The 54,622-nt window shown below is 32.0% G+C and carries 60 protein-coding genes and 5 tRNA genes; 27 read left to right on the forward strand and 38 right to left on the reverse strand.

Annotated features, from left to right (window positions below):
• Positions 1-388: 388 nt before the first annotated feature.
• The 5 genes from C7448_RS14070 (at position 389) to C7448_RS14085 (ending at position 4,309) form a co-directional block, all read left to right on the forward strand.
• Positions 389-952, forward strand: coding sequence for a hypothetical protein (locus tag C7448_RS14070; protein WP_245939485.1), 564 nt, complete (start codon positions 389-391; stop codon positions 950-952).
• 74 nt (positions 953-1,026) lie between these two features.
• Positions 1,027-1,176 carry a hypothetical protein gene (locus C7448_RS16050; RefSeq protein ID WP_245939486.1) on the forward strand — a complete coding sequence of 50 codons (150 nt, stop codon included), beginning with the start codon at positions 1,027-1,029 and terminating at the stop codon, positions 1,174-1,176.
• Positions 1,177-1,426: 250 nt separating this feature from the next.
• Positions 1,427-2,575, forward strand: a complete 1,149-nt coding sequence (locus C7448_RS14075; protein WP_115902057.1) for a hypothetical protein — start codon at positions 1,427-1,429, stop codon at positions 2,573-2,575.
• A gap of 237 nt (positions 2,576-2,812) precedes the next feature.
• Entirely contained in the window at positions 2,813-3,286 is a 474-nt protein-coding gene (rlmH, locus tag C7448_RS14080) for a 23S rRNA (pseudouridine(1915)-N(3))-methyltransferase RlmH (protein ID WP_115902058.1), read from the forward strand.
• Between the two features lie 165 nt (positions 3,287-3,451).
• A complete protein-coding gene (locus C7448_RS14085; RefSeq protein WP_115902059.1) occupies positions 3,452-4,309 on the forward strand; it encodes a coiled-coil domain-containing protein in 858 nt (285 codons plus the stop codon).
• A 61-nt stretch (positions 4,310-4,370) separates the two neighbouring features.
• Here C7448_RS14085 and C7448_RS14090 read toward each other — a convergent pair whose 3' ends face one another.
• Positions 4,371-5,207 carry a universal stress protein gene (locus C7448_RS14090; protein ID WP_115902060.1) on the reverse strand — a complete coding sequence of 279 codons (837 nt, stop codon included), beginning with the start codon at positions 5,205-5,207 and terminating at the stop codon, positions 4,371-4,373.
• A gap of 129 nt (positions 5,208-5,336) precedes the next feature.
• On the opposite strand from C7448_RS14090, the gene C7448_RS14095 reads away from it, so the two are divergent.
• Entirely contained in the window at positions 5,337-6,623 is a 1,287-nt protein-coding gene (locus tag C7448_RS14095; protein WP_115902061.1) for a hypothetical protein, read from the forward strand.
• 79 nt (positions 6,624-6,702) lie between these two features.
• Here the strand turns inward: C7448_RS14095 and C7448_RS14100 are convergent, their stop codons facing one another.
• The 12 genes from C7448_RS14100 to C7448_RS14155 form a co-directional block, all read right to left on the reverse strand.
• The gene (locus tag C7448_RS14100; protein WP_115902062.1) at positions 6,703-7,401 is read right to left on the reverse strand and encodes a sulfite exporter TauE/SafE family protein; all 699 of its coding nucleotides are present in this window, start codon (positions 7,399-7,401) and stop codon (positions 6,703-6,705) included.
• Positions 7,401-7,847 carry a FixH family protein gene (locus C7448_RS14105; RefSeq protein WP_115902063.1) on the reverse strand — a complete coding sequence of 149 codons (447 nt, stop codon included), beginning with the start codon at positions 7,845-7,847 and terminating at the stop codon, positions 7,401-7,403. Before C7448_RS14105 ends, C7448_RS14100 begins: the two co-directional genes overlap by 1 nt.
• Before the next feature lie 69 nt (positions 7,848-7,916).
• The gene (gene ccoG / locus C7448_RS14110) at positions 7,917-9,338 is read right to left on the reverse strand and encodes a cytochrome c oxidase accessory protein CcoG (protein ID WP_115902064.1); all 1,422 of its coding nucleotides are present in this window, start codon (positions 9,336-9,338) and stop codon (positions 7,917-7,919) included.
• Positions 9,339-9,374: 36 nt separating this feature from the next.
• A complete protein-coding gene (locus C7448_RS14115; RefSeq protein ID WP_115902065.1) occupies positions 9,375-10,298 on the reverse strand; it encodes a cbb3-type cytochrome c oxidase N-terminal domain-containing protein in 924 nt (307 codons plus the stop codon).
• Between the two features lie 14 nt (positions 10,299-10,312).
• A complete protein-coding gene (locus C7448_RS14120) occupies positions 10,313-10,480 on the reverse strand; it encodes a CcoQ/FixQ family Cbb3-type cytochrome c oxidase assembly chaperone (protein WP_115902066.1) in 168 nt (55 codons plus the stop codon).
• Between the two features lie 5 nt (positions 10,481-10,485).
• The gene (gene ccoN / locus C7448_RS14125; protein WP_115902067.1) at positions 10,486-12,687 is read right to left on the reverse strand and encodes a cytochrome-c oxidase, cbb3-type subunit I; all 2,202 of its coding nucleotides are present in this window, start codon (positions 12,685-12,687) and stop codon (positions 10,486-10,488) included.
• Positions 12,688-12,713: 26 nt separating this feature from the next.
• On the reverse strand, positions 12,714-12,884 hold the full coding sequence (gene ccoS, locus C7448_RS14130; RefSeq protein WP_115902068.1) for a cbb3-type cytochrome oxidase assembly protein CcoS: 171 nt from the start codon (positions 12,882-12,884) through the stop codon (positions 12,714-12,716).
• Positions 12,885-13,006: 122 nt separating this feature from the next.
• Positions 13,007-14,371: an oxygen-independent coproporphyrinogen III oxidase gene (hemN, locus tag C7448_RS14135; protein WP_115902069.1), complete on the reverse strand. Its 1,365-nt coding sequence runs from the start codon at positions 14,369-14,371 to the stop codon at positions 13,007-13,009.
• Positions 14,372-14,421: 50 nt separating this feature from the next.
• Positions 14,422-15,120: a purine-nucleoside phosphorylase gene (gene deoD, locus C7448_RS14140; protein WP_115902070.1), complete on the reverse strand. Its 699-nt coding sequence runs from the start codon at positions 15,118-15,120 to the stop codon at positions 14,422-14,424.
• 1 nt (position 15,121) lies between these two features.
• On the reverse strand, positions 15,122-15,787 hold the full coding sequence (deoC, locus tag C7448_RS14145) for a deoxyribose-phosphate aldolase (RefSeq protein ID WP_115902071.1): 666 nt from the start codon (positions 15,785-15,787) through the stop codon (positions 15,122-15,124).
• Positions 15,777-16,112 (reverse strand): AraC family ligand binding domain-containing protein, encoded by a 336-nt coding sequence (locus C7448_RS14150; protein WP_115902072.1) that lies wholly within the window; start codon positions 16,110-16,112, stop codon positions 15,777-15,779. The genes deoC and C7448_RS14150 overlap by 11 nt, the downstream gene beginning before the upstream one ends.
• Before the next feature lie 6 nt (positions 16,113-16,118).
• Positions 16,119-18,491, reverse strand: a complete 2,373-nt coding sequence (locus C7448_RS14155) for a heavy metal translocating P-type ATPase (protein WP_115902073.1) — start codon at positions 18,489-18,491, stop codon at positions 16,119-16,121.
• 102 nt (positions 18,492-18,593) lie between these two features.
• Here C7448_RS14155 and C7448_RS14160 point away from each other — a divergent pair, with 102 nt between their 5' ends.
• Complete coding sequence (locus tag C7448_RS14160; RefSeq protein WP_115902074.1) at positions 18,594-19,280, forward strand: Crp/Fnr family transcriptional regulator; 687 nt, start codon at positions 18,594-18,596, stop codon at positions 19,278-19,280.
• A 53-nt stretch (positions 19,281-19,333) separates the two neighbouring features.
• Here the strand turns inward: C7448_RS14160 and C7448_RS14165 are convergent, their stop codons facing one another.
• The 25 genes from C7448_RS14165 to C7448_RS14285 form a co-directional block, all read right to left on the reverse strand.
• Positions 19,334-19,645 (reverse strand): DUF3467 domain-containing protein, encoded by a 312-nt coding sequence (locus C7448_RS14165; protein ID WP_115902075.1) that lies wholly within the window; start codon positions 19,643-19,645, stop codon positions 19,334-19,336.
• 89 nt (positions 19,646-19,734) lie between these two features.
• Entirely contained in the window at positions 19,735-24,012 is a 4,278-nt protein-coding gene (gene rpoC / locus C7448_RS14170) for a DNA-directed RNA polymerase subunit beta' (protein ID WP_115902076.1), read from the reverse strand.
• A 98-nt stretch (positions 24,013-24,110) separates the two neighbouring features.
• A complete protein-coding gene (rpoB, locus tag C7448_RS14175) occupies positions 24,111-27,920 on the reverse strand; it encodes a DNA-directed RNA polymerase subunit beta (protein ID WP_115902077.1) in 3,810 nt (1,269 codons plus the stop codon).
• Between the two features lie 239 nt (positions 27,921-28,159).
• On the reverse strand, positions 28,160-28,534 hold the full coding sequence (gene rplL, locus C7448_RS14180) for a 50S ribosomal protein L7/L12 (protein ID WP_115902078.1): 375 nt from the start codon (positions 28,532-28,534) through the stop codon (positions 28,160-28,162).
• A gap of 50 nt (positions 28,535-28,584) precedes the next feature.
• Positions 28,585-29,100 (reverse strand): 50S ribosomal protein L10, encoded by a 516-nt coding sequence (gene rplJ / locus C7448_RS14185; RefSeq protein WP_115902079.1) that lies wholly within the window; start codon positions 29,098-29,100, stop codon positions 28,585-28,587.
• 21 nt (positions 29,101-29,121) lie between these two features.
• Positions 29,122-29,811, reverse strand: coding sequence for a 50S ribosomal protein L1 (gene rplA, locus C7448_RS14190; protein ID WP_115902080.1), 690 nt, complete (start codon positions 29,809-29,811; stop codon positions 29,122-29,124).
• Positions 29,812-29,831: 20 nt separating this feature from the next.
• On the reverse strand, positions 29,832-30,269 hold the full coding sequence (gene rplK, locus C7448_RS14195) for a 50S ribosomal protein L11 (RefSeq protein ID WP_047790105.1): 438 nt from the start codon (positions 30,267-30,269) through the stop codon (positions 29,832-29,834).
• A 64-nt stretch (positions 30,270-30,333) separates the two neighbouring features.
• Entirely contained in the window at positions 30,334-30,882 is a 549-nt protein-coding gene (nusG, locus tag C7448_RS14200) for a transcription termination/antitermination protein NusG (RefSeq protein ID WP_099214163.1), read from the reverse strand.
• Between the two features lie 2 nt (positions 30,883-30,884).
• A complete protein-coding gene (gene secE / locus C7448_RS14205) occupies positions 30,885-31,076 on the reverse strand; it encodes a preprotein translocase subunit SecE (RefSeq protein ID WP_047790104.1) in 192 nt (63 codons plus the stop codon).
• Between the two features lie 53 nt (positions 31,077-31,129).
• Positions 31,130-31,202 (reverse strand) — tRNA-Trp (locus tag C7448_RS14210).
• Positions 31,203-31,261: 59 nt separating this feature from the next.
• Positions 31,262-32,449 (reverse strand): elongation factor Tu, encoded by a 1,188-nt coding sequence (gene tuf / locus C7448_RS14215; RefSeq protein WP_115902081.1) that lies wholly within the window; start codon positions 32,447-32,449, stop codon positions 31,262-31,264.
• A gap of 75 nt (positions 32,450-32,524) precedes the next feature.
• A tRNA-Thr gene (locus C7448_RS14220) sits at positions 32,525-32,597 on the reverse strand.
• Between the two features lie 11 nt (positions 32,598-32,608).
• Positions 32,609-32,681 (reverse strand) — tRNA-Gly (locus C7448_RS14225).
• A 21-nt stretch (positions 32,682-32,702) separates the two neighbouring features.
• Positions 32,703-32,785 (reverse strand) — tRNA-Tyr (locus C7448_RS14230).
• A 41-nt stretch (positions 32,786-32,826) separates the two neighbouring features.
• A tRNA-Thr gene (locus C7448_RS14235) sits at positions 32,827-32,900 on the reverse strand.
• Between the two features lie 97 nt (positions 32,901-32,997).
• Positions 32,998-33,318, reverse strand: a complete 321-nt coding sequence (gene hpf / locus C7448_RS14240) for a ribosome hibernation-promoting factor, HPF/YfiA family (protein ID WP_115902082.1) — start codon at positions 33,316-33,318, stop codon at positions 32,998-33,000.
• A gap of 14 nt (positions 33,319-33,332) precedes the next feature.
• Positions 33,333-34,220, reverse strand: a complete 888-nt coding sequence (locus tag C7448_RS14245) for a tyrosine-type recombinase/integrase (protein WP_115902083.1) — start codon at positions 34,218-34,220, stop codon at positions 33,333-33,335.
• A gap of 85 nt (positions 34,221-34,305) precedes the next feature.
• A complete protein-coding gene (rpsU, locus tag C7448_RS14250; protein ID WP_115902084.1) occupies positions 34,306-34,503 on the reverse strand; it encodes a 30S ribosomal protein S21 in 198 nt (65 codons plus the stop codon).
• Positions 34,504-34,717: 214 nt separating this feature from the next.
• A complete protein-coding gene (locus C7448_RS14255; protein WP_115902085.1) occupies positions 34,718-35,884 on the reverse strand; it encodes an acyl-CoA dehydrogenase family protein in 1,167 nt (388 codons plus the stop codon).
• Between the two features lie 31 nt (positions 35,885-35,915).
• Positions 35,916-36,833, reverse strand: a complete 918-nt coding sequence (locus C7448_RS14260) for a helix-hairpin-helix domain-containing protein (protein ID WP_115902086.1) — start codon at positions 36,831-36,833, stop codon at positions 35,916-35,918.
• 12 nt (positions 36,834-36,845) lie between these two features.
• Complete coding sequence (locus tag C7448_RS14265) at positions 36,846-38,555, reverse strand: alanine/glycine:cation symporter family protein (protein ID WP_115902087.1); 1,710 nt, start codon at positions 38,553-38,555, stop codon at positions 36,846-36,848.
• Positions 38,556-38,640: 85 nt separating this feature from the next.
• Positions 38,641-39,534, reverse strand: a complete 894-nt coding sequence (locus C7448_RS14270) for an SDR family oxidoreductase (protein ID WP_115902088.1) — start codon at positions 39,532-39,534, stop codon at positions 38,641-38,643.
• The gene (locus C7448_RS14275) at positions 39,534-40,538 is read right to left on the reverse strand and encodes a potassium channel family protein (RefSeq protein WP_115902089.1); all 1,005 of its coding nucleotides are present in this window, start codon (positions 40,536-40,538) and stop codon (positions 39,534-39,536) included. Before C7448_RS14275 ends, C7448_RS14270 begins: the two co-directional genes overlap by 1 nt.
• The gene (locus C7448_RS14280) at positions 40,535-40,762 is read right to left on the reverse strand and encodes a PspC family transcriptional regulator (RefSeq protein ID WP_099214064.1); all 228 of its coding nucleotides are present in this window, start codon (positions 40,760-40,762) and stop codon (positions 40,535-40,537) included. Before C7448_RS14280 ends, C7448_RS14275 begins: the two co-directional genes overlap by 4 nt.
• The gene (locus tag C7448_RS14285; RefSeq protein WP_115902090.1) at positions 40,762-41,586 is read right to left on the reverse strand and encodes a class I SAM-dependent methyltransferase; all 825 of its coding nucleotides are present in this window, start codon (positions 41,584-41,586) and stop codon (positions 40,762-40,764) included. Before C7448_RS14285 ends, C7448_RS14280 begins: the two co-directional genes overlap by 1 nt.
• Before the next feature lie 99 nt (positions 41,587-41,685).
• Between C7448_RS14285 and uvrA the strand changes: the two genes are divergently transcribed.
• The 20 genes from uvrA to C7448_RS14370 all read left to right on the forward strand — a co-directional run bounded on the left by uvrA (position 41,686) and on the right by C7448_RS14370 (position 54,538).
• Positions 41,686-44,511 carry an excinuclease ABC subunit UvrA gene (gene uvrA, locus C7448_RS14290; protein WP_115902091.1) on the forward strand — a complete coding sequence of 942 codons (2,826 nt, stop codon included), beginning with the start codon at positions 41,686-41,688 and terminating at the stop codon, positions 44,509-44,511.
• A gap of 138 nt (positions 44,512-44,649) precedes the next feature.
• Positions 44,650-45,333, forward strand: coding sequence for a response regulator transcription factor (locus C7448_RS14295; protein WP_115902092.1), 684 nt, complete (start codon positions 44,650-44,652; stop codon positions 45,331-45,333).
• A gap of 117 nt (positions 45,334-45,450) precedes the next feature.
• Positions 45,451-47,049 carry a vitamin K epoxide reductase family protein gene (locus C7448_RS14300; protein WP_147300546.1) on the forward strand — a complete coding sequence of 533 codons (1,599 nt, stop codon included), beginning with the start codon at positions 45,451-45,453 and terminating at the stop codon, positions 47,047-47,049.
• Between the two features lie 115 nt (positions 47,050-47,164).
• Positions 47,165-47,329, forward strand: coding sequence for a hypothetical protein (locus C7448_RS15885; protein ID WP_170137047.1), 165 nt, complete (start codon positions 47,165-47,167; stop codon positions 47,327-47,329).
• 15 nt (positions 47,330-47,344) lie between these two features.
• Positions 47,345-47,551: a hypothetical protein gene (locus C7448_RS14305; protein WP_115902094.1), complete on the forward strand. Its 207-nt coding sequence runs from the start codon at positions 47,345-47,347 to the stop codon at positions 47,549-47,551.
• A 106-nt stretch (positions 47,552-47,657) separates the two neighbouring features.
• A complete protein-coding gene (locus C7448_RS15890) occupies positions 47,658-47,813 on the forward strand; it encodes a hypothetical protein (protein WP_170137048.1) in 156 nt (51 codons plus the stop codon).
• Between the two features lie 11 nt (positions 47,814-47,824).
• Complete coding sequence (locus C7448_RS14310; protein WP_115902095.1) at positions 47,825-48,064, forward strand: hypothetical protein; 240 nt, start codon at positions 47,825-47,827, stop codon at positions 48,062-48,064.
• A gap of 16 nt (positions 48,065-48,080) precedes the next feature.
• Positions 48,081-48,236: a hypothetical protein gene (locus tag C7448_RS15895; protein WP_170137049.1), complete on the forward strand. Its 156-nt coding sequence runs from the start codon at positions 48,081-48,083 to the stop codon at positions 48,234-48,236.
• 83 nt (positions 48,237-48,319) lie between these two features.
• Positions 48,320-48,538, forward strand: a complete 219-nt coding sequence (locus C7448_RS15740) for a hypothetical protein (RefSeq protein WP_147300547.1) — start codon at positions 48,320-48,322, stop codon at positions 48,536-48,538.
• Between the two features lie 43 nt (positions 48,539-48,581).
• Positions 48,582-48,776: a hypothetical protein gene (locus C7448_RS14320; protein WP_115902097.1), complete on the forward strand. Its 195-nt coding sequence runs from the start codon at positions 48,582-48,584 to the stop codon at positions 48,774-48,776.
• Positions 48,777-48,794: 18 nt separating this feature from the next.
• Entirely contained in the window at positions 48,795-48,983 is a 189-nt protein-coding gene (locus C7448_RS14325) for a hypothetical protein (RefSeq protein ID WP_115902098.1), read from the forward strand.
• A gap of 58 nt (positions 48,984-49,041) precedes the next feature.
• Positions 49,042-51,228, forward strand: coding sequence for a peptidase domain-containing ABC transporter (locus tag C7448_RS14330; RefSeq protein ID WP_115902099.1), 2,187 nt, complete (start codon positions 49,042-49,044; stop codon positions 51,226-51,228).
• An 83-nt stretch (positions 51,229-51,311) separates the two neighbouring features.
• Entirely contained in the window at positions 51,312-51,542 is a 231-nt protein-coding gene (locus C7448_RS14335; RefSeq protein WP_115902100.1) for a hypothetical protein, read from the forward strand.
• Positions 51,543-52,296: 754 nt separating this feature from the next.
• Positions 52,297-53,043 carry a TlpA family protein disulfide reductase gene (locus C7448_RS15900; RefSeq protein WP_170137050.1) on the forward strand — a complete coding sequence of 249 codons (747 nt, stop codon included), beginning with the start codon at positions 52,297-52,299 and terminating at the stop codon, positions 53,041-53,043.
• A gap of 76 nt (positions 53,044-53,119) precedes the next feature.
• On the forward strand, positions 53,120-53,338 hold the full coding sequence (locus C7448_RS14345) for a hypothetical protein (RefSeq protein ID WP_115902102.1): 219 nt from the start codon (positions 53,120-53,122) through the stop codon (positions 53,336-53,338).
• A 14-nt stretch (positions 53,339-53,352) separates the two neighbouring features.
• The gene (locus C7448_RS14350) at positions 53,353-53,559 is read left to right on the forward strand and encodes a hypothetical protein (RefSeq protein ID WP_115902103.1); all 207 of its coding nucleotides are present in this window, start codon (positions 53,353-53,355) and stop codon (positions 53,557-53,559) included.
• A gap of 18 nt (positions 53,560-53,577) precedes the next feature.
• Positions 53,578-53,796 (forward strand): hypothetical protein, encoded by a 219-nt coding sequence (locus C7448_RS14355; protein WP_115902104.1) that lies wholly within the window; start codon positions 53,578-53,580, stop codon positions 53,794-53,796.
• A 106-nt stretch (positions 53,797-53,902) separates the two neighbouring features.
• Positions 53,903-54,085, forward strand: a complete 183-nt coding sequence (locus C7448_RS14360; protein ID WP_115902105.1) for a hypothetical protein — start codon at positions 53,903-53,905, stop codon at positions 54,083-54,085.
• Between the two features lie 9 nt (positions 54,086-54,094).
• Positions 54,095-54,301 (forward strand): hypothetical protein, encoded by a 207-nt coding sequence (locus tag C7448_RS14365; protein ID WP_115902106.1) that lies wholly within the window; start codon positions 54,095-54,097, stop codon positions 54,299-54,301.
• Positions 54,302-54,319: 18 nt separating this feature from the next.
• Complete coding sequence (locus C7448_RS14370; RefSeq protein ID WP_115902107.1) at positions 54,320-54,538, forward strand: hypothetical protein; 219 nt, start codon at positions 54,320-54,322, stop codon at positions 54,536-54,538.
• The last annotated feature ends 84 nt before the right edge of the window (positions 54,539-54,622 follow it).

The following is a 54,622-nucleotide window of genomic DNA, read 5'->3' on the forward strand; positions in this document are numbered from 1 at the left end:
CGAGATTTAAAACTTTCGTAATCAAATTTATTGTCTTCCATATACATAAATCTATTATTTTTTATGATTTATGACACACTTTATTGAATAGTCTCTATCAGCGGCCTAAACAGCTACATCTGAAATCGTTAATGACACGTAACACTACTTTTATTACTTAAATAATTGAACTTATGGGATTCCGTAAGAATGTGTACATGCTTTGTATTAAGTTCGCAGAAATTTATATTATTAATTAACAAATAATAATAATTTTGTTTTAAGTAAAAGTATTGGATTTGATATATTTGATAGCGTAAAAAATTACTAAACCTTATGATATTCCATGTTTTTACCGGGATAAAAGAACTAAAGTTTGAGATATAACGAGTTGGCTGCAAGCTAAAAAATGAACGTACAAATAGACAAAGAGGAACTTAAAAAGCTAATTGAACAAGGCAAAAAAGAAAGACAGGAATTAGGACAAATTATTAATCCTATTGTTAACAATTTTGACTTAAACAAGCAAGAAACCCTTGAAGTTTGCCAAATTGGAAAGTTTGTTTATAAAATTGATTCTAAAATTAGAATTGTGGATAAACCCCAACCACCAAACCCCGATTTCATTATCGAACTAAAAGATAAATTAATCGGACTTGAACACACTCAAATTCTGACAGAAGACGCCCAAAGATACTTTAGAGTTAAAACACTTTTGGACTATGCGGAACAAAGATTTGAGCAAAAATATCCGAATATCAATGTCCACGCGACTATTTCAGTACAAAATGACGAATGGAAATATTCACAAAGGGACAAGCCAAAATTAGCAGAACAAATTGCTGATTTTGTGCAATGGACACGATTGGAAAAAGACTTTGAACTGCCTGAAAAAATAACGAATATAAAAACGACAAGACATTCCCAAGTTTCATTCTCATATAAAAAAAAAATTGGCAGACGGAATACCTGACAAGAGAATATCTGAAATCAGAAATAGAAAAAAAAGAATCTAAAATTTTGAGATATAAAACAAGTGAAAAACAATTGACTGAATTATGGTTAGTTCTTTTAATTGGCTCTCTTTCTTCTGTATCTTATGAATTAAACGAATCTGAAAATTATGAAATGGAATCAGAGTTTGACCGAGTTTATTTAATGGCTGACTTTGATGCTAAAATATTAAGAGTAAAATAAAAAAAGCCAGCACACAACAAAAAACATAGGACTGCTTAAGTTTGTTCGAAAAACTTGGGCTTATCCGCTATGTCGCCAAATATAAAATTTGGCATTTACGGTTGAGAAGATAAATACAAAATATTTATATTTGACTTAGTTATAAACGTGGAGTTAGAACATACCCTCTGCCATACGTTTCTCATACTAAACGTTGTAGCAAATTGCAGTTCATTCAATAATCATTAAAATTTAAACAAAACTTTTTATTATGGCAATATCCATTTCTAGATTCATTATCCTACTTTCAATAATTTGTGTAAGCTTTAGTTGCAGTAGTTCAAGTGATTCAAATAATCCTAATGACAATTCAAGTGACCCAAACATCAATGATCCAATTGATACAACAACTGAATCAGCAATTGAATTTCAAAAGAATTACCAAACGAATGATTCAATATTCACATTAAACAGTGCTATTCAATTAAATGACAGTAGTTATACAATAGCAGGTGCTGTTAGATATAATGGTTCTTTTAATAAAAATACAATTATGAAATTTGATAAGTATGGAAATAGGGTTTGGACTAAAATAATGCAAGAATCTTATACACCTCAAGGTATAGAAAAACTTTTTCTAAATGGAACAGGCTTCATGGGTTATAGAGGTCATCACTACGATGTAGATAATTCATCTCACATTTTATATTACAATTCGAGTGGTGATGTTGTAAATGAAATATTTACAAATAATGATATCTTAGGTAATGATATTATTAAAGACGGAAATAATTATGTAATAACAGGAATAGAAAGTAATAATATGCACTTAAGGAAACTTGATGAAAACGGGCAATTATTATGGGACTACTCATACGGTTCTTCAGAAGCATTTTCCGTTTCTAAACTTACTGATGGCAATTACATTTTAATTGGTGGAGCCAACTCTGATGGAACCAGTGCAGATTATCTAATTAAAACAAATAATTCGGGGGAAAAAATCTGGTCTAAAAACTCTAGGGGTTTTAACACTCTTGCAATTTCAAATAATCAATTTTTGGCAGTCGTATATACTGGATATTTTTCAGGTAATTTAGTAAGATTCGATGAGAATGGAAATACAATATGGACTAGAGAATTGACAAATTTTATAACTGATATCAATAAACCAAGTCCATTAACCTTAGTTAATTACGATATGGAATATTTTATCTGCACTTATGTTAATCTTAGTAATGATTTAAATATATTAGTCCTTGACGAGAATGGTAATGAGATAAATTCACATATAATTGACAATTATAACGGTGCAGATTACACATTTGTTTCAAAAACAATCGATAATGGGCTATTAATTGGTTACACTGGAGTTTTCGATTTTGGAATTGTTAAAATATCTAATGAATTTCTATTTAAGTAATGATTAAATTTACAATAACATTGAACAACTTGCTACAACAAAGAACTGAGGTAAAAAACAAGTAAACTTTATACTTTTTTAAACCAACGTACTTTTATAATTTGCGTCATAAGGTAAACCACTTTATACAATTGCAAAAGCTTGTTTTAAATAACTTATTACACACCGCTATTAAAGCAATATTTTTACCCTGAAACACATTTTTAAGAGTTTATAAAACATTCGTAATTTTGCCGTATGAAAATAAAACTACTCGCTATAGGTAAAACTGATAATAAACAGTTGCAGCTATTAATTGACGAATACCAAAACCGATTAAAACATTACGTAAAGTTTGAGTTGGAGATTATCCTAGATATTAAAAACGTTAAAAACCTAAGCGAGGCACAACAAAAAGAAAAAGAAGGCGAGTTAATTCTGTCTAAACTACAACCTACTGATCAACTAGTTTTATTAGACGATAAAGGAAAGCAACATACTTCCGTAGAGTTTTCACAATACTTACAAAAGAAAATGAACTCTGGTATTAAACAACTAGTATTAGTTATTGGAGGTCCTTATGGTTTTTCTGAGGCTGTATATCAAAAAGCACAAGGAAAGTTATCGCTCTCTAAAATGACGTTTTCTCACCAAATGATTCGTTTGTTTATTGTGGAGCAAGTTTATCGTGGGTTTACTATTCTTAGAAACGAGCCTTATCATCACGAGTAAAAACTCTAAAACTTTTATTTACATCAAATTTTATGTTACTCAAAGCATTATGCTTTTAATTTCCAGAAAAGCATAGTAAAAAACCTGTTAAAAAGTTATTTTCTTTTTGCATTTAGCCATACTTTTGCGCCCCGAAAAATAAAACTTATATAACATAAAATAAATATGAAAACACTAAGATTCTTAGCTACTTTAACTTTTTTTATATCCTTTACTTGTTTGCAACAAGTAACTGCTCAAAATGACATTAAAACGTTAAAGATTCAGGTAAAAAACAAAAAAAATCAAATTAGCGCTAATGAAGAAATCTTAATTAGTGGAGTTGACGCTTTAAAACGTGTAAAAGGAAACTTAGAGCGTTTTAAGAAAAGTAAAAAAGCTACAAAGCAAGAAGTAGAAAGAAAAGAGAAAATTGCTACAAACATGCAGCAAAGATTAAGTAAGCTAAACAATCAAATTGATTTGCATAAAAAAGATTTAGCTTCTTTAGAAAGAAAGTTAGCTAGAAAACTAAGGAAAGAAGAATCTTCAAAAAAAGAAGAGTCTTCGAAAAAAGCTGACAATACCGAGATGGTATATGAAGATAATATTAGTGCTGAACAAAAAGAAGTTCTTTTACAAAAACAAAAACTTGAAGAGGCTCGTAAAAAATTAGATGATGAAAGAAAAGCTAGAGAGCTTGCTTACTTAAAAGAACAAGAGGCTTTACGTTTAGAAGAAGAAAAATTGAAGCAATTAAGTAATCAAATTAAAGTTAAAGAGAAAAACATTAGCAAAGAGAAGAATACTTTAATAAGTGACCTTGAAGATGATATTAGCATTAACGAAGAGATCTTAATTAGCGGAAAAGAAGGTTTAGCTAAAATGAAGTCTAAATTAGACGAGGCTAAAAAAGATGCTTCTACTTCGAAAGAAAGTATTGAAAGAAAAGAGGCTATTATTAGTAAGATTGAAAATCGCCTGTTAAAAATTCAAAATGAAATTGATGCTAAAAAACAAGAGTTAGCAACTATAAAAGGGTAAAAAAACTTCTGTCTTAATACAATAAAAACTCCAAGCTTTTGGCTTGGAGTTTTTTTAAGGTTTAAATCTTAAAAGACATTACTGGTAATTTACTGTGATTAGCAATATCTTCAGAAATGCTACCTTCAAAAAAGTGAGCTATTCCTTTTCTACCATGTGTTGCTACAACTAAAACATCTGAGTTAATTTTGTTTGCGTAGTAAAACACTCCTTTTTCCACAGAATAATCAGAAACTATTTTTACTTTTTGAGCACTTTCTTCATAACTTTCATTCGTTTGACTGAAAAAACGCTTCATTTTCTCTTCTAACTCTTTGGTGCTTTTAAACTTAGAAGTTGGTGTGCTTACATATACCATTTCTATATCTGCATTAAACTTCTTAAGAAACTTTTTTGCTTCCATATATGGCTTTACATCATCATCAGAAAAATCACAAGCAAACAATATTTTTTCTATTTGTTTTACAATTGGTTCCTCTTTAATTACTAATACAGGCACATGCGCGTAACGAATTACTTTTTCTGTATTAGAACCAATAAACATTTCTTTTAAACCACTAGCTCCTTTAGACCCCATAACTATCAAGTCTGCCCCTTCATTTCTTGCCAACTGATCTATTTCACTAAAAATTTTAAAGTGCTTTATAATTGGGGTTACTTTTATATCTGATAAATAATCTTTCTGTAAAAATTCTGCTAATTTCTTCTCAGTCATTTTTAAGTAAAACAGCATTTCTTGCTGTAAATAACTTTCTGATTGGCTTAAAACAGCGTTAGACAACTCAAGCATATGTACTACCAATACCTCAGCGTCTGATCTTTTTGCTAAAAAAGCTGCTGTTTGTAATGCATTTTCAGAATATTCAGAAAAATCAACTGGGACTATAATTTTTTTCATGATTTATTACTTTTAGGTTTAATGTCTCCTATAAAGTTACCTAAATTTTATTAGTAAAACTATGATTTTTGTCACTTTATAAACCACTATATATTCTATACATTTGCTTTCTTAAATTTTACATTTGTTATGGATAAAAACTCTTCTAAATTTGTGGGCGTTATTGTACGTGCCTTTATTTCTTTAATGGTCGTTTCTATTTTAGGTATTTTATTAAAGTTCTTTATTACCATACCCAATCGTCTTTTTTTTAATAGACCTATAGCATATACCAGTACACATTATTCATATAAACCAGGACAAAATGGATGGACTTTTGATTTTTTTATATTAAATAATGATGATTTATATATAGCCCTACCCTTACTTTTAGTGATTTTTATTGCTTTTATTTTTTACTTTGGAGTACTTTCTGCTATTGCCACATTTTTAAATTTTAAAGCACAAAACACGCAATTAGCCAAAAGAGATTTTATTTTAACACTACTTGTTGTTAGCTTTTACTTTATCCCTAAGTACATAAATATTGAATCTTTTTTAAACATCAATGAAAAAGGTGCTTATGTACTTAAAGAGCGTATATACAATCCTAATAATGAAATTTGGGAAGTAGGTGTACAAAAAATAAAAGGTAATCATATTAAAGACCATAAAACAGTAAGCAATGATTCTTCTTTTTTAGTTGTGAAAAAAATTAACACTACCGAGGTAGATACTGTTTTATTTGAAAAATTAGTTCTTCCAGCTAATAATATTCATACTTTTAATGCAAAAAACACTCTATGGTTATTTGAAGCTTCTAATAATTATTTAAAGGCTTTTGACATGGTTAACAGCTCCATGGTTATAAAAAATAAAGAGAATTTAAATCGTATGATGCCAGAAAAATATCAAGAAAGAGGTATTGCCGAATTAAGTTACTCTCCTGCTCAAAAAAATAGTATTTATATAAAAACTAATTATGGTGAAGTATTATACTTGCATACAGATGATAACTTAATCACTGATAAATACAAATACATTAACAACACATACTATTTAAAACGCATAAACGAACATAGATATAAGTTATTTGCAAAAAAGAAACAGCTAGCTACTGCTTTACAAGAAGCAGTATTTTTAAATGCTCAAGTTATTTCTTACACAAGTAATGTTATTATTATTAGACACAAAGTCAACATAAAAAAAGAAACACCATATACCATTTCGGCATATGATACTATAACAGGAAATAAACTATGGGACTTTAATGAAGAAAACAATTCTTTTTTAAATGATGTTTATGGTAAAATAATTGTAGACGCAACTTTTTTACCAAACAAAACAATTCTTAATTTTTATGATGCTTTTACATTAAAAGGAAACGTAATAATAGATAATCAAGGAAAACCTATAACACAAAATATTGACAATTAACTAATAAACAAAAAAACTAGCAAATAGACATTAAAAGAACATCTTGTGTATTGCATATTTAGGCTGTTTTAAATTATGATTAATGACAACCTTCAACTGAATTATGAATATCTGTTACAGGAAGTGGAGAAACATAAGGTATTCCTAACCCTAATCCTCTAAGAATAAACAATACTCCAATAAAAACTACAACATAGGGTATTGCTTGTTGAACTCTTTTTCTCACCAATCCATTTGCAAAATTCCCCACATAAACTACTGCTGTCATTAACGGTATAGTTCCTAACCCGAATAAAAACATATACAGGCTTCCTGACAACATATTTGTTGTAGTTAGTGCTCCAAAAACTGCCATATACACTAATCCGCAAGGTAAAAAACCATTTAAAAAGCCAATCGTAAAAAAGGTATCATTTCCTTTTTTCTTTAATTCTTTTCCTAAAGAAGATTTTACTTTCATTACCAACTTATTTATTGGGTTTGAAAAGTTATATTTTTGAAAGGTTTTAGGTACAAGAATTGCTAAAATCATTAATACGCCAACAATGATAGAAAGCTGTTGCTGAAATCCGAAGAAATAAAACCCTTTTCCTAGTAAACCAAATAAAAAACCTATTAAACTGTAGGTAAATAAACGCCCTAAATGATAACTAGTAATTTGAAAAAATTGCGTTACTTTATTAGTTCTATCTACAGGTAACATAAAGGCTATAGGTCCACACATACCAATACAGTGGAAACTTCCTAATAATCCAAATATGATTGCCGAAAGAAACATTAATACACCAACTCTTTCTGAAATAAATAATCTTTATTTTTGTAGCTCCAAGAAACTGTTATGTTCCAACGACCACCCAACAAACGATTCTCAGGCACGAGCAAATATGTTTTGGAAATCGAAATAGGTATTTCGAAATCCAATTGTTTATCAGATGGTCTGTATAGGAACACTTTTCCTTTTATATCTTTAGGGTTAAAGTTCATTGGAAAAAGAACTTTAATTCCTTCAGTTACTTTTTCTGTTTTAATATTGTCTTTTAATGCTTTCGCATTTTTAGTTGCATTTATTTTGTTCTGAAACTCTAATTCTTGTTGATAATATTTTTCAGTTACCAAATCGTGATTATAGTTTTTACCTGTACTCATTGTTATTACAAAATACATGATAAAGCCCATAAAACTTATAATTGCAATTACTATACTCGTGCCCCAGTTTAGTTTCATTTTTATTTATTTTTAAATGAAGCAATCCATTTATTTACGATGAAATCACTTCTTAATTCTTACTCGTAATTATCTATAACTTCTTGGTCCTAAAAAGTTGGTTGTTGTCGTTTCAATAAGTTTATCGCCACTAAACACTCCAATTTCTAGTTTTTCCTTTTCTTTTTTCATTTCAGATTGATGCAACTCAATAAACAAAGTTCCTTCTGCTAATCCTTGTTTTGGTACTTCAAAATTTTGATGTGTTACCATTTCTATCGTTCCATTGTGAGATAATAATTTATAACTCACATTATCTATCTGTTCGGTTGTTTTATTTACTACTTTAAAAGTGTAAATATTACTAATAATTCCGTTTTCTTTATGTTGATACAATTGACCTGGTAATCGTAAAATTGTAGCTTCTACATCATTTCTTAAAAACAACATTCCTACTAAAATTCCAGTCAAAATGAATAATACTGCTGTGTATCCTTTCATTCTTGCTGTAAACTTAAAAGGAGCTTTTTTAACAATGTTTTCTTCACTGGCATAACGAATTAACCCTTTTGGCAACCCAACTTTTTCCATTATGTGATCACATTCATCAATACAAGCTGTACAGTTTACACATTCTAACTGTGTTCCGTTACGAATATCAATTCCTGTAGGACATACATTAACGCATTGAGAACAATCAATACAATCTCCTTTTCCAGTCGCTGTTCTATCTTCTTTTTTATTAAACTTTCCTCTTCCTGTCTTTCTTTCTCCTCTTACATGATCATAGGCTACATTAATCGTTTTATTATCTAATAATACTCCTTGTAGTCTACCATAAGGACAAGCAATAATACACACTTGCTCTCTAAACCATGCAAAAATAAAATAGAACACTCCTGTAAAAATCAACAATGAGATTAAAGTACTTACATGATCTAATGGGTTTCCTGTTATATAACTTATAAGTTTATCACTTCCTATTAGATATGCTAAGAATACATTTGCTATAATAAAAGAGATGATAAAAAAGAGAACCCATTTTAAAATTCTTTTTCTAATCTTTTCAGCATTCCAAGATTGCTTAGCCAAACGGATTTGCTTTCCTCTATCTCCTTCAATTAAATATTCTATTTTTCTGAAAACCATTTCTAAAAAAATGGTTTGTGGACAAATCCATCCACAAAAAATTCGACCAAAAACAACTGTAAATAGAATGATAAACACCACTCCTATTATCATGGAGATTACCATTAAATGGAAATCTTGTGGCCAAAAAGGAAATCCGAAAATGTTAAACTTACGCTCTAGAACATTAAATAGTAAAAACTGATTTCCGTTAATTTTAATGAAAGGTGCTAGTAATAAAAAAGCTAATAAAAAGTAACTTACATAGCTTCGGTATTTATAAAATTTACCACTTGGTTTTTTTGGAAACACCCAAGCCCTTTTTCCTTCATCATTTATAGTACCAATACTATCTCTGAATTGTTCGTTTTTGGGTGTTTTCATAATCAACTATTAAAAACTAATTTGTAACTATTATTTTTATTGAATACTGTCTTTTGGTTGTTCTCCTGTTGGTTCTGCAACAGCTGGTGCTTGACCTTCTTCTTTATATAATTCTCCTTGAGGTTCTTTTGGTTTTGCTGGAGTAGTTCCTTGTAAAGAAATAATATAACTTGCTACTTTTTGAATGTCTTTTGGTTTTAATGTTTTATTCCAAGCAACCATCCCTTTACCATCTCTACCTCCATTAGAAATCGTGTTAAAAATGTTTTTAACACCTCCACCTAAAATCCAATATTCATCGGTTAAGTTTGGTCCAATACCTCCACCGCCATCTGCAACGTGACAAGCAGCACAGTTTAGGTTATATACTGCTTTACCTCTACTTAAATCACCAGCATCTGTTAAAACAGTTACCGTTTCAGCATCAATAACTGCTTCTTTAGAGTTTGATTTAAACGCTGCTAATTCTCTTTTAGCTTCTGCTACAGCTTGTGCATATTCCATTTCTTGATTATCTGCTCCAAGCACATGATATCTTACTAAATATACCGCTGCAAAAATGATTGTTGCATAAAACATATATAGCCACCATGGTGGTAAGTTATTATCTAACTCTTTAATTCCATCATAGTTATGATCAAGAATAATTTCATCCTCTTCTTCCACGGCTTTAGCTTCCGTCCATTTATCTATAATTTTCTTTGCCCAAGCCCAGTTATCAACTTCTTCTGGCTGAATACCATCCTTTTCCATTTGAAGCTGCTTTGCTTTTTGTTGAGCAACTATATTTAACGCTTCTTTTAAAACAACTACTGTTACAAGCCCTACAATTGCTATCCATACTAACGGATGTTCATACAAACTAAATGGGTTTTTGTATGATTTAATTGCAGTGGCAATAGCAAAAAAGGTTACTGCAACAAAAATGATATATACTATAGATTGAAAATATTTTTTCATCTTGTTTAATTTTACTAATTATCTAAAGGTAACTTACTTACATTACTTATATATTCTCTTTTGGCCGTAAATACCCACCAAAACAACACTACAAAAAATGTAAAGAATATGGTTAGCGAAATAATTGGGTATATTTCAATACCTGCAATAGTTTCCATATGGTTTTTTACAAACTTTAACATAACTTCTAGTTTTTAGCGCTTAATTGATCTTCAATATCTTTTACTTTAATATCGGTTCCTAATCTTTGTAAGTAGGCGATTAAGGCTACGATTTCTCTATCTTTCATTTCAATGAAAGTTTGTCCGTTTTCTTGAGCATATTTCTTATCTGCTTCATAGTTTGTTGCAAAATCTGGATCAGCATATAAGTTCTCTTGAATTTTGGCTCCTTGCTCTTCCATACTTGCTTGCGCATTGGCTATATCTTCTTTAGTATAAGGAACACCTAAACTAACCATTGCTTTCATTTTACCTTCGGTATCGCTCTTATCTAATTCGTCTCTTACTAACCATTGGTATGATGGCATGATAGAACCTGGTGAAGTACTTTGCGGATCGTACATGTGATTTAAGTGCCAACTATCATTATACTTACCTCCAATTCTTAATAAATCTGGACCTGTACGTTTAGATCCCCACAAGAAAGGATGATCGTATACAAACTCTCCTGCTTTTGCGAACTCTCCATAACGTTCTACTTCTGATCTGAATGGACGTACCATTTGTGAGTGACATCCTACACACCCTTCACGGATATAAATATCTCTACCTTCTAACTCTAAAGGTGTATATGGTTGTACGCTTGTTATAGTTGGAATATTTGACTTCACTAATAAAGTTGGTATAATTTGAACAACACCTCCAATTAAAATTGCTACTGTAGCATAGATTGTTAATTTTACTGGTCTTCTTTCTAACCAAGTGTGCCATCCTTCTTTAGAAGTTCTATATTTAGACACTTTTGTTAATGCTGCTGCTTCTGCTAATTCATCTGTTACTCCACTACCTGATCTTACAGTTTTAACAATGTTGTATAACATTACGAATGCTCCTAGTATAAATAAACTTCCTCCGATAGCACGCATCCAATACATTGGAATAATTTCGTTTACTGTTTCTAAGAAGTTACCATACGTTAATGTTCCATCTGGATTAAATTGTTTCCACATTGAGGCTTGTACAAATCCTGCTACGTACATTGGCAATGCATACATGATAATACCTAAAGTACCAATCCAGAAGTGGAAGTTTGCCAATGCTGTAGAATATAGTTTTGTTTTAAACATTCTTGGTACTAACCAGTATAACATACCAAAGGTTAAGAAACCATTCCATGCTAGAGCACCTACGTGTACGTGAGCAATAATCCAATCACTAAAGTGAGCAATTGCATTTACATTTTTTAATGATAGCATTGGTCCTTCAAAAGTTGCCATACCATAACCTGTAATGGCTACTACCATGAATTTTAATACTGGATCAACTCTTACTTTATCCCATGCTCCACGGAGTGTTAATAATCCGTTGATCATACCTCCCCAAGATGGTGCAATTAACATTACAGAGAATGCAACTCCTAAGTTTTGAGCCCAATCTGGTAACGATGTATATAATAAATGGTGAGGTCCTGCCCAGATGTAAATAAAGATTAAAGACCAAAAGTGTACAATCGATAATCTATACGAGTATACTGGACGATTTGCCGCTTTAGGAACAAAATAATACATTAATCCTAAGAATGGAGTAGTTAAGAAGAACGCTACAGCGTTGTGTCCGTACCACCATTGTACCAATGCATCTTGAACTCCTGCATATACTGAGTATGACTTTAAGAAACCAACTGGTAGTGCTAAACTATTAAATATGTGTAATACCGCTACGGTTACAAAAGTTCCTAAGTAAAACCAAATAGCTACATATAAATGACGTTGTCTTCTTTGGAAAATGGTCCAAATCATGTTAGCGCCAAAAGCTACCCAAACCAATGCTATGGCAATGTCTATAGGCCACTCTAATTCGGCATATTCTTTAGAACTTGTATATCCTAAAGGCAGCGTTATGGCTGCTGCAACAATTATTAACTGCCATCCCCAAAAGTTAAACTTACTTAAAAAATCACTCGCCATACGTGCTTTCAGTAATCGTTGTAGTGAGTAATAAACTCCTGCAAAAATGGCATTTCCTACGAATGCAAAAATTACTGCGTTCGTATGTAATGGTCTTAATCGTCCAAAACTTAACCACGAAATTCCGTCAGTTAAATTTGGGAATAAGAACATAAAAGCCAATAACAATCCTACTGAAAAACCTACTATCCCCCATAGTAAGGTTGCGTAGATGAATTTTTTTACGATTTTATTATCGTAATAAAATTGTTGCATTTCCATAATCTATTTGAATTTAATATCTATTGTTAATTGTTAGTTTTTGTTTCTTCTTTTACCAGTTCATCATCAAACAACATGCGAACTGAGGGTGTGTACGAATCATCGTACTGTCCTTTTTTTACTGAAACAATAAATGCTATAAAGAAAATAATAGCCACTAAAATACTTAGTGATAGTAGTAAATAAATAACGCTCATATCTTGCCTGATAATTATAGTTCAAAGATACTTGTGAAGGTTTTCTTAAAATATGACTTTTGTCATGTTTCAAGTTTTTTATATAAAAAAACTCGAAGAAAAAATCTTCGAGTTTTTGATTATTAAATTGTCATTGAAAACAATTTGGTTTCTGGTTGTTTTTCGTGTAATTTTTTATCAAATGCCATACAGATATTACGCACATAAGGCCTAGCTTTTTCTGGAACAGTTAACTTACTTCCTTCAATAAAAACCAAACCATCCTCTATCATTTCTTCTAATCTCTCAATATGATTCTCTACACTTTCAATCTGTAACGAATCTTCTTCCCACGAAGTGGAAAAATGACACATAATGTTTAAAATATGCTTTCTAATAATTAAATCTTCTTTAGATAATATGTGTCCTCTAAACACAGGGATTTCTCCTTCGTTCACAATTCTTTCGTACTCTTTTACCGTTTTTACGTTTTGTGCAAATCCGTACCAAGAATCAGATATTGACGACATTCCTAAACCAACCATTAATTGCGTTTTGTTAGCGGTATACCCCATGAAGTTACGATGTAATGTTTTCTCTTGGGTGGCTTTGTACAAACTATCAGTAGGTAATGCGAAATGATCCATTCCTATTTCTACATACCCCATTTCTGCAAATAACTCCTTTCCTATTTCGTACAGTTCTCGTTTTTCTTCATTCTTCGGTAAATCATCTTCATTAAAACCTCGCTGTCCTACTCCTTTTACCCAAGGAACATGTGCATAACTATAAAACGAAATTCTATCAGGCTCTAATTCTTTGGTTTTATTAATAGTATAAATTACATTTTCTTTGGTTTGAAATGGAAGCCCGAACACTAAATCGTGACTAATAGAAGTATATCCTATTTCTTTTGCCCAATTGTGTACTTTTTGGACATTCTCAAAAGGTTGTACTCTATGAATTGCCTCTTGCACTTTAGGATTGTAATCTTGTACTCCAAAACTTACTCTTGTAAAACCTAAATCGTATAGTGTTTGTAAGTGTTCTTTAGTGGTGTTATTTGGATGTCCTTCAAAGCTGAATTCATGTTCAGAATGTTTTTTAGCATTGATAAAAATTCCGTCAATTAATCTTTTTAACTGTGTCTCTGAAAAAAATGTTGGGGTTCCTCCTCCTAAGTGAATTTCTTTTATCACTGGTGTTTCATCTAACAAATCAACATACAATTGCCATTCTTTCAAAACCGTTTCTATATACGGATCTTCCATTTCATGACGCTTTGTTATGTGTTTATGACAAGCACAAAAAGTACATAAACTTTCACAAAAAGGTAAGTGAATATATAAGCTAATTCCTTCTGAAGAATTACTTTCTATAAACGACTGTTTAAAGGTTTTTATCCATTTTTCTTTTGAAAAAGTATCGTTATCCCAATACGGAACTGTTGGATAGCTCGTGTATCTGGGACCTGGAATATTATATTTTTGTATTAGTGAATTTTTCATGTGTGTATTTTTATTAGCAAGAGATTTCTCGCTATAACTCGAAATGACAATTATGCCAATTCTAGAGCTATTTCTATCATTTCTTTAAAAGTTTGTTCTCTTTCATCTGCGGTAGTTCTCTCTCCTGTAACTAAACTATCTGAAATCGTTAAGATGGACAACGCATTTACTTTATGTTTAGCTGCAACCGTGTACAATCCGTTGGTTTCCATTTCAACACACAACACCCCATACGCTGACCATTTTTTATAGCTTTCAAATTCATCGGCATAGAATTCATCTGAACTTAAAATATTTCCTGCTTTTAATGGAATTCCTTTTTCTTTTGCTGCATCAACTGCTTTTTGAAACAACTCAAAACTTGCTGTTGGCGCAAAATCAGCCCCATTAAAACGGATGGTATTTAATCCTGAGTTAGTAGATGCCGCCATAGCAATAACAATATCACGGATTTTAACTTCTTTTTGATAAGAGCCTGCAGACCCTACTCTTATTAAGTTTTTAACTCCATATTCATTAATTAATTCATGAGCATAAATTAATGCAGAAGGAATTCCCATTCCTGTTCCTTGAACAGAAATTTGTTTTCCATGATATGTTCCTGTGAATCCTAACATACCTCGAACATCATTATAACAAACTGGATTTTCTAAAAATGTTTCTGCTATCCATTTTGCACGCATAGGATCGCCTGGTAATAAAACAGTTTCTGCTATTTCTCCTTTTTTTGCTTCTATATGTATGCTCATTTTAATATTGATTTTTATCTGAAACACTACTAGTTACTAAAGAAACTCCAGAAGAAGTTCCTAAACGTGTTACTCCCATTTCTATATACTTCTTAGCTGTTTCTATGTCTCTAATACCTCCTGCTGCTTTTATCTGAACTTTCCCATCTACAACACTATCCATTATTTCTACATCTTTAAATGTAGCTCCTCCTGTACCAAATCCTGTCGATGTTTTTACATAATCAGCACCGGCTTCTACCGCTAATTCACTTGCTACTTTAATTTGCTCTTTAGATAAGTAACAGTTTTCAAAAATTACTTTTAATATGTTTTCTCCTATTTCTTCTTTAATTAATCGAATTTCTTTTTCTACATAATTCTCATCACCATCTAACAACTTACCTATATTGATAACCATATCAATTTCTGAAGCCCCCTTTTTTATACAATCTTTAGCTTCAAAAACTTTAGCTTTAGTTGTCATTGCTCCTAATGGGAAACCTATTACTGCTGCTACTTTTACATCTGAACCTTGTAATTCTTTGGTCGCTAATTCTACATTACATCCATTTACACAAACTGCATAAAAGTTATATTCTTTAGCTTCATTACACAACTTAACAATATCTGCTTTTGTTGCTGTTGCTTTTAGTAATGTATGGTCTATGTATTTATTAATATTCATCTTTTACTCTTTTTAAAGTATCTAATTTTGATAACGATAACCTTACAACACTTTCTTCAATAGCTGATAAATTATGTACTATTTGTGGGTTTAACGAAATTATATCTCCTGTGACCATTTGTTTTATTTCACCTGCAACTCCAAAATCTATACTTCCTTTTACTACTTGAACTATAATTGCAAATGGGGCTTGGTGATCTTCCATTATTTGCCCTTTTTTAAATACTACTCGTATTTCTTTTGAAAAATCTGTATCTAATAACAGGGATACTGCTGGTTTAAGTTCATTAAACTTTATATCTTTTAAAAATGAGGCTACTTTCATAATTTTTTATTTAATTTTTCTTCCTAATATATTGGTGGCTATCGTTGTAAATATTACTACACTGATTGAACTTAACGGCATTAAAACAGCTGCTATTACAGGCATTAACTGTCCTGTTACTGCAAAATAAAGTCCAACAACATTATACATTAAAGATAATAAAAAACAATATTTTATAATTTTTAGCGCCTTTTTTGATGCTTTAATGTAATTTCCTATTTCACTAAATTTTGTAGCATCTAAAATAGCATCGCATGCAGGTGAAAAGACATTGATATTTTCTGATAATGCTACTCCTACATTACTTTGTGCTAGTGCTCCTGCATCGTTTAATCCATCACCAATCATCAATACACTTTTATTTTTCTCTTGTAGCTCTTCTACGTAGTGTAACTTATCTTGTGGTTTTTGATTGAATAAAAATGTAATTTCCTTTGGTAACAATTCTTCCAAAAACTTCTTTTCTCCTTCATTATCTCCTGAAACTACCGATAAATCATATTTTTTACTTAGATCAGAAAACAAGCCTTCAACTCCTTTTCTATAGGCATTCTTGAATATGTACTTTCCTTTGTAATTATTATTTACACTAATATGAACCGAAGTATCAAGGTTTGATTGCCCTTCTACATTTTTTACAAAAGAAGACGAACCTATTTTTATAGTGGTTTGTTGATAGCTTGCTTCAATTCCTTTTCCTACATGTTCTTGATAACCTTCAACAGGTAACATTTCTTCTTTTAATGAAGTATATAACATTCTACTCAACGGGTGATTTGATGCTCGTAATGAACTTTTTAAAATCGATTTCTGAGTTTCACTTAAACCTTCCCCTTCATACGTTATCGTGTTTTCTTTATTGGTAGTAAGTGTACCTGTTTTATCAAAAATAACAGAATTTATAGCTGCTAACTGTTCTACTACAGTCGCGTTTTTTAAGTAGAATTTCTTTCTTCCAAAAATTCGTAAGATATTTCCTAAAGTAAACGGTGCTGCTAATGCAATAGCACACGGACATGCTATGATTAATACTGACGTAAATACATTTAATGCCAAGCTTGAATCGTGATACAGCCAAAATGCTGTAGACAAAAACGCTATAGATAATACGATTATCGTAAAGTTTTTACTAATTTTATCGGTTAATGTTTTAAATGATGAGTTTTTATCTTTCTGAAATATATCGTTACTCCACAACTGTGTTAAATAACTTTGTGAAACCGAAGCTAGCACCTCCATTTCTATACTTCCTGACAGTTGTTTTCCTCCTGCAAATAACTTATCTCCTGACTTTTTATTTACAGGAACTTCTTCACCTGTAACAAAGCTATAATCTATTTTTGCTTCTCCGCTAATTAAAATTCCATCAACAGGGATTAACTCTTGATTCCTTATTAGTAATCTATCTCCTTTTGTAACGTCATATATTTGTGTGTTTTCCTCCTTCCCTTCAATAGTTATCTTGGTTACCGCTATTGGGAAGTATGACTTATAATCGCGTTCAAATGAAAGAAAGTTATAGGTCTTTTGCTGAAAAAACTTTCCTAGTAATAAAAAGAAAACGAGTCCTGTTAAACTATCAAAAAAGCCTGTTCCTAAGTCAAGAACTATTTCTGCTGTACTACGTATAAACAGTACTAAAATTCCTAAAGCAATTGGAACATCAATATTTAAAATTTTTGAACGAAGTCCTTTATATGCTGAAATGAAATAATCTTGTCCTGCATAAAAAACTACAGGAAGTGAAAATGCGAACATTAACCAACGGAAGATTCCTTTGTATTGTTCTAACCAGTATTCAGACACTTCAAAATACTCTGGAAATGACAAGAACATCACATTTCCAAAAGCAAACCCAGCTATTCCTAACTTATAAATTAGGCTACGATCTACTTTCTTTTTACCAACCTCATAATCTTCTAAACTTATATAAGGTTCGTAACCAATAGAGCTTAATAGTAATACGATCTCTTTAAGTGATGTTTTTTCAGAATTATAAGTAATTCGAACTGTTTTCTTCGGAAAGTTAACCTGTGATGAAGATATTTTCTTTTGTAATTTATGTAGATTTTCTAACACCCAAATGCATGAGCTACAGTGTATGTGTGGAATGTATAAATTTATTACCTGTACATTACCGTCGTTAAACTCTACTAATTTATCTACAATAAGTTCGTTATCCAAGAAATCATACTTTCCTTGTATCTCTTCAGGTATTGCTCCTGGGTTGTTTTGAAAATCGTAATAACAAGTTAAATCGTTTTCTGAAAAAATTTCATAAACTGTTTTACATCCATTACAGCAGAAAAATTTATCTTCTATTGTAATTGTTTTTGTATTGCACTCGTTACCACAATGAAAACATGTTGTGCTTTCCATATTTACTCTTTTGCCTTGTACAAATGTCCGATAAGATTACAAATTAAAACATGATAATTATCAGCTTTTCCGTATATTTGAGTAGCAAAAAAAAGGCATATTATGAGCAAATGTGAACAGTGTATTATTCGACAATTCAACTCTTTAAAAGCCTTGACTAAAGATGAATTAGTAAGAATCTCTGGGTGCAAAACTTCTAAAATAATTAAAAAGGGAGAGACTCTTTTTAATGAAGGAGAGTACATTAATGGTGTTTTTTGTGTTAAGGACGGTGTTTGTAAAGTATCTAAAATGAGTGATAATGGTAGAGATCAAATTATTCATTTAATTAGAAAAGGAGATATTTTAGGTGAACGTAGTTTAATAAACAATGAAGCTTCGAATTTAAAGGCCATTGCCGTGAATGATATGGAAGTTTGTTTTATCCCTAAAGAAGAAATTCTCAGAGATTTAGAAAACAATTCTAACTTTTCTATGGATGTTTTGAAAAAAATGGCTAATTCTTTAAAGAAAGCTGACGGTGTTATTGTTGATATGGCTCAAAAAACTGTAAAACAACGTTTAGCTGCTACTCTCTTACTATTGGACACTAAGTTTGATAAAAACGAAAATGGTTCTATAAACATTAATTTATCAAGAGAAGATATTGCTAATATTATAGGTACAGCAACTGAAAGTGCTATCCGTTTACTTTCTGAGTTTAAAAAGAAAAAACTAATCGATTTAAAAGGGAAAGAAATATTTATTACTGATATAAAAGCTCTAAAAGAGCTTTCGGAAGGTTTCTAACCTTTCTTTATATTATTACAAAAAAAATCGTCTATTCAGACGATTTTTTTACTTTAAGCTTCACCAGTAGTACCTCCAAAATTCATTGGAATTGGTGGTTGCTCATAATCTTTTATTTCACCGTGAGCTTGTTCAAACTTACGAATATTGTCTACTAATGCTTTTGATAAGCGTTTAGCATGTTGTGGTGTTAAAATTATTCTTGATTTTACTTTTGCTTTTGGAACTCCAGGCATAATATTAATAAAATCTACTATAAACTCTGAAACCGAATGGTTTATAATAGCTAAATTACTATAGGTTCCTTCTGCTATTTCTTGATCTAATTCTATATTTAATTGTGGGTCTTTATTATTATCTTCCATAATTAAGTCTTACTATTATTTAGTTAAAAAATAAGGGTTTAGAGTTCTAAGAACTCTAAACCCTTGATATTATTTATAAACTTAAGTTTTTATAAACTTTGTTCAATCTCATCCTTAGGTCCAACTACTATGTCTTCGTAAGCTCTCATTCCTGTACCAGCTGGTATACGTTTACCAACAATTACATTTTCTTTTAATCCTTCTAAGGTATCAATTTTACCGTTTACAGCGGCTTCATTTAATACTTTAGTTGTTTCCTGGAATGATGCAGCTGAGATAAATGACTTCGTTTGTAACGATGCTCTTGTAATACCTTGTAATACTTGCTCAGCTGTTGCTGGTTGTGCATCACGTGCTACTACTAAGTCTTTGTCTTCTCTACGTAATAACGAGTTTTCATCTCTTAATTGACGAGCTGAAACTATTTGTCCTGCCTTTAAATTTGTAGAATCTCCAGCATCTTCAACAACTTTCATTCCGTAAATAGCATCATTTTCTTTGATGAAATCAATTTTATGAACTAATTGATTTTCTAAGAATAAAGTATCTCCTGAATCAATAATTCTAACTTTACGCATCATTTGACGTACTACTACTTCGAAATGCTTATCGTTAATCTTCACCCCTTGTAAACGATATACTTCTTGAATTTCGTTTACTAAGTACTCTTGTACTGCTGAAGGTCCTTTAATATTTAAGATATCTATTGGAGTAATTGCTCCATCAGATAACGGCATTCCTGCTTTAATAAAGTCGTTTTCTTGAACTAAGATTTGATTAGATAACTTAATTAAGTACTTCTTAATCTCTCCAGTTTTAGATTCGATAATAATTTCACGATTACCACGCTTAATCTTACCAAATGATACAACTCCATCAATTTGTGCTACTACAGCTGGATTAGAAGGGTTACGCGCTTCGAATAACTCTGTTACACGTGGTAAACCTCCTGTAATATCTCCTGCTTTACCAGACTTACGAGGAATCTTAACTAAAGTTTTACCTGATTCTACTTTATCTCCATCACTTACCATTAAGTGTGCTCCTACAGGTAAACTGTACGAACGTAACGCGTTACCATCAGCATCTTCAATAATTAATGAAGGAATAATCTTCTTATTCTTAGAATCTGTAATTACTTTTTCTTGGAATCCTGTTTGTTCATCAACTTCTACAGAGAAGTTAATTCCTTGCTCTAAGTTATCAAACTTAACTTTTCCTCCAAACTCAGAAACAATAACACCGTTAAATGGATCCCATTGACATACTGCATCACCTTTCTTAATGGTCTTTCTATCTTTATCAAAAAGAATAATAGAACCATAAGGAATAATGTTAGTACTTAATACAATTCCTGTTTTCTTATCTGTAATCTTAATCTCTGCTGTACGAGAAATTACGATTTCTACTTCTTCTCCTGCTGAATCTTTACCTTTTACAGTACGTAAATCATCAATTGATACAGAACCGTCGAATTTAGCGATTAACTTATTATCTTCTGAAATGTTTCCTGCTACCCCTCCAACGTGGAATGTACGTAATGTTAACTGTGTACCAGGCTCTCCAATAGATTGTGCTGCAATTACACCAACTGCTTCACCTCTTTGAACTTTTTTACCTGTTGATAAACTTTGTCCGTAACATTTTTCACAGATTCCTCTTTCAGATTCACATGTTAATGCTGAACGTACTTCAACCTTATCTATTCCTGAAGCTTGTATTTTATCAGCTAAGACTGGTGTTATTAACTCTCCTGCTTCAACTAATAATTCGTCAGAAATAGGCGCGTAAACATCATATAATGATGTACGTCCTGAAATTCTTTCGCTTAAAGGTTCAACGATTTCATCGTTTTTCTTTAACGCAGACACTTCTAATCCTCTTAATGTACCACAATCTACTTCGTTAACAATAACATCTTGTGATACGTCTACTAAACGACGTGTTAAATAACCTGCATCGGCTGTTTTTAATGCCGTATCGGCAAGACCTTTACGTGCACCGTGCGTTGAGATAAAGTATTCTAAAATTGATAAACCTTCTTTAAAGTTCGATAAAATTGGGTTTTCAATAATTTCTCCACCTCCAGCAGTCGATTTTTTAGGTTTCGCCATTAATCCACGCATACCTGTTAACTGACGAATCTGCTCTTTAGATCCACGCGCTCCAGAATCTAACATCATAAATACTGAGTTAAACCCTTGTTGATCTTCACGTAAACGCTTCATCGATAATTCAGTTAACCTGTTGTTGGTAGATCCCCAAACATCAATTACCTGGTTATAACGCTCTTTTTGTGTTAACATACCCATGTTATAGTTCATAACAATTCCGTCCACTTCTTTATTAGCTTCAGCAATCATGGTATGTTTTTCCTCTGGAATAATAATATCTCCTAACGAGAACGATAAACCTCCTTGGAAGGCAAACGTATATCCCATCCCTTTAATGGCATCTAAAAATTTACCTATTGATGGAATATCTGTTACTTTTAAAATATTACCTATAATTCCACGTAACGATTTTTTTGTTAATACCTCATTAATATACCCTGCTTGTTCTGGTACTACTTCATTAAATAATACTCTACCTACAGTAGTTTCAATTAATTGAGTTACTAACTCACCGTTTTCGTTGAAATCTTTAGTTCTTACTTTTATTCCAGCATTTAAGTCTACCTGATCTTCGTTATAAGCAATAGTTACTTCTTCTGGAGAATAGAAAGTTAATCCTTCACCTTTAATTGGCACTTCTGGAGTTGACTTTCTTTCTTTTGTCATATAGTATAACCCTAAAACCATATCCTGAGACGGTACCGTAATTGGTGCTCCGTTTGCAGGGTTTAAAATATTATGAGAAGCTAACATTAATAATTGCGCTTCTAAAATAGCTTCTGGTCCTAATGGTAAGTGAACCGCCATTTGATCCCCATCAAAATCGGCGTTGAATGCCGTACATACTAATGGATGTAAACGAATTGCTTTTCCTTCAATTAATTTTGGTTGGAAAGCTTGGATACCTAAACGGTGTAAGGTAGGAGCACGGTTTAATAAAACTGGGTGTCCTTTAATTACATTTTCTAAAATATCCCAAACAACTGGTTCTTTTCTATCAATTATTTTCTTTGCAGATTTTACTGTCTTAACAATTCCTCTTTCGATTAACTTACGAATAACGAAAGGCTTGTATAATTCAGCTGCCATATCTTTTGGCAATCCACATTCATATAATTTTAATTCTGGTCCAACTACAATTACCGAACGTGCAGAATAATCAACACGCTTACCTAATAAGTTTTGACGGAAACGCCCTTGTTTACCTTTTAAACTATCAGATAATGATTTTAATGGTCTGTTAGACTCTGTTTTTACTGCTGATGATTTACGTGTGTTATCAAATAATGAATCTACTGATTCTTGTAACATACGCTTTTCGTTACGTAGAATTACCTCTGGTGCTTTAATTTCCATTAATCGCTTTAAACGATTGTTACGGATAATTACACGACGGTATAAGTCATTTAAATCAGAAGTTGCAAAACGACCTCCATCTAATGGTACTAATGGACGTAATTCTGGTGGAATTACCGGAACTACTTTCATTATCATCCATTCTGGATTGTTTTCTCTATTCTTTTGAGAATCTCTGAATGCTTCAACAACATTTAAACGCTTTAGTGCTTCGTTTTTACGTTGTTTAGAAGTTTCAGTATTTGCTTTATGACGTAACTGATATGATAATTCGTCTAAATCGATTCTCTCTAATAAATCGATTAAACAGTCTGCTCCCATTTTAGCGATGAACTTATTAGGATCAGAATCTTCTAAATACATATTCTCTTGTGGAAGCTCATCTACGATATCTAAATATTCTTCCTCAGTTAAGAAGTCCATTTTTTGTAATGGTTCTCCTTCAGTATTTTTAGCGATACCTGGTTGAATTACTACATAACGTTCGTAGTAAATAATCATATCTAACTTCTTAGATGGTAACCCTAAAAGGTATCCCATTTTGTTAGGTAATGATCTAAAATACCAAATATGTGCTACAGGTACTACTAAGTTAATATGACCTACTCTATCTCTACGTACTTTCTTCTCAGTAACTTCAACACCACAACGGTCACAAACGATACCTTTATATCGAATTCTTTTATATTTACCACACGCACACTCATAGTCTTTTACAGGACCAAAGATACGCTCACAAAATAACCCATCTCTTTCTGGTTTATGCGTACGGTAGTTAATAGTTTCTGGTTTTAACACCTCTCCTTTAGAAGCCTCTAAAATAGACTCAGGTGATGCTAAACCTATTGAAATTTTGTTAAACTTCTTAACAGTGTATTTTTCGTTTTTTCTTGCCATGATAATGGATTCGAATTAAAAATAAGTGTCTTATAATAAGACTGATATTGAAAAAATGATTTGCCTCAGAGCTTTCGCTCTGAGACATTTCACTGTGATTATTCTTCTAGTTTAACGTCTAATCCTAAACCTTTAAGTTCATGCATTAATACGTTAAATGATTCTGGTAAACCTGGTTCTGGCATTGCTTCTCCTTTAACGATAGACTCGTAAGTTTTTGCTCTACCTAATACGTCATCAGACTTCACAGTTAAGATTTCTCGTAAGATACTTGATGCACCATATGCTTCAAGTGCCCAAACTTCCATCTCACCAAAACGCTGACCACCAAACTGAGCTTTACCTCCTAATGGTTGCTGAGTAATTAATGAGTATGGTCCGATAGAACGTGCGTGCATCTTATCTTCAATCATGTGACCTAACTTAATCATATAAATCACTCCAACTGTTGCAGGTTGGTCAAAACGTTTACCTGTACCTCCATCATATAAATATGTATGTCCGTAACGAGGTATTCCTGCTTCATCAGTTAAAGCATTAATTTGATCAATTTTTGCTCCATCAAAAATAGGTGTCGCATATTTTTGATCTAATTTTTGACCTGCCCATCCAAGAACTGTTTCATAAATCTGACCAATGTTCATACGAGATGGTACCCCTAATGGATTTAATACGATATCTACTGGTGTTCCGTCTTCTAAGAAAGGCATATCTTCTTGACGTACAATACGTGCTACAATACCTTTGTTTCCGTGACGTCCTGCCATCTTATCTCCTACTTTTAATTTACGTTTCTTAGCAACATAAATTTTAGCAAGTTTTAAGATTCCTGCTGGTAATTCGTCTCCCACAGAAATTGTAAATTTCTCACGACGTAAAACTCCTTGTAAATCGTTAACTTTAATTTTATAGTTGTGAACTAATTCAACAACCAAAGAATTTAAATCTTTATCAGTAGTCCAAGTTCCATGTAAATGTGTAAAATCTTCAACAGAGTTTAACATTTTTTGTGTAAACTTCTTACCTTTTGGTAATACTTCTTCTCCTAAATCATTGAATACTCCTTGAGAAGTTTTACCAGACACTAAGTTGAATAATTTTTCAACTAAAACATCTTTTAACTCTTCAAACTTAGACACATAAGATGCTTCTAAAGCTGCAATAGCTTCTTTATCACGAGCACGCTTATTCTTGTCTTTTACTGCGCGTTTGAATAGTTTTTTATTAATTACAACACCTCTTAACGATGGAGAAGCTTTTAATGATGCATCTTTTACATCACCAGCTTTATCACCAAAGATTGCACGTAATAATTTTTCTTCAGGAGTTGGATCAGATTCTCCTTTTGGTGTAATCTTACCAATTAAGATATCACCTGGATTTACTTCTGCCCCAATACGAATCATTCCGTTTTCATCTAAGTCTTTTGTAGCCTCTTCTGAAACATTAGGGATATCGTTTGTTAATTCTTCTGCTCCTAATTTCGTATCACGAACATCTAATGAGTATTCGTCAATATGAATAGAAGTAAAAATATCTTCACGAACTACTTTTTCAGAAATCACAATCGCATCCTCAAAGTTATACCCTTTCCAAGGCATAAAGGCTACTTTCATGTTTCTACCTAAAGCTAATTCTCCTTTTTGTGTTGCATATCCTTCACAAAGTACTTGTCCTTCTTCAACTCTATCACCTACTTTAACAATTGGTTTTAAGTTAATGTTAGTACCTTGGTTAGTTTTTCTAAACTTAATTAAGTTATACGATTTTTCATCAGAATCAAAGCTTACCATACGCTCATCTTCAGTTCTATCGTACTTAATTGTAATTTTATTGGCATCTACATACTCTACGACTCCTGCTCCTTCAGCATTAATTAAGATACGAGAGTCTTTTGCTACCCTACGCTCTAAACCTGTACCAACAATAGGAGATTCTGGACGTAATAATGGAACTGCCTGACGCATCATGTTCGATCCCATTAATGCACGGTTCGCATCATCATGCTCTAAGAAAGGAATTAACGATGCTGAGATCGAAGCAATTTGATTTGGAGCAACGTCCATATAATTAATTGCTTCTGGGCTTTCAACTGGGAAATCACCTTCTTCACGGGCAATAACTCTATCACGTTCTATCTTACCATCTTTTGCAATTGGTAAGTTAGATTGTGCAATCTTCATTCCTTCCTCCTCCTCTGCACTTAAGTAAATAGGATCTTCACCTAAAACTGTACCATCTTCAACTTTTTTATATGGTGTTTCGATGAATCCCATATAGTTTACTTTCGCGTAAACTGCTAAAGAAGATATAAGTCCAATGTTTGGTCCTTCAGGAGTTTCAATCGGACATAAACGACCATAGTGTGTATAGTGAACATCACGAACCTCAAAACCTGCTCTTTCACGTGATAAACCTCCAGGTCCTAAAGCTGATAAACGACGCTTGTGAGTAATCTCTGCTAATGGATTTGTTTGATCCATAAACTGAGATAACTGGTTCGTACCAAAGAAAGAGTTAATTACTGATGATAAAGTTTTCGCATTAATTAAGTCTATTGGAGTAAATACTTCGTTATCACGAACATTCATTCTTTCACGAATAGTACGCGCCATACGAGCTAAACCTACACCAAATTGTCCTGCTAATTGCTCTCCAACAGTTCTAACACGACGGTTAGATAAGTGATCGATATCATCTACTTCAGCTTTTGAATTGATTAACTCAATTAAATACTTGATAATAGTAATGATATCGTTCTTAGTTAATACTTTTTGATCTAAATCTTCATTTAACTGAAGTTTAGTATTCATTCTAAAACGTCCTACCTCACCTAAACTATAACGTTGTTCTGAGAAGAATAACTTTTCAATAATTCCTCTTGCAGTTTCCTCGTCTGGCGGTTCAGCATTACGTAACTGTCTATATACGTGCTCTACAGCTTCTTTTTCAGAGTTTGTAGGGTCTTTTTGTAATGTGTTATGGATGATGGCATAATCTGCTTGTAAGTTGTCTTCTTTATGCAATAAGACAGTCTTAGCTCCTGCTTCGATTATTTCATCAATATGTTCTTTTTCTATAATTGTATCACGGTCGAAAATAATCTCGTTACGCTCAATAGATACAACTTCTCCTGTATCTTCATCTACGAAATCTTCATGCCAAGTTTTTAATACTCTTGCTGCTAATTTACGCCCTAATACTTTCTTTAATCCAGCTTTAGAAACTTTTACCTCTTCTGCTAAATCAAAGATTTCTAAAATATCTTTATCTCTTTCAAAACCTATGGCTCTGAATAACGTTGTTACTGGTAATTTTTTCTTTCTATCAATATAAGCATACATTACTTGATTGATATCAGTAGCAAATTCAATCCAAGAACCTTTAAATGGTATAACTCTTGCAGAGTATAACTTAGTTCCGTTTGCGTGAAATGATTGCCCAAAAAATACACCTGGTGAACGGTGTAATTGTGACACAACTACTCTTTCTGCACCATTAATGATAAAGGTACCAGAGTTTGTCATATAAGGAATTGTACCTAAGTACACGTCTTGAACGATTGTTTCAAAATCTTCGTGTTCTGGGTCAGTACAATATAATTTTAAACGTGCTTTTAGAGGTACACTGTGAGTTAATCCACGTTCTATACATTCTTGAATACTATATCTTGGTGGATCTACAAAGTAGTCTAAAAATTCTAATACGAATTGATTACGTGTATCTGTAATCGGGAAGTTATCCATGAAAGTTTTATACAAACCTTCTTCTCCTCGCTCTTCAGCTTTAGTTTGCAATTGGAAGAAATCTTGGAAAGATTTTACCTGAATATCTAAAAAATCTGGATAATCAGTCCCTAACTGCGATGACGCGAAGTTAATTCTTTCAGTAGTATTTATCGTTGCCAAAAGAGATGCTATTTTTAATTAAAAATATTATTTTTGAAACTCATTTGTTTCAATACTGCAATTTTAATTGCTGTTACTGATTAAAAATCAGCACTTTATAATCGTAAAATCACAATTAAAAACATTGTGACAAATAAAGAACGAATATATACACAAAATGGTTTAGGACTAAAAACATTAGTTTTTAGTACCTAAACCTTTATTGTTTTTTCCCGTTTTTTATAAATCGGGAGTATAGCTTACTTAAGCTCTACCTCAGCTCCTGCTTCTTCTAAAGATGCTTTAAGACCTTCTGCCTCATCTTTAGATATAGCTTCTTTAATTGGTGCTGGTGCGCTATCTACAATACCTTTAGCTTCTTTTAATCCTAATCCAGTTAATTCTTTAACTAATTTTACAACTGCTAATTTAGAACCTCCTGCTGCTTTTAAGATTACATCAAACTCAGTTTGTTCTTCAGCTGCATCTCCTCCACCTGCTGCTGCTCCTGCTACTGCTACTGCAGCTGCAGCTGGCTCAATACCATACTCTTCTTTTAAAATATCAGCTAATTCATTAACTTCTTTTACTGTTAAGTTAACTAATTGTTCTGCGAAATCTTTTAAATCTGCCATTTTAATTGTTTTTTTAAAATTTTATTTATTTAGTTTATTAGTGCGCGTAATTATTTCTCTGATAAAGTTTGTAAGATACCTGATAACTTACCACCACCTGATTGTAATGCTGAAACAACATTCTTCGCAGGAGATTGTAATAAGGTAATAATATCTCCAATAAGTTCTTCTCTAGACTTAATGTTAACAAGAGCGTCTAATTGGTCATCACCAACATAAACTTCTTCTTGAACAAATGCCCCTTTTAATAAAGGTTTGTCTGATTTTTTTCTGAACTCTTTGATAACTTTTGCTGGCGCATTTGCTGCCTCAGCAATTAACATTGAAGTATTTCCTTTTAATACATCTGGTAACTCTCCAAAATCTTTATCAGAAGCTTCCATTGCTTTTGAAAGCAATGTGTTCTTTACAACAGCCAATTGTACGTTTGCTTTAAAACAAGCTCTACGTAAGTTAGATGTAGTAGTAGCATCTAATCCAGAAATATCTGCTAAATAGATGGTACTTGTATCTGCTAATTGTGCTGTTAAATCTTGTATTACTTGTGATTTTTCCTCTCTAGTCATAATTAAAAAGTTTTAACTGCCTTACGATACAGATTTTTCATCTATTGCAACACTAGGACTCATTGTTGAAGACATAAAAATACTCTTAATATAAGTTCCTTTTGCCGCAGTTGGCTTTAATTTAATAAGTGTTTGCAATAACTCGTTTGCGTTTTCTTCAATCTTTTTAGCATCAAAAGATACTTTTCCAATTGCTGCATGCACAATACCAGTTTTATCAACTTTAAAGTCAATCTTACCAGCTTTTACTTCTGTTACTGCTTTTGCAACGTCCATTGTTACCGTACCTGTTTTTGGGTTTGGCATTAAACCTCTTGGTCCTAAAATACGACCTAAAGGACCTAATTTACCCATAACGCTTGGCATAGTAATAATAACGTCTACATCAGTCCATCCTCCTTTAATCTTTTGAAGGTACTCATCTAATCCTACGTAATCAGCACCTGCTTCTTTAGCTTCTGCTTCTTTATCTGGAGTAACTAATGCTAAAACTTTTACATCTTTACCAGTTCCGTGAGGTAATGTTACAACTCCACGAACCATTTGATTAGCTTTACGAGGATCTACTCCTAAACGTACTGCTAAGTCAACAGACGCATCAAATTTTACGTTTGTAATCTCTTTAACTAATGCTGATGCATCTTGTAAGCTATAAACTTTAGAGCTATCTACTTTAGCACGAGCTTCTTTTTGCTTTCTAGTAATTGCCATTTCTAAATATCTTTTAAAGTTTAAGCAGGTGCATCACCTGTTACTGTTAATCCCATAGAACGAGCTGTTCCAGCAATCATTCGCATTGCAGACTCAACTTCAAAGGCATTCATATCTACCATTTTGTCTTCTGCAATTCCACGAATTTGATCCCAAGAAACGCTTGCTACTTTTTTCCTATTAGGCTCTCCTGAACCTTTCTTAATTTTGGCCGCTTCTAATAATTGTACTGCGGCTGGTGGTGTTTTTACGACAAATTCAAATGATTTGTCTGTATAAACTGTAATAACAACTGGTAATACTTTACCTTGTTTGTCCTGTGTACGAGCATTAAACTGCTTACAGAACTCCATGATGTTAACACCGGCAGCACCTAAAGCGGGTCCAACTGGTGGCGACGGATTCGCTGCACCTCCCCTAACTTGTAGTTTAACTAATTTACTTACTTCTTTTGCCATTGTTTAAGATTTAACGATGTGTTTAAATTGGAAGCTTAAACTCATCAAAATATAGGTGTAACAATTATATTTTCTCTACTTGCATATAGTTTAGTTCTAATGGAGTTTTTCTTCCGAAAATTTTGACCATTACTTCTAACTTACGCTTTTCTTCATTTACCTTTTCGACAGTTCCGTCGAATCCATTGAAAGGACCATCAATTACTTTTACAGTTTCTCCAACTGTATAAGGAATTGCGATATTTTCATCTTTAACAGAAAGTTCATCAACTTTACCTAACATTCTGTTTACTTCTGATTTACGCATTGGCACAGGGTCTCCTCCTTTTGTTTCGCCTAAAAAACCAATAACACCTGTTACTGATTTAATTACGTGAGGAACCTCTCCTGCTAAATTAGCTTCAACCATTACATAACCAGGGAAGTAAACTCTTTCTCTGTTTATTTTCTTTCCATTTCTTACTTGAATAACTTTTTCTGTAGGAACAATTACTTGATTTACAAAATCAGACAATCCATGTCGAGCAATCTCGGTCTCAATATAAGTTTTCACCTTATTTTCTTGACCTCCAATAGCTCTAACCACATACCACTTCATCACCGAATCAGCCATCATTAAAACATTTTAAAGAAGTTATCTAACCCGGTTTGAAAAACCTTATCTATCCCTGCTACAGCTAAAGCAAATACAATTGTAAATGCTGCAACTACTACAGTAGACTTCTGAGCTTCTTCACGAGAAATCCAAGTCATATTGGTATTTAATTCTTCAAAAGAATCTTTAATGTATTGTACAAAGTTACTCATATTTTATCCTTTTAACGAGTTGCGGTTTTCACCACAACTCGTTTTAGTTTTTGCACGGGTTGAGAGGCTCGAACTCCCGACACCTGGTTTTGGAGACCAGTGCTCTACCAACTGAGCTAAACCCGTATTTTAAAGGAGTCTCTCTTTTAAAAAGAGACTCCTTATACTTTATTATTAAACTATAATTAGTCTAAGATTTCAGTTACCTGACCAGCTCCTACTGTTCTACCTCCTTCACGGATAGCGAACTGTAAACCTGTGTTTAATGCGATAGGTTGGATTAAGTCAACTGTAATAGTTAAGTTATCACCTGGCATTACCATTTCAACACCTTCAGGTAAGTTAATGTTACCAGTTACGTCAGTTGTACGTACGTAGAACTGCGGACGGTAGTTATTATGAAATGGAGTATGACGTCCACCTTCTTCTTTCTTTAAGATATACACCTCAGCTTTAAACTTAGCGTGTGGAGTAATTGAACCTGGCTTACAGATTACCATTCCTCTCTTAATCATAGACTTTTCAATACCTCTTAATAAGATACCTGCGTTATCTCCAGCCTCACCTCTATCTAAGATTTGACGGAACATTTCGATACCAGTTACAGTAGAAGTTAATTTTTCATCTCCCATACCGATAATCTCTACAGGATCTCCAGTATTAACAATACCAGTTTCGATACGTCCAGTTGCTACTGTACCACGACCAGTAATAGAGAATACATCCTCGATAGGCATTAAGAAATCTTTATCAGTATCTCTTGGTGGCTCTTCGATCCAAGCATCTACAGCTTCCATTAATTCTAAAACTGTATCAACCCACTTTTGCTCTCCGTTTAATGCACCTAAAGCAGAACCAGAAATTACAGGACCATTATCTCCATCATACTCATAGAAAGATAATAAATCTCTTACTTCCATTTCTACTAACTCTAATAACTCCTCGTCATCAACCATATCAACTTTGTTTAAGAAAACAACGATACGTGGAATACCTACCTGACGACCTAATAAGATGTGCTCACGAGTTTGTGGCATTGGACCATCTGTAGCAGCTACTACTAAGATAGCACCGTCCATTTGTGCAGCACCAGTTACCATGTTCTTTACGTAATCCGCGTGACCTGGACAGTCAACGTGTGCATAGTGACGGTTAGCTGTTGCATATTCTACGTGAGAAGAGTTAATTGTAATACCTCTCTCTTTTTCTTCTGGAGCGTTATCGATTTGATCAAAAGCTCTCTGCTCAGAAAATCCAGCATCTGCTAATACTTTAGTAATTGCAGCAGTTAAAGTAGTTTTACCGTGATCTACGTGACCAATAGTACCTACGTTTAAGTGCGGTTTCGAACGATCATAAGTTCCTTTTGCCATGATTATTAATTTTAATTCTTAGTTAAATATATTTAGTGTTATTTTTAAACTCTTGTCTAATAAACTCTAAAATAGAGCCAACAACGGGATTTGAACCCGTGACCTCATCCCTACCAAGGATGCGCTCTACCAACTGAGCTATGTCGGCAACGAATTTAGAGCGGGAGACCAGGTTCGAACTGGCGACATTCAGCTTGGAAGGCTGACGCTCTACCAACTGAGCTACTCCCGCAATAAAATTTCATTAAGATAGTGGGGAGAGCAGGATTCGAACCTGCGAAGTCGTAAGACAACGGAGTTACAGTCCGTCCCATTTGGCCGCTCTGGAATCTCCCCTAAACCTTAAATAGTATTTTAATGAACTTTTATTCTTTTAGAGCCGATGGAGGGACTCGAACCCACGACCTGCTGATTACAAATCAGCTGCTCTAGCCAGCTGAGCTACATCGGCTTTTGCTATAAAAAAACAATCCGCTATTTCTAACGGACTGCAAATGTAAAAAGTAATTTTTAATTTTTAAAACTTTTTTAATTATTTTTTATCGTTTTTATGACACTAAGGCGTCCTTTGGTTTTTCTTTTGATTTTTCTTTTGATTTTTGCAACTGTCGTTTTAAAGATTCAACCGACACACTAATACCTTCTTCAAAGGTTTTATTTTGTTTCTTCACAATTAATTCACTCCCTGGAATATTAATTTTTACTTCAGTAATTTTATTTTCCTTCTCGCTCGTTTTTTGCACTTTTAAAAACACCTCTGCATCAACGATCTTATCATGAAACTTTTCTAACCCCCCTATTTTTTTCTCAATGAAATCTATTAGTTTTTGGTCTGCTGAGAAATTTACTGATTGTGTGAATACCTTCATAATTCTTCGATCTTTTAAGTTGGCTCTCTAGGATGAGCCTTGTTATACACTTTTTTTATTTGCTCCAAGCTATTGTGCGTATATACTTGGGTGGAGGCTAAACTTGAATGTCCTAGCAATTCTTTAACCGAATTTAACGACGCACCATTATTAAGTAAATGTGTAGCAAAAGCATGCCTTAATATATGAGGGCTTTTTTTAGCTTTTGTAGACACCCTACTAAAGTACAAATTTATTATCCGGTAAACAAGAGTTTCATAAATTTTAACTCCTTTTTTAGTTACAAAAAGCACCTCCATATTTACCGTCTTTAACTCTTTCTTTTTACTTAAATATTCTTCTAGAGTTTTATAAACTAACGGTAAGACTGTTACATACCTTTCTTTATTTCTCTTTCCTAAGACTTTTATTGTTTTACTTGTATAATCTATATCTTTTTCTTTAATATTTATTAACTCAATCCTTCTCATTCCTGTTGAATACAACATTTCTATAATCAACCGATCTCTCACCGATTCAAAATCAGTACCTTCTTTTATTAATTCTAAAACTTCTTTTACCTCATCTTGATCAAAAGGTGTTTGTATTTTCTTCTGATATTTTAAAGCTTTATGATTTGACAATGGATTCATTGCCACTTCTCCTATTTTTTGTAAAAACTTATAAAAGGTCTTTAAAGAGCTTACTTTTCTGTTTACACTTCTATTTGACACATCATTATTCACTAAGCTAACAATCCATGTTCGAATTTGATTGTAATGAATATTTTCTAAATCCTCCTGATCAAACTCGACCTCACAAAAATCTTTAAACGTAATTAAATCTGTTTTGTACGCTTGAATTGTATTTTTTGAATATTTTTTTTCAAATTCTAAATACTCCAAGAAAGCCTCTATTAGCATTATTTATCTTATTTATTAATTGAAGGTACAAAAAAAACCTGTATTGATATCAATACAGGTTTTTTATACATTTTAAGGATAACTACTATCCTACTTCTTCTTGAGTTCTTAATCCCTGAACGTAAGATGCTTTAATCATTTGAGCACGTTTTGCTACAGATGGCTTTGTAAACTGCTTTCTGTTACGTAATTGTTGCATCGTTTTAGTGTTGCTGAATTTACGTTTATAACGTTTTAACGCTCTATCGATATTCTCTCCTTCTTTAACTGGAATGATTAACATATTTTTGCACCTCCTTTCATTGTAGTCTCTATATATTAAAAACTGATAACACACAGTATATCAGTTAATTATATCTTTTTATTTGATTTTTGACCGCAAATATACAAAGTATTCTTTAATATCAAATTATTTTTACCTCTTTTTAGATTTAAAAATGCTCTAAATAAAAAAATCCTGCAATTGCAGGATTTTAACTTTTATCTTAGATAACAACCTATGTTGCTGGCTTGTACTCTTTTTTATCTATTATCATTTTTGCGATAATCTCTTTAAGAATTTCAGAGGTACCTCCTCCAATTGGTCCTAATCGACTATCACGTAATAAACGTGCCATTGGATATTCTTCCATATAACCATAACCTCCTAACAACTGTAAAGCTTCATAGATAACCTCATCTGCCATTTTAGTAGATAATAACTTACTCATACTTGCTTCTTTTACTACATAAATACCATCATTTAAACGTTTTGCTATAGAGTAGTTATATTCTCTACACATATCTACTCTACTAGCCATTTCCGCTACTTTATGTCGTAAGGCTTGAAATTTATCTAATGTTTTCCCGAAAGCTTCACGCTCACTCATGTATTGCACAACATAATCAACTGCATAGTCTGCACGAGCATGAGCATTAATCCCCATTATTAAACGTTCTAAAGCGAAATGCTGCATAATATAAGGAAAACCTTTCCCTTCATCTCCCATTAAATTTTCAGCAGGTATTACCACATTATCAAAAGCAATTTCTGCAGTATCAGAAGCTCTCCACCCTAACTTATCTAATTTAGTTGAAGAAATTCCTGGAGTATCTCTATCAATAATAAAAATACTCATTCCCTTATGTTTGTCTTCTGGGTCTGTTTTAGCTGCAACGACTAAGTAATCAGAGTACACTCCATTCGTTATAAATGTTTTTGATCCATTAATCACATAAGTATCTCCTTTTTTTATTGCTGTTGTACGCATTCCTGCAACATCACTTCCCCCAAAAGGTTCTGTAATACATAAACACCCTATTTTATCTCCTTCGATACTTGGTGTTAAATATTCTTTTTTAATTCGATCGTCTCCTTCTTTATTTACATGTGTCATTGCTAAATAAGCATGTGCCCACATATTAGCTGCAAAACCTCCTGAATTTATTTTTTGTAACTCTTCTAAAAAGATAACAGTATAAAAAAGGTCTAAACCTAATCCTCCATATTCTTCTGGTTGATTTAAACCAAAGTATCCCATTTCACCGAATTTCTTCCAGATAAAACGCTCTACCGTGCCTTCTTTCTCCCATTTATTTATATGAGGAACGACCTCTTTTTGTAAAAAATCTTTAAAACTCTGACGAAAGGCTTCGTGCTCTTCGGTAAAGTACATACTATTCATAGTGGCTTGTTTATTAAATTTTGTTGCTTGTTTATTTTGCCTCCAAATATAAGATTATTCTCTCGTATTTATTTAGTGGAAAATCTTTAATGTTTCTTAATTCTGATATATCTTGGAGTTCTGCTACTTCATCTCGGTATTCAAAAATATTTTTACATAGCTGATAATCGATATATGGGTTTTTCAATACTTCTTTAAATTTCGCCGTATTTACATTTACTTTTTTAATTGTTGGTTTTTCTACTATAGCGAAAGTTTGTAGAACTCTATTTGCTGTTTCTTTATCTAAACCCCATACTTCATATAATTGCTCAGGAAGTAAATACCCTTGTAACTTACCTCTATATTTTACGATTCGAGAAGACAACACTTCTCCTATTCCACTTACAAATTCAAAGTCTTTTTGAGTAGCCTTGTTTATATCCGAGGTACTCAGAGTTGGTTTTAGGTATGTTGATTTTTTATTTTCAGCTTTATAATCACTTTTCAACCTTGCTTCTAATAACGTTTTAGTTTTTCTTTTATTTCTAGCGTTTACCCAATCTGGAAATTTAAAATATGGAGCTACCTTATCTAATAAGCTATCAGACACTTTTGTTACTTGTTTAAAATCTTTAACAGAATTGATCCACTTGTTTTGTTTTCTGTAATTATGTAATCTATCAATTTCTTCAAGTGACATTCCTAGTTGATAACCTTTAAAATCAGTTATATAATTTGGGTTGAATGGATACAGCTTTGGTTTTCTTTTATCCAGTTCTATTCTTTTTAAACTATCAATTTTATTCTGAAAAGCTATCAACTCCTTCTTATTTATATCCTGTGTTTCTTCCGAAGAAAAATCGACATAAACATATATTAATTGTAAAGTAATTATTATAAACAGTAAAAAGAAAACCCCATTTCGTTGGTGTTTATTATACCAGAAATGGGGTTTAAATATTTTCATTCGTTTTATTTCTTATTCTTCTACTGCTTCTTTCTTAAGGTTAATAGCATCTATATATCTTTTCAGCTGTTTTTTAACTACAGGCATTAACAAATATAAACCTACCATGTTAGGGAACACCATTGCAAAAATCATTGCGTCAGAGAAATCCCATATAGACTTCATACTAGCCGCAGCTCCGATCACCACAAAAGTTAAAAATAAAAATTTATATGTTAAATCGGCTTTTTTACCTCTACCGAATAAAAACTTCCAAGATTGTAATCCGTAATAAGACCAAGAAATCATTGTAGACACAGCAAATAGCACTACTGCTACAGTTAAAAACAAATTTGAGTAAGGAATGTAAGCTGCAAATGCTTTAGAAGTAATTCCTGCCCCTTCGTAAGAAACTCCGTCAATAAGTACAGAACCAGCACCGTCACCACCATATTGAAAAATTGTAGCTCCTGACGCATCTCCTCCAAAATTAAAAATAATAATAACTAAAGCCGTCATTGTACATATTAATACAGTATCAATAAATGGCTCTAACAATGCTACTAAACCTTCAGAAGCTGAATATTTTGTTTTTACTGCTGAGTGCGCTATTGAAGCTGAACCTGCTCCTGCTTCGTTTGAGAAAGCTGCTCTTTTAAAACCTACCAATAAAACACCTATAACACCACCTACACCAATTGCTGTTGGATTAAAAGCTTCTGTTACAATTAAAGATATAGCATCGTCTATTAAAGAAAAGTTAACTCCTAAAATATATAAACAAGCTAATAAATATAACACTGCCATAAAAGGAACTACTTTTTCAGTTACGGAAGCAATTCTTTTGATACCTCCTATAATTATAACACCTACTAAAATGGCTAATACTATACCTATGATAGCTCCTGCTGCTGTACTCTCTAAACCTAACAACTCCTTAATCACTATTGTTGCTTGGTTAGACTGAGCAGCATTACCTCCACCAAAAGAACCTCCAATACAGAAAACAGCAAATGCTCCTGCTGCAATTTTACCTAGAGTCGCAAAACCTTTTTCTTTTAATCCTTTTGATAAATAATACATAGGTCCTCCGTAGACTGTTCCATCTTCACCCACATCACGATAATGCACTCCTAATGTACATTCAACAAATTTTGTAGACATCCCTAGTAAACCACAGATTATCATCCAAAATGTTGCTCCTGGGCCACCTAGAGCAATTGCCAACGCCACTCCTGCAATATTACCATTCCCTACTGTACCAGAAACTGCTGTTGCCAACGCCTGAAAGTGTGAAACTTCTCCTTCATGGCTTTCATCTCTAATAGTATCTTTAATATCTCCATCAATTTCTAAATCACTATGTAAGCTTTCTATATTTTCTATATGCTCTTCAATATCATCAATCTCATTCATATCTACTCCTTGAGCTATCCCATCTTCTCCATATAGCAATTGAGCTCCATGCTTTTCAATATCTTCATATTTTCCTCTTACAACATTAATCGCAGTAAAGAAATGGCGGATATTAGGAAATCCAAAATAGAGCGTAAAAAAAGCGGCGCTAGCCACTAACAAAATCAATACAAAAGGGGTTTCAAATACCTGAAAGAAAATTACACTACTAAAAAAATCAGAAATAGGTTTAAAAGCTTCGTCTATTTGTTGATCTAAACCTTTTTCCTGTGCAAATGTTAACATCGGCGTTATTGAAAACAGCAATGCAAGTAGTTTTTTGTTCATAATATGTATTTGATTTTTGAATTAGTAGCCCGCAATATCATAAAAAAATGTACTTACAACAAGTTTTCGTTGTTAAATATAGTTTTTACGTTAGTTTTTCTTTAAATTTTTGTAAATCTTCTTGAAATGATTTCGGAGCTAACCCTAAATATTGCTCAGTTTTTGCTAAATCAAACCCTGTTATCGCTGGGCGTTTAGCTCTTTGATTTAGTTCTTTAGTAGAAATTGGTTTTATCAAGCTTTTATCTAGCATAAAAACTTCTGCTATTTGTTGTGCTATTTCATAAATACTCAACATTTTTTTTGAGGAAATATTAAAAACTCCCAATGCTTTTTTATCTATTGACAATTTACATGCCAGTGCCAAATCTTCAACATAAGTTGGCATACGAAACTGATCATCTACTATCGTAATTTCTTTCCTATCTTCCAACATTTTCTTCACCCACAATACTATATTGCTACGTGACATATTGTATACTTTTCCATACACTAATATGGTACGTAAAATAGTATAATCTATCTTAGACTTGATTAAGGTTTCTTCTGATCTCAACTTAGAGAGTCCATAATAACTTAACGGATTTGGTTTATCAGTCTCTTTGTATGGACCATCCTTTCCATCAAAAATAAAATCAGTTGAAATATGGATTAAATGTGCATTATTTTCTTCAGAATAGTTTTTAAGATATTGAACTACACCTATATTTAGTTTATCACAAGCTTCTTTATTTATTTCACATTCATCAACATTAGTCATTGCTGCTGTATTTACAATAACATCTGGTTTATATTCAGACAGTTTTCTGTAGAGCAAAGCTTCGCCTGTAATATCAATTGAAACATAATCGAAGTCGTTTCTTCCACTTCTGTTCTTTCCTCTAGAAAAACCTATTACCTGATAATCTTCTTTTAATAAAAGGTTTACTAAAGTTTGCCCAAGTAAACCATTACTACCAGTTATTACAACTTTCTTCATTAAAAAATCCTTCTTAGTGTTTCTATTTGTTCAGGTCGACCTAATACAATTAAATTCCCTCCTGCTTCTAACTTCACAGAAGCCTCTGGGTTGATGATGTAATCTTTACCTGGAGTGCGATAGCCTATTACTGTACATCCTGTTTTTTTTCGTAAGTCCAAATCTAAAATTGTTCTATCAAGGTATTTTTCAGGCAGACCATTAATAGCAACTTCTTCTAAATTCGCAGTCGTTTCTCCTTCAATAGTCAATCTATCAACAAATTCAATAACATCTGGGGTAACCACTAAAGACGCCATGTGTGAACCTCCTAATTTATCAGGCATTATCACATTATCTGCTCCAGCTATTTTTAGTTTACTATACGAAGTTTCTTTTGATGCTCTACTAATTACTTTACAGTTTTTATTCAACTGTTTTGCCGTTAATACTACAAACAAATTATCAGCATCAGAAGGTAAAGCGGTTATTAAATTTTTAGCTTTCATAATACCAGCTCTTAATAAAGTTTCATCGAGCGTTGCATCGCCTTGAATAGTTAACACTCCTTTCTCATCTAATTGCCTGACTATTTCATCGAACTTTTCAACTATGACAACTTGCTTTTTGTAATTCTTTAATTTTGAAATAGCTTGTTTACCGTTTCTTCCATAACCACACACGATAGTATGCCCTTTTAATTGTTCTATTTTTTTTTGCACTTTTTTTACTTTTAGTTGATGGAAAAATTGTCCACTAATTAAATACTCTGAAAATGAAGAAACCGCATAACCAAAAATAAACAAGCTGGATATTATTAATCCGATGGTAAACAATTTTTCTCCTGTCCCAAATGGATGCACTTCTCCGAAACCAATAGTACTAATAGTTATAATTGTCATATATAAAGCATCTATTAGAGAATAGCCAAAAAACACTATATAACCTAACACTCCTACTGAAACAATCAATACAGAATAAGTTATAGCTTTATATAATCTTGACTTAAATATGGTGTTTATCATAAATCAAAAACAGAAGTTCTTTTAGTATAAATCATATCTTTTAACCTCAGTAGAAAGGCCATAGTTAAGTACAGCCCAAAAGACAAACCAACTGTTACAAATGATATGTATATAAAAAACAAACGTACATTAGTCGCTCGCATACCTAAACGGTCTGCAAACCTAGAAGACACATTAAAACCATGTCGTTCAAAAAAATGTCGTACGGAATGGATAAATTTCATTACACTATTTTTTTCAAGATATAAAAATTCTCGTTTAAAATTAAATCTTTTTCTAACTTCACCTCATTATTATATTTTTTTGAAAGACTAAAGTAGTCTTGATGATTTGCCAATATATAGTTTTTGCTTCCGCTATAAAAACCATCTTCAATCGTCTGCCAATCCGATGCTTCGGTTTTCACCATTTCTTTATTACAAAAGTCAAGTAACTTTTTAAAACCCTCAGATTTTTTTAAGCCTTTTTGAAAAGAAGCACTACCTATATAATCTCCTTTTTCTTGGATTCTTGAAAAAAACTCAAAAAGTTTCTCAGTATCCTTTCTCGATAAAAAAAACAGTACTCCTTCTATTAAAACAAATGAGGTTTTATTTTTTTTAATCGACTTGATCGTTTTTAACAATGTTTCTGCATAATCCTTACTAAAGTCAACCCCAAGAAAATGAATTGTTCTTTCAGGTAGCTTACTCATCTTTATAAACTCTTGTATCTTGCTTTGTTTATAATTGATTATCTCCTCTTTATCAATTTCTATATTAATTATATTTTCATCTAATAAAAAAGGATACATACTAAAACCACACCCGAAATTAATAACTACACCAGGCTTTAACCTTTCAATCTCCTCTAAAAAGAATCGATTTCTTAAACAATGTGCCGAAACTTCTTCTACACAAACTTGATTAAGATACTTTTCCACTAAGGCATCTGTCCGAGAGTTATTCCAAAGTTGCGCATAAACATCCTTACTCAAGACTTTATTCAAAGACCTGAATGTTGATGTAACAAATGCTGTTTCGTGTATTTCTATACCTAGACTACTCATTAACACGCAAGATACTATTTTCAGTTTATTTGTTAACAATCCCTACTTCAAAATAAATTTGGTTTTGGTAACTTTGCTGTTTTTGGTAAAATCCTCACTTTGAAAGAACAAGAATACATAGAAGTTTACGGAGCCCGTGCTCACAATTTAAAAAATATTGATGTTAAAATCCCTCGTGAAAAACTCGTTGTGATTACTGGTTTGAGTGGAAGTGGAAAGTCTTCGTTAGCATTTGACACAATTTACGCTGAAGGACAACGTCGCTATATTGAAACATTTTCTGCCTACGCACGTCAGTTTTTAGGTGGATTAGAGCGTCCTGATGTTGATAAAATTGATGGACTTTCGCCTGTAATTTCTATTGAACAAAAAACAACGAATAAAAGCCCACGTTCCACTGTAGGAACTATTACCGAAATCTACGACTTTCTCCGTTTGTTATTTTCTCGCGCGGCTGATGCTTACTCATACAATACAGGTGAAAAAATGGTAAGCTATTCCGACGAACAAATCAAAAACTTAATTTTAAAAGATTTTAACGGGAAACGTATTGCTATTCTTGCCCCTATAATCAAATCGAGGAAAGGACACTACCGTGAATTGTTCGAACAAATTTCTAAACAAGGATTTGTTCGCGTTCGTGTAGACGGCAAAATTCGTGAAATTGAAAAAGGCATGAAACTCGACCGTTATAAAACTCACGATATTGAAGTGGTTATAGATCGTTTAGTTGTGAATGACGCTGCTGAAAAACGCTTAGAAGAAACTATTAAAACCGCTTTGTATACTGGTGATAATATTTTAATGGTTATTGATGTTGATGATGAAAAACCTCGTTATTTCAGTCGTGAATTGATGTGTCCAACTTCAGGAATCGCTTATCCAAATCCTGAACCAAACACCTTTTCATTTAACTCACCAAAAGGTGCATGTTCTCACTGTAACGGATTAGGAATTACTAATGAAATTAATAATCAAAAAGTTATTCCAGACGATAGTATTTCAATTAAAAATGGAGGAATTGTTCCTTTAGGAGAGCAAAAAAATAGTTGGATTTTTAAACAACTACAAACTATTGCTGAACGTTATAGTTTCAAATTAACTGATTCAATAAGAAGTATTCCTAAAGAAGCCATGGAGATTATTCTTCACGGCGGAAAAGAAAAATTTGAAATACAATCCAAAACTGCTGGAGTTACTAGAAATTATGAAATTGATTTTGAAGGAATTATTGCCTTTATTGAAAATCAATATAAAAATTCAGAAAGCACTTCTATCAAACGCTGGGCTAAAGGTTTTATGGATGAAGTTTCCTGCTCAGTTTGTGACGGAAAACGGTTAAAAAAAGAAGCTCTTCATTTTAAAATCACTGATAAAAACATTAGTGACTTAGCTCAAATGGATGTTTTGGAGTTAGCTATCTGGTTTCAAGAAGTCGATACAAAATTATCAGAAAAACAATTAACTATTGCTACTGAAATTTTAAAAGAGATCCGTACTCGTATTCAGTTCTTACTGGATGTTGGATTAGATTACCTCACATTAGACCGTACTTCTAAATCACTATCTGGTGGTGAAGCTCAACGTATTCGTTTAGCAACACAAATAGGTTCACAACTTGTAGGTGTTTTATATATTTTAGATGAGCCAAGTATTGGCTTACATCAGCGTGATAATCAAAAATTAATTGACTCTTTAATTAAACTTCGTGATGTTGGTAATTCTGTTTTAGTTGTTGAGCACGACGAAGATATGATCAAAAACGCCGATTTTGTTTTAGATATCGGTCCAGGCGCAGGTCGTCATGGTGGAGAAATTGTTAGCGAGGGTAATTTTGATGATTTAAAAAGTCACAATACACTTACTGCTGATTATTTATCTAGAAGAAAAGAAATTGAAGTTCCCCAAAAACGCCGTGTAGGAAATGGAAAAACAATTTCTTTAAAAGGAGCTTCAGGGAATAATTTAAAAAATGTTTCCGTTGAATTTCCTTTAGGGAAAATGATTTGCGTTACAGGAGTTTCTGGTAGTGGAAAATCTACTTTAATTAACGAAACCCTCTACCCTATTTTAAACGCGCATATTTATCGTGGAGTAAAAAAGCCGATGCCTTATAAAAAAATTGAGGGCTTAGAGCATGTTGATAAAGTTATTGATATTGATCAGTCTCCTATTGGCAGAACTCCACGCTCCAATCCTGCTACTTACACTGGAGTGTTTAGTGAAATACGTAGTTTATTTGCAAAAACTCCAGAAGCATCGATTCGAGGTTACAAACCTGGTCGTTTTAGCTTTAATGTAAAAGGAGGACGTTGTGAAACCTGCCAAGGCGGTGGTGTTCGTGTTATTGAAATGAATTTTTTACCCGATGTTCATGTAGAATGTGAAACCTGCCAAGGAAAACGTTTTAACCGAGAAACATTAGAGATTCGTTATAAAGGAAAGTCTATTTCAGACATTTTAGAAATGACGATTAACGAAGCTACAGCCTTTTTTGAACATATTCCTAAAATATATAGAAAATTAAAAACAATTAAAGATGTTGGTTTAGGGTATATCACTCTTGGTCAACAATCCACTACACTATCAGGTGGTGAAGCGCAACGTATTAAATTAGCGTCCGAATTATCAAAAAGAGACACTGGTAATACGTTTTATATTCTTGATGAACCAACTACAGGATTGCATTTTGAAGACATTCGTGTTTTAATGGATGTTTTAAATAAATTAGCTGATAAAGGAAATACTGTATTAATTATTGAGCATAACTTGGATGTTATTAAACTTGCCGATTATATTATTGATATTGGTATGGAAGGTGGTAAAAAAGGTGGTAAATTACTAACTTCTGGAACTCCTGAAGAAGTTTCTAAACACAAAAAAAGCTACACAGCGAAATTCCTAAAAAAAGAGTTAAAAAAGTAAGATTACAATATTTCTCACACACATACAACTTATTTTTTATATATTTTTTTTGATTTTAAATTAATTTATATAAATTTATGAGCTGGTTTTTTGAAAAAAGAATCAATTAAATAGTATTCCCCCCGAAATTATTTAAACATGAGAAAAGAAAAACAATCTGCTTTATTAGCAGATAATTGCCCACTTATTTGCGAAACGTACAAGAACATAATATCTAAAATAGCTAGGCTAAATCCTAATTTTAACTTTAACACGGACATTACCTACAATTGTAATGGAGCTTATGATATTATAAAAAAGACAATTGAAAAAGAAACTTCTCTCAACTTTGTTGTTTTAGACTTAAAACTTTCTCCTGCTAAGAGTAGAAAAATATTATCTGGGGAAGATCTAGGACTTTTAATAAGAAAGTTACTTCCAAACACAAAGCTGATTGTTTCAACTGATTGTAATGACAATTACAGAATCCACAATATTTTTAAAAGCTTAAACCCTGAAGGTTTTCTTGTTAAAAGTGATTTAACTTCAAAAGAGTTAAAAAACGCTATAAAAAATGTAACAAACAACATTCCTTATTATAGCAAAACTGTCTTAAGCCTTTTAAGAAAAGAAGTTTCCAACAACTTTTCCATTGATTCGATAGATCGACAAATTCTATACGAACTTTCATTAGGCTCTAAAATGAAAGATATGCCTAATTTTATACCTCTTTCTGCAGCTAGCATTGAAAAACGTAAACGACATTTAAAAAAAGTTTTCAATGTTAAAGCTAAAGGAGACAGAGAGTTAATATTAATAGCCAAAGAAAAGGGCTTCATTTAAAAAAACAACAATTACGGTTTTCCCTTACTTTTTTTATGGTTTTTTATATGAAAAAATAATTATCAAAATATAGCTTTGGGAAAACAGAAAATAGCTATCCTTAAAACCTTTTTACTTTTGAAAGACACATTAATTAATTTAGTACAAAATTTACTTAAGAAAAATAGTATTTCTTTTGACAAAGAAGAATTGGATTTTCAAATTCAGAGTCACCCTTCTTACCCTAGTTTGCATGCAATTACTGGAGTGTTAGATCATTTTAATATTGAAAATGTAGCAGCTGACGTTCCTGTTAATTCAGAAACACTTTTGCAACTCCCTCAATGTTTTATCGCGCAAATTAATGGCGACCATGGTCAAGATTTAATTGTAGCAGAAAGAAAAAAAATGGATTACATAATTTATGATTCTGAAAACGAGAAAACAAAGTTATCAGAAAATGAATTTCTAAATAAGTTTACTGGAATTATTGTAGCTGTTGAAAAAACAGAAGATTATCAAACAGCCAAAAACAACTCTAAACTAGTAAAAACTATCGGTTTTTCTCTTCTTAGTGTTTTTGCGTTATTTTTTGTTTTTAATAATTCAACTTCATGGTATAATACTTTTTATTTTCTGTTATCAATAACAGGGGTTGTTATTAGTATTGCCATTATAAAACAAGAGCTTGGATTAAAAACCTCTATAGGTGATGCTTTTTGTTCTGGAGCTGATGACAAAAAAGATTGTGATGCTGTATTAACCTCTAAAGGTGCTGAAATTTTAAAAGGATATAAATTAAGTGACTTTAGTATGCTTTATTTTATGGGATTATCTCTTTTAACTTTTGCTCAAATTTCTAATCCTGTAATTTCATATACTATTAGTTTACTTGCTATACCTATTACGTTATATTCTTTATATTATCAGTATGCAATAGTAAAAAAATGGTGCCTTTTATGTTTAAGTATAGTTGGAGTACTTTGGCTACAAGCATTAGCTCCAGTATTGACAAATAATTACATTAACACCTTTATACTTACTGACTTTGTTACTTTAGGCTTAGTTGCTTCTTTTACGTGGTTAGCTTGGAATTATATTAAACCTCTGTTCACTGAAGTTCAGGAGCTTAAAAAAGAAAAGATAGCTAGTGTAAAGTTTAAAAGAAACTACGCTCTATTTGATAGCTTATTGCAAAAGTCACCTCAACTTAACACTCAGTTAACTGACAGTAAAGAAATTATTTTTGGAAACCACAACTCTAACCTTGAACTAACAATAGTTACAAATCCTTTTTGCGGACACTGTAAACCGGTTCATACTCATGTTGATGAAATTCTTAGAAGGTATCATAACAATGTAAAAATTAAAGTACGCTTTAATGTGAATGTAGAAGATAAAGATAGTGATGTTGTTAAAATTACTAGTAGACTTCTAGAGGTTTATAATACCAAAGGAGAAAAAGAATGTCTCCTAGCTATGGATGCTATTTATGAGGGACAAAAACCTACTGCTTGGTTAAAAAAATGGGGAGAGTGTTCCTACAAAGAAGTTTACACTTCAGAGCTTGAAAAAGAAAAAGATTGGTGTACAGAAAATGCTATCAACTTTACGCCAGAAATATTAATTAACGGAAAATCATTTCCTAAAGAATACAATAGAACAGATTTAATCTTATTTATTGAGGATTTAGAAGAAAATTTAGAAACTTCTAATGTTTCATTGAAAACAGCATAAAGACAAAGCCCCAAAAAGGGGCTTTGCGTTTTGAACAAAATTCTCTCGCGAAGAATAGACACATTGGTGAGTGTCTTTAAATGTTCGCCGCAAAAGTAACCTTAATATTTTAATTATGAAAAAACAAATTCTAAATTTAGGTAAAGCTTTAAAAAAAGCGGAACAAGCTCAAATTAACGGAGGTAAAGTACAATGTATTACTCCCTGGAGTAATGGAGAATGTACTGAATATGGTTTACAATGTGCTGAACCAAAGTGTAGATTAACTTTATTTCCTTAATAGTAGATAATTATTATGAGAAAATCAATTTTAAACTTAGGTAAAGTTTTAAATAAGGCGGAACAAAAGCAGGTTAATGGAGGAGCTGCTAGGTTTTGTCAATGTGATCGTGAATGTGGTAGCGGACATCACTGCTGTAGCTATAGATGTTATGCTATTGATGCCTCTAACTACCCAACAGGAAATTGTCCTCCCCTTTTATGTCCTATAGATATAGAATAACTATTTATAAAAAAGGACACTTATTCAGTTGGTATCTGAAAAAAAAGATTATAAATAAAATAAATGTCTTATTTAAGACTATTAACTAAACAATAATAATTCAATTATGAAAAAATCAATTTCAAACTTAGGTAAAGTTTTACATAAAGCGGAACAAATCCATATTAATGGAGGTAGAAAACAATGTGATAAAAACAGAGACGGTGTATGTGAAGACCACGGGAGACACTGTGCAGAATTTTATTGTAGTTTTATTCTATAACAAAAAAAATCATGAAAAAATCAATTTTAAGCTTAGGTAAACCCCTTAATAAAAGAGAACAAAAGTTAATTAATGGTGGTGGGGCTGTCGGGTTTTGTGACATGAATGGTAACTGCCCTTCTGGTCAGTTTTGTGAAGGAATATATTGTTACACTAATGATACTGGTGGAGGCGGAGGTGGAAATAACAACAACTGTACTCATCCTTGGGAATTTTGTCCTGATGGAAGTATCAGTTGTACAGGATGTTAAACTAAAAAACAAAAACATGAAAAAATCAATTTTAAATCTAGGAAAAACTTTAAATAAAACAGAACAAACTCAGATTAGCGGAGGTAGTGAAATCGTAGGTTTATGTGATTTTAGAGGAAACTGCCCTAGAGGAAGCTATTGTGCTGATGGTTATGTTTGTCTAAGAGGTTAACACATATAAGTAGGGTATTGCTAGCAATACTCTACTATTAAAAAATAAACATCAAATATAAACACTCATAAAACCTAAATATAATGAAAAAGCAAATTCTAAACCTAGGAAGGGTTTTAAACAGGCCGGACCAAAAAAAAATTAGTGGAGGGCAACCGTTACCAAACCCTGATTGTAAGTGTTTTTGTTATAGCAATTCAATAAGGCACACAACCAACTGTCAATCATTATGTCCAGATGGAGACATACCAGGTGTTTATGAAGGGACTCCGGCTTCTTGTTTTAGAGACTTTCCTTTATAATAATGGTTTTCCAAAAAAATTACGTACATCAAAATTTTATATAATGAAAAAAATAATTTTAAACTTAGGTAAACCTTTAAACAAAACAGAACAGAAGCTAGTTAATGGAGGAAAAGAAATTCCTGGTGGATGTAGAACAGATAAAGGATATTATTGGCATCCATTAGAAAGATGTTGTTGGACAGATCAATATAATTGCTGTTACGGAACCCCTGAATGCCCTGCTCCTTATCTATAACCTTAAAATAACTATTTTATGAAAAAATCAATTTCAAACTTAGGTGAAATTTTAAATAAAGATGAACTAAAATCAATTAACGGTTCAGTTATTATTGCCTGCTATACTCATTCTGAGTGTCCACGCAATATGGGGTGCTGTAAAAAACCCCCTTATATTGGACTTTGTATGGAAGGAGAAGATTATAGAAGAATCTGTAATAATTAATAAACAAAACAGGTAAAAGGGCAGTATCCCTCTTACCTGTTTCATATCTAAGCTTAACTTGAAAAAATTCCCAAACTACAAACAAACTGAAGCAAAAGATTGCGGACCAACTTGTATAAAAATCATAGCTAAGCACTATGGTAAAACTATTAACACACAACAACTAAGAAGTCTTAGTGAAACCACTCGAGAAGGTAGTAGTCTACTCGGTTTAAGCGAAGCTGTAGAGTCTATAGGTTTTAAATCTTTAGGTATAAAATTAGCTTTCAGTAAACTTAAAGAAGCTCCTTTTCCTTGTATTGTTCATTGGAACAAAAACCATTATGTGGTTCTTTATAAAATAAAAAAGGATACAGTTTATATTTCTGATCCTGCTCATGGACTCATTACTTTTACCAAAGAGGAGTTTATTCAACACTGGATTGGAAACAACGCTGATGAAAACACAGAAGAGGGAATCGCTCTACTAGTCGAGCCAACTCCTAAGTTTTATCAGGAAGACTTTGAAGAAGACGAAAAGTTTGGCTTTTCATTTATCTTCAAATATTTATATAAATATAAAAAGTTTATTATTCAATTAATTATAGGACTTTTAGCAGGAAGTTTACTACAATTAATATTACCATTCTTAACTCAAAGTGTAGTTGATGTAGGTATTAAAAATCAGGATTTAAACTTTGTATATCTAATTTTATTTGCTCAATTATTTTTATTCGTAGGAAAAGCTTCCTTAGAAATTATTCGAAGTTGGATTTTACTTCACCTAAGTACTCGCATTAACATATCTTTAATTTCTGACTTTTTCATCAAGTTAATGAAATTACCTATCTCCTATTTTGATGTGAGAATGACAGGTGATTTACTACAAAGAATTAACGATCATAAACGTATCGAGCGAATCTTAACCACATCGTCTTTAACTGTTTTATTCTCTTTTTTCAATCTGATTATTTTTAGTTTAGTATTAGGGTATTACAGTATACAAATATTTGGAGTCTTTGTATTAGGAAGTGTTCTGTATTTTGGATGGGTATTGTTTTTCTTTAAAAAACGAAAGGAATTAGATTACAAACGTTTTTCGCAAGTAAGCCAGGAACAAAGTAAAGTTATTGAACTTATTAACGGAATGCAAGAAATTAAGCTCCACAATGCTGAAAGACGCATGCGTTGGAATTGGGAATATGTACAAGCTCGTTTATTTAAAGTAGCTACCAAAAGTCTTGCTTTAGAACAAACACAAAGCGTAGGTTCAAATTTCATTAATGAACTTAAAAACATGTTTATCACCATTCTATCTGCAAAGCTAGTTATTGATGGTCAAATCACTCTGGGGATGATGATGGCAATTAGCTATATAGTTGGTCAATTAAACGGGCCAATTACACAACTAATTAATTTTATGAGAGATATACAAGATGCACAAATCTCTATAGATAGACTAGGTGAAATACACAACATGGAAGATGAAGAAAAACCTAGTGATGAAAAAGTAACTACAATCCCAGATAACGCATCTATAAGACTAAGTAATATTTCATTCAGATACACTGGTGGTTTAGAACCTGTTTTAAAAGATTTATCCCTTGAAATTCCTGCAAATAAAACAACGGCAATAGTAGGCGTTAGTGGAAGTGGTAAAACTACTTTAATGAAGTTATTACTCGGGTTCTACCAGGTTGATCAAGGTGATATTATGATTGACAACTTCAACTTAAAAAATGTTTCACAAAAAGAGTGGCGAAGAAACTGTGGGGTTGTGATGCAAGAAGGGTATATTTTTAATGATTCTATAGCTAAAAACATAGCCGTAGGAGAAGATTATGTTGATAAAGAAAAATTAGCTCACGCAATTGATGTAGCCAATATTGGAGATTATATAGAAGGCTTACCTTTAGGGTATAACACGAAAATTGGTAGTGAAGGAAACGGGTTAAGTACAGGTCAAAAACAACGATTATTAATTGCCAGATCTGTTTACAAAAACCCGAAGTTCTTATTCTTTGACGAAGCGACTAGTGCTTTAGATGCTAATAATGAAAAGGTAATTATGGGTAAGCTTAATGAATTTTTTGCAGACAAAACAGCAGTTGTTATAGCACACCGGTTAAGTACTGTAAAAAATGCACATCAAATAGTTGTACTTGAAAAAGGAAAAATTATAGAAAAAGGAAGTCATGAAGAACTAATCAACCTAAAAGGAAGTTATTATCATCTAGTTAAAAACCAACTAGACTTAGGTAAATAAAATATTCTCTCGCGAAGAATAGACACAAACCTTGAGTGTCTTTAAACGATTCAAGGATTTTATCAAATTAAAATTATTTTAAAATGAAAAAATCAATTTTAAACTTAGGAAAAGCGTTAAAAAAAGCTGATCAAAAATTAATTAATGGAGGGTTAGGCTCATGTTGTAATACCATAACATATGAAGATGGATACCAATACAGATCTTGTGGAAAAACTAAAAAACAAGCTTTAGAAGTTTTGGGAGATAGTTATGATAACTTAGGAGGTAGTGGACCAGCTACAGTTACACATTGGTGCTGTAGTAGTTGTTAATTTAAACTAACCCAAACGGATATCATTTCCGTTTGGGTATAACTTGTAATTTTATCACAACATGAAAATATATATAGTTCTTTTGTTTCTGTTTTTATTAACTTCTTGCCAAGATCTACCGAAGAAAAAAAAACATGTAAAAAAAGGTTTGGTTACTTTGATTATAAAAAACAATAATCAAGTTAAAACCAATATTGGTTCTGGCATAAATAAAGACTTTGATAGAGTAAATATTAATACAAATAAAATTACAGATACCATAACACTTGAAACTAATAGCTATTTAAAATTGTATATAAAAAACAATAACTTTTTTAATAGTGTGTTATGTAAAAAAACAGACACCCTATTAATAAACATAAAGAAAACATCTACAAGTTTATTTTTTATTAATAGAGAATTAAAGAGATATGACAGTATACCTCTTAACAACCTATACAAAACCAACCTAAAACATATAATATTAAAACACAATAAACTTTTTAAAAAATTTATTCAGGTTAATAAATCTTCCAATAAGTTTATCCCTAAAAAAAACATCATCAAGTCTAACCGAAATAGCTTCAGAGAATTAGACTCTTTAGAGTATAATAAACTTAGAATTAAAAAAAAGGTTCTAAACAAACTGTATAAGAACAACCTTATAAGTAATATTAATCATGTTTATCATACATCTCAGGTAGATTTCAACTATTTTAGGTCACTTATTAGAAGCTATAAATTTAGTCTAGATAATTTCTATTTAAAAAAAATCATGAACTTGTATTTTAATAGCGAGTTAATATTTAACGACCCCTTTATTTCATATGGTTATATGAACATTTTCATTACTGATATTGTTCTGATTGAGGATAATTCTAAAATAAACATTGACTATCAAAAGGCTTATAAACTTTTACCATCTTTATTAAAAGGTGAAAATTTAAAACTCTTTAGGGAGTTTTGCTTACACCAAATTGCCAAATCGGATAACAATTTAGCAAATTATTATTTTAACAAATATAAAGATTCATATAATGATACTTTGTTTATCAAAGTATATGCTAATAAATATTTAATAAATGAAAAAAGAAAAGCTTTAGCCTCTAACAAAGTAGAGTTAGTCGATTCAGATTCAAAAAACATAACTTTAGATGAAGTAATAAAAAATTACAAAGACAAAACTATTTATATTGATTTTTGGGCTAGTTGGTGTACCCCTTGTAGAAATGAAATGTCTAAGTCAAAAACATTAATCAATGAATTTAAAAATGTTGTATTCATTTACATATCTATCGATTCTGATAAAAATGAATGGATGAATGCTTCTGAAGAAGAAAAAATTGAGAAAAACAACAATTTTCTTGCAATCAACTACCCATCTTCCTCATTTTATAAGAAACTCGAATTACAAACTATTCCAAGGTATTTAATTTATTCTAAAGGAAAATTAGTAAATGAAAATGCACCAAGACCTAGTTCTGAAAAAACAAAAAAACTATTAAACTTTTATTTAAATTAAATTCTTCTCTCGCGAAGAATAGATACAAACCTTGAGTGTCTTTAAACTGTTCAAGGATTTTATCAAATTTTAAATTATGAAAAAATCAATTTCTAACTTAGGTAAAACTTTAAACAAAGTTGAACAACAACAAGTACAAGGAGGTATAGTATTGAATCGTTGTCTTTCTGGTACCTGCTATTCAAATAACTGGGTCTCAAGTGACACTCATGAAGACGCCGTATGTGCCGTATTATTTGGTTACGGAGAATACTGTAGAGGTACAATAAATAATGGTAAATGTTGTATCAATTAAAATTTATAAACATTATGAAAAAATCAATTTTAAACTTAGGAAAAAAACTAAACAAAACTGAACAAAAACTAGTTAATGGAGGAAAAGTAATTGGCTTCCCTTGCTCAAGCAACTTTTTTTGCACCTTAGATTGTCAAGAAGGTGATGCTTGCGCTGTGCCGAATGGTATGGGAGGAGCTAATAGAGGTATTATAAAAAATGGACAATGTTGTCCTGCTTAATCTTTTAAATAAATAATTATGAAAAAATCAATATTAAACTTAGGTAAAAACTTAAGTAAAGTAGAACAAAAATTAATCAACGGAGGAGATGAATCATGCCCTCCAATTAACTGTTACTACGGAGACACCCCTCCAACAATGGGGGCTAGTCATTGCGGAACTTGTCAAGATTACCACAACCTTTTACCAATATGTCAAAGTAGAGTTTTAATCAGTTATGAATGCTTTCCTAGATAAAAAGTTCTAAAACTAGCATCATAAAAATATTTCGCGAAGAATAGACACAAACCTTGAGTGTCTTTAAAATGTTCAAGGGTTTTTATCAAATTTTAATTAATTTAAAATGAAAAAATCAATTTTAAATCTAGGTAAAGCTTTAAACAAAACCGAACAACAACAGGTCGTTGGAAGTAACGATGAATATGGTGTATGTAAAGAAAAGTACGGTTTCTTTTGCGGAGTAGAAAATCACATTTGTTGCAATTATATGTGTGTCCTACCAACCCATGCTGCCTGTAACTTATAAAAATTAATTATGAAAAAATCAATATCAAAATTCGGAAAAACTCTTAAAAAAAGTGAACAACAGCTTATTAATGGAGGAAAAGTAATTGGCTTCCCCTGCTCAAGTAACTTTTTATGTACCTTAGATTGTCAAGAAGATGATGCTTGCGCTGTGCCGAATGGTATGGGAGGAGCTAATAGAGGTATTATAAAAAATGGACAATGTTGTCCTGCTTAATCTTTTAAATAAATAATTATGAAAAAATCAATATTAAACTTAGGTAAAAACTTAAGTAAAGTAGAACAAAAATTAATCAACGGAGGAGATGAATCATGCCCTCCAATTAACTGTTACTATGGAGATACCCCTCCAACAATGGGAGCTAGTCATTGCGGAACTTGTCAAGATTATCACAACCTTTCACCAATATGTCAAAGTAGAGTTTTAATCAGTCATGAATGCTTTCCTAGATAAAAAGTTCTAAAACTAGCATCATAAAAATATTTCGCGAAGAATAGACACAAACCTTGAGTGTCTTTAAAATGTTCAAGGGTTTTA

It is taken from the genome of Tenacibaculum gallaicum (assembly GCF_003387615.1).
GTDB lineage: Bacteria > Bacteroidota > Bacteroidia > Flavobacteriales > Flavobacteriaceae > Polaribacter > Polaribacter gallaicus.

Coding starts and splice junctions, on each gene's coding strand:
- C7448_RS14070 (WP_245939485.1), top strand. CDS start 389: ATGAACGTACAAATAGACAAAGAGGAACTTAAAAAGCTAATTGAACAA.
- C7448_RS14075 (WP_115902057.1), top strand. CDS start 1,427: ATGGCAATATCCATTTCTAGATTCATTATCCTACTTTCAATAATTTGT.
- rlmH (WP_115902058.1), top strand. CDS start 2,813: ATGAAAATAAAACTACTCGCTATAGGTAAAACTGATAATAAACAGTTG.
- C7448_RS14085 (WP_115902059.1), top strand. CDS start 3,452: ATGAAAACACTAAGATTCTTAGCTACTTTAACTTTTTTTATATCCTTT.
- C7448_RS14090 (WP_115902060.1), bottom strand. CDS start 5,207: ATGAAAAAAATTATAGTCCCAGTTGATTTTTCTGAATATTCTGAAAAT.
- C7448_RS14095 (WP_115902061.1), top strand. CDS start 5,337: ATGGATAAAAACTCTTCTAAATTTGTGGGCGTTATTGTACGTGCCTTT.
- C7448_RS14100 (WP_115902062.1), bottom strand. CDS start 7,401: ATGTTTCTTTCGGCAATCATATTTGGATTATTAGGAAGTTTCCACTGT.
- C7448_RS14105 (WP_115902063.1), bottom strand. CDS start 7,847: ATGAAACTAAACTGGGGCACGAGTATAGTAATTGCAATTATAAGTTTT.
- ccoG (WP_115902064.1), bottom strand. CDS start 9,338: ATGAAAACACCCAAAAACGAACAATTCAGAGATAGTATTGGTACTATA.
- C7448_RS14115 (WP_115902065.1), bottom strand. CDS start 10,298: ATGAAAAAATATTTTCAATCTATAGTATATATCATTTTTGTTGCAGTA.
- C7448_RS14120 (WP_115902066.1), bottom strand. CDS start 10,480: ATGTTAAAGTTTGTAAAAAACCATATGGAAACTATTGCAGGTATTGAA.
- ccoN (WP_115902067.1), bottom strand. CDS start 12,687: ATGGAAATGCAACAATTTTATTACGATAATAAAATCGTAAAAAAATTC.
- ccoS (WP_115902068.1), bottom strand. CDS start 12,884: ATGAGCGTTATTTATTTACTACTATCACTAAGTATTTTAGTGGCTATT.
- hemN (WP_115902069.1), bottom strand. CDS start 14,371: ATGAAAAATTCACTAATACAAAAATATAATATTCCAGGTCCCAGATAC.
- deoD (WP_115902070.1), bottom strand. CDS start 15,120: ATGAGCATACATATAGAAGCAAAAAAAGGAGAAATAGCAGAAACTGTT.
- deoC (WP_115902071.1), bottom strand. CDS start 15,787: ATGAATATTAATAAATACATAGACCATACATTACTAAAAGCAACAGCA.
- C7448_RS14150 (WP_115902072.1), bottom strand. CDS start 16,112: ATGAAAGTAGCCTCATTTTTAAAAGATATAAAGTTTAATGAACTTAAA.
- C7448_RS14155 (WP_115902073.1), bottom strand. CDS start 18,491: ATGGAAAGCACAACATGTTTTCATTGTGGTAACGAGTGCAATACAAAA.
- C7448_RS14160 (WP_115902074.1), top strand. CDS start 18,594: ATGAGCAAATGTGAACAGTGTATTATTCGACAATTCAACTCTTTAAAA.
- C7448_RS14165 (WP_115902075.1), bottom strand. CDS start 19,645: ATGGAAGATAATAATAAAGACCCACAATTAAATATAGAATTAGATCAA.
- rpoC (WP_115902076.1), bottom strand. CDS start 24,012: ATGGCAAGAAAAAACGAAAAATACACTGTTAAGAAGTTTAACAAAATT.
- rplL (WP_115902078.1), bottom strand. CDS start 28,534: ATGGCAGATTTAAAAGATTTCGCAGAACAATTAGTTAACTTAACAGTA.
- rplJ (WP_115902079.1), bottom strand. CDS start 29,100: ATGACTAGAGAGGAAAAATCACAAGTAATACAAGATTTAACAGCACAA.
- rplA (WP_115902080.1), bottom strand. CDS start 29,811: ATGGCAATTACTAGAAAGCAAAAAGAAGCTCGTGCTAAAGTAGATAGC.
- rplK (WP_047790105.1), bottom strand. CDS start 30,269: ATGGCAAAAGAAGTAAGTAAATTAGTTAAACTACAAGTTAGGGGAGGT.
- nusG (WP_099214163.1), bottom strand. CDS start 30,882: ATGGCTGATTCGGTGATGAAGTGGTATGTGGTTAGAGCTATTGGAGGT.
- secE (WP_047790104.1), bottom strand. CDS start 31,076: ATGAGTAACTTTGTACAATACATTAAAGATTCTTTTGAAGAATTAAAT.
- tuf (WP_115902081.1), bottom strand. CDS start 32,449: ATGGCAAAAGGAACTTATGATCGTTCGAAACCGCACTTAAACGTAGGT.
- hpf (WP_115902082.1), bottom strand. CDS start 33,318: ATGAAGGTATTCACACAATCAGTAAATTTCTCAGCAGACCAAAAACTA.
- C7448_RS14245 (WP_115902083.1), bottom strand. CDS start 34,220: ATGCTAATAGAGGCTTTCTTGGAGTATTTAGAATTTGAAAAAAAATAT.
- rpsU (WP_115902084.1), bottom strand. CDS start 34,503: ATGTTAATCATTCCAGTTAAAGAAGGAGAGAATATCGATAGAGCGTTA.
- C7448_RS14255 (WP_115902085.1), bottom strand. CDS start 35,884: ATGAATAGTATGTACTTTACCGAAGAGCACGAAGCCTTTCGTCAGAGT.
- C7448_RS14260 (WP_115902086.1), bottom strand. CDS start 36,833: ATGAAAATATTTAAACCCCATTTCTGGTATAATAAACACCAACGAAAT.
- C7448_RS14265 (WP_115902087.1), bottom strand. CDS start 38,555: ATGAACAAAAAACTACTTGCATTGCTGTTTTCAATAACGCCGATGTTA.
- C7448_RS14270 (WP_115902088.1), bottom strand. CDS start 39,534: ATGAAGAAAGTTGTAATAACTGGTAGTAATGGTTTACTTGGGCAAACT.
- C7448_RS14275 (WP_115902089.1), bottom strand. CDS start 40,538: ATGATAAACACCATATTTAAGTCAAGATTATATAAAGCTATAACTTAT.
- C7448_RS14280 (WP_099214064.1), bottom strand. CDS start 40,762: ATGAAATTTATCCATTCCGTACGACATTTTTTTGAACGACATGGTTTT.
- C7448_RS14285 (WP_115902090.1), bottom strand. CDS start 41,586: ATGAGTAGTCTAGGTATAGAAATACACGAAACAGCATTTGTTACATCA.
- C7448_RS14295 (WP_115902092.1), top strand. CDS start 44,650: ATGAGAAAAGAAAAACAATCTGCTTTATTAGCAGATAATTGCCCACTT.
- C7448_RS15885 (WP_170137047.1), top strand. CDS start 47,165: ATGAAAAAACAAATTCTAAATTTAGGTAAAGCTTTAAAAAAAGCGGAA.
- C7448_RS14305 (WP_115902094.1), top strand. CDS start 47,345: ATGAGAAAATCAATTTTAAACTTAGGTAAAGTTTTAAATAAGGCGGAA.
- C7448_RS15890 (WP_170137048.1), top strand. CDS start 47,658: ATGAAAAAATCAATTTCAAACTTAGGTAAAGTTTTACATAAAGCGGAA.
- C7448_RS14310 (WP_115902095.1), top strand. CDS start 47,825: ATGAAAAAATCAATTTTAAGCTTAGGTAAACCCCTTAATAAAAGAGAA.
- C7448_RS15895 (WP_170137049.1), top strand. CDS start 48,081: ATGAAAAAATCAATTTTAAATCTAGGAAAAACTTTAAATAAAACAGAA.
- C7448_RS15740 (WP_147300547.1), top strand. CDS start 48,320: ATGAAAAAGCAAATTCTAAACCTAGGAAGGGTTTTAAACAGGCCGGAC.
- C7448_RS14320 (WP_115902097.1), top strand. CDS start 48,582: ATGAAAAAAATAATTTTAAACTTAGGTAAACCTTTAAACAAAACAGAA.
- C7448_RS14325 (WP_115902098.1), top strand. CDS start 48,795: ATGAAAAAATCAATTTCAAACTTAGGTGAAATTTTAAATAAAGATGAA.
- C7448_RS14335 (WP_115902100.1), top strand. CDS start 51,312: ATGAAAAAATCAATTTTAAACTTAGGAAAAGCGTTAAAAAAAGCTGAT.
- C7448_RS15900 (WP_170137050.1), top strand. CDS start 52,297: ATGAACTTGTATTTTAATAGCGAGTTAATATTTAACGACCCCTTTATT.
- C7448_RS14345 (WP_115902102.1), top strand. CDS start 53,120: ATGAAAAAATCAATTTCTAACTTAGGTAAAACTTTAAACAAAGTTGAA.
- C7448_RS14350 (WP_115902103.1), top strand. CDS start 53,353: ATGAAAAAATCAATTTTAAACTTAGGAAAAAAACTAAACAAAACTGAA.
- C7448_RS14355 (WP_115902104.1), top strand. CDS start 53,578: ATGAAAAAATCAATATTAAACTTAGGTAAAAACTTAAGTAAAGTAGAA.
- C7448_RS14360 (WP_115902105.1), top strand. CDS start 53,903: ATGAAAAAATCAATTTTAAATCTAGGTAAAGCTTTAAACAAAACCGAA.
- C7448_RS14365 (WP_115902106.1), top strand. CDS start 54,095: ATGAAAAAATCAATATCAAAATTCGGAAAAACTCTTAAAAAAAGTGAA.
- C7448_RS14370 (WP_115902107.1), top strand. CDS start 54,320: ATGAAAAAATCAATATTAAACTTAGGTAAAAACTTAAGTAAAGTAGAA.